Source organism: Nostoc flagelliforme FACHB-838 (genome assembly GCF_014698065.1).
Taxonomy (GTDB): domain Bacteria; phylum Cyanobacteriota; class Cyanobacteriia; order Cyanobacteriales; family Nostocaceae; genus Nostoc; species Nostoc flagelliforme_B.
Window position 1 is genome coordinate 1 of the sequence record NZ_JACJSI010000052.1, and the last position, 48,683, is coordinate 48,683.

A 48,683-nucleotide genomic window follows, 5' to 3' on the forward strand; every position below is an offset into this window, starting at 1 on the left:
CATCGAAGCAAAACACCCATTGGCATTCAGGTACTGTGGCGAGGCTGGTTAAAATTGCATGACCTCTGTGAAGGTTGGCAGCTTGCAAAAGAGACTTAACGGGAAAAGTCAGATCGCTCAATATATATATTTATATTAGATGGACAAAATGAAGAAATAGAGCTAGAAACTACACCAGATAGTAGTATGCAACCATAAATAAGGTAAACTATGCAGCAATGAGCGACCAAGAGCTAAAGAGTTACTTTCTCACCAACAAGGATAATAAGGAAGCCTTTTATGCTTACATGGATAGACGAAAATCTCGTCATCGTGATGCTGCAATACAATTTAGATGATCCGGCTTGGGAAGAAAAAATAATTGCTGTGATTCAGAAACAATTAGGTTCTAATTGATAACTTAATCATTTCATATTCTTAATCGAGGTGGATAAAATTTTTTTAATCACCTCGATTTCTCACATAAATTTACCTTTGGCTAATACTTCCGCTCTTTTGGCTCAAACATGGTAATCGCCACCGGTCGGTATTGAATATCAATTCCAGCTGGTGAATAGTAAGCCATTGTGTGTTTGAGGAAGTTGCTATCATCTCGCTCAGAATAATCTTCGCGGAAATGAGCGCCACGACTTTCTTGGCGATTTAGGGCTGATGCCAAAATAGTCTGCCCTACTACCATCAAACTTCGCAATTCTAAGGCTTCTACGAGTTCCGTATTCCAGCAACTACCTTTGTCATCTAAATAAATTTGCGGGTATTTTTGTTGTATTTCTTCTAGTTTCTGCAAACCTTCAGTCATTAATGCCTGAGTGCGAAAAACACCACAGTACTCAGTCATACAATCCTGAAAAGCTTCACGGACTTGGTTAATCCGGTACTGTCCTGGTTGTTCTAACAAAGTTTGAATTTGTTGCTGGGCTTCTGTTACATACCGTTGCTCATCTACAGAGGGTAACTTACGTTTTTGCACAAATTTTGCGATCGCAGCCCCAGTTCTCTTGCCATAAACGACACATTCCAGCAGAGAATTACTCCCCAAACGATTAGCACCATGTACGGAAACACAAGATGTTTCACCCGCGGCAAAGAAAGCATCAACTAAACCATCACCACTACTGCGAACTTGCCCATCGGTGTTAACTGGGATACCACCCATACAATAGTGAATTGTCGGGCGGACTGGCATAGGTTGAGTTACTGCGTCAACGCCTACTAAGCGATGGGCTTCTTCCCAGCAGAAGGGAACGCGACTCATAATTTTTTCTTTACCCAGATGGCGTAGATCCAGATAGACAAAGGGGCCACCAGCACTTCCATTGAGATGAATACCACGTCCAGCGCGAATTTCGTAAGCGATCGCTCGTGAGGTAATATCACGAGGAGCCAGTTCCATCCGACTAGGGGCATAATTCGCCATAAAGCGATCACCTTCACTATTAATTAGATACGCCCCTTCCCCCCGTACTGCTTCCGAAATCAGCACCCCTACTGGATATAAACCAGTGGGATGAAATTGCACAAATTCCATATCTTCCAGGGGCAAACCTGCGATCGCAGTCATTGCTAAACCATCACCAGAAGAAGCGTAATCATTAGAGGTAGTGTTATAAACACGACCATAGCCCCCTGTGGCAAACATCACTGCCTTAGCCCGCACCACCTCGATATGCCCATCCAAAAGATGGAACATGACCACACCCTTCGCCTCATTTTCTTCCAAAATGAGACGCATCACATACCATTCTTCATAAACTTGCACCCCATAACGCCGCAAATTGTTAACCAATTCGTGCAGAATCGCGTGACCGGTTTTGTCAGCGGCGTAGCAAGTGCGATTGTGAGAATGTCCGCCGAAAGCCCGTTGAGCAATGCGACCATCGGATAAACGAGAGAATAATACGCCCATGTGTTCCAAGTCAATTACCACACCTGGCGCTTCTTGGGTGAGAATTGCTACGGCATCTTGGTCTGCCAAGTAATCAGAACCCTTGACAGTATCAAAAGCATGTGCTTCCCAACTATCTTCGGAATCAACATTTTTCAGCGACGCAGCCATACCACCTTGAGCCGCAACTGAGTGCGATCGAATTGGGTGAGTTTTGGCAACCACAGCAATATTTAAACTAGGGTCAATACGGGCAATTTCTACAGCAGCGCGACATCCTGCCAATCCACCCCCGACAATAATCACATCATGTTCCAGCATATTTAGTCCCCGACTGCAAACCCCTGCTGTTCTATTGTAGAGACGGGATTAATCAGGTAGTGCGTTGCAGCAGTAGCATCTTTCCAAAAAAATTCCCTGCCTATAAATGACAGGGATATAACTACAAATTTTGGAGTTAGGAGTGAAAAATTAAAAATGAAGAATTATTGGGACAGATAGAGTGACTCATAACTCCTAACTCCTAACTCTTAACTCCTAACTCTTTAGCTACTTGCTTCTACAGGTTGTTGCTGAGACACATTACCTGGCATGGGTTCCATTTTGGTTCCCGGGCCTACAGGAGTGACTTCAATATGATTTAACAAGGTAGTGACAAACGCAAACAACAAGAAAGGTAGTGATAGCAGAACGACAAGACCCGCTGTTGCTAAAGCATACACAGGTCGCTTGGCACCCATCAACGCTAAGGCTGATGCCAAACTTAGGGTAATTGTAATTAACCAAACAATTATTTGTCCGTAGATATCACCGAAAGTCAGGGTACAGACAAACCGATACTTTTGAATATTATTTCCGCTCATCACATTTGCCTCAAGTCTCTCCTAATAGGTTCTACGTTAGAACTATGTTTGTCTTGTAGACAATTTCTAAATATTTTTGCAAGCTTTGTAATATTGCTTCACAATCAACTTTTATTGTTACAAAGCCCAATTTTTAGTAAAGAGTGGTCTAAATAAACCAATCATCCCCTATGAGAAGCCTTTCTATTTTAGCCATCTAAGCATTAAAGTGCTTATTACAAAGTCCCTTAACCTGTAATAATGCCTTTTACAGACTATAAGTCAAGGCAAACACAAAGATTAAGAAAGCTTGGTATTGATGTGGACAATCCTGATAGCCTCCTCAATAAATAGACTCTTCACTTAAAGCCAAAAGTCTATTTGTCATCTATCAAATTCCAGATATTTAGGATATGATACTTAATTTTTTAACCGTAAATATTCAATAGATAAATCCAGCAAAATCAGGATGCAAAACCGATTTTTTGATGTTAAATTTTGAATATTGCCCAAATTTGTTGACTTACAGCAGAATTCAGAATTAAGGAGCAAAGCCGGAGATGCCCCGCCTCCGGTCAGAATGGGCTATGCCCCGTTGCGCTAACAGAAAGAAAACAGGCTTTATACCTGGCTTTCAGACTTAGCTCGTGTACTTCACAAACTTGAAATTCGCTGTAAATCAACAAAAAACTTTATTTTTCGTGGCAAGATTGTCTTAGGAGTGAATGTGAATACTATTTTTCTTCGTAAAGGTGTTTTTTGCTTGCCAGGTATAGCTGCTCTTACATTCTTGAGTAGCGGTTTATCTGCAACTGCTCAGACAGTAGACAAGGTAAGCAGTCAGCCATTAACCGAGCCTTCGGCAACCGTAGCGTCTCCCAAAGAGTTTAGTACAGAACTAGACACTACAAAGCAAAATCTCTCTACACAAACAACTGAAACATTTACAGTTACAAGTTTAACTAAAGCACAACAGTTGCCCAACACGGCTATACAGGAAAACATTGGCGTAACACCTGTTCCGGGCACAGTGGCAACCTCATCTGCAACGCTCACCTCTGAGTTTATACAACCGACTTCTCAAACAACTGTTCAACCATCTGATAGCAAAGTGGCGCAATCGGATATTGATTTAGGGACAACTACCCGCGGTGGCAGCAGCTATCTTGGCATTGCTGCTAATATTGGTTTGAGCGGTGGTGACACGTCTTTAGGCGACGGTAACTTCGCGGTAGTCAGCAAAATCGGACTGACAAATTCTATATCTGTGCGACCCTCAGCCGTATTTGGGGACAACACCACAGTTCTACTTCCTATCACCTACGATTTTACGTTTCAGCCAGCAGATCCTTTTAGCGAACCGTTAGCGATCGCACCTTATGTCGGAGTGGGTGCAGCTTACAAAACTGGCGATGATTCGCAATTTGCCTTTTTGGCATCTGCTGGCATTGATGTGCCGCTAACTTCTCAATTTACTGCAACGGCTGCTGTAAATGCCGGATTTTTTGATGAAACTGATATAGGCTTGTTGTTAGGAGTTGGTTACAACTTCAATGGGCTTTAAAAGTTAGGAAGTTAGAAGTTATGAGTTATTAATATTTGACTCATAACTCCTAACTCTTAAGTTTTTACTTGGGGCTAACTTTGTCAATTACCTTAATTTGGCCATCGTCTCCTACCGTCCAGACATCGTAAACACCAACGACATCACCGTTAGCATCAACATCAACATTGCCGCTAGCTCCTTGGTAGTTAATTTTTTGACCATTTTTAAGCAACTTCAGTCCCTCGCAGACATCAGTAACTTCTGTGCCAGTCCCATTGGAAACTTCACGGATTTTACTGGCTATGCCAACGCCTGTATTTTCCTTAGCAGCTTGTGCTGCCAATGTCAACAAAGCAGCCGCATCCCAAGCTTGAGGAGCGTATTCCCCTGGCGCACCACCCTTTTTATCCTTCCACAATTTATTGAAAGCTTCTAGTGCTTTACCGTTGGAACCGGGTACTGTACCGATCGCTCCAGTTAAAATAAATTTATCACCATCTTTGCCAACTTGTTCTGGGAAAGTAGGTGATTTAACTCCATCTGTCAGTAAAATTTGCACTCCCTTCGTCACACCTTGCTGATAGGCGGCTTTCAGGAACAGACTGCCAGTTTCTGCATATAGTACAGCTAGCACTGCATCTGGTTTACCAGCAAAAGCAGCAGCCGCTTCTGTATCAAATGTCTGGGCTTTTGGGTCGTAGCGGACAGGCTTATCTTTATTGACGATGGTGCCACCCAATTTTTCAAAAGTTTGCACAAATGCTTTTTCAAAGCCTACGCCATAGTCATTATTAATCACGACTGTAGAAACTCGCTGGAAACCTTTTTTTCTGGCAAGTTGGGCTAAAGCTAGTGCTTGGTAGGTATCCGGGGGAGCAGTCCGCGCCCAAAATCCTTTATAGTCGCCTTTTTGGGCCTTTTCAGTAAACACGGGACTGGTACTACCAGGAGAAACCAGCATGACTTTATTCGGCGTGGCGATGGAGACTGCTGCACTAGAAACACTACTGGCAAAGGAGCCAACTACACCTGCTACTTTATCTAAAGTTGCTAGCTTCGTCATACCGGCTGCACCAGCTCTGGGGTCGGTTTGGTCGTCTACTTGCACCAAGGTAACAGGTTCACCATTGACTCCTCCACAAGCGTTGACTGTATCGACTAGTAAAGGGACGGAACCTAGCATCTGTTGTCCTACAGAAGCCAAGTCGCCTGTTGTCGGTAGCAATGAACCAATTTTTAGCCCTTTAGTATTGCTTGTGATAGTTGAGTTTGCTGCTGGGGTAGCGGTACTTGCGTTGTTAGCTGTGCCATTAGGCGTACTGCTATCACCACAAGCCCCAACTAGAAACCCAGTTGCTAGGGTAGCTATACTTAAAGTTAAGGCAGCACTAATTTTTTTCATAAATCACTTATACTCCTCAGATATTAAGGAGACTAAAAGTTAAGAGTCAAACTAGGTTTGCAACTTAGCTGGATCTTATCAAGACTCCAAAGGATAAATCATATCATCCATCTTTGGGAGTAGAAGTGTTTACCCCTACATTGGTATTTATTTTAAACACGGGTTTATTCCGTGTCTCAAAAGCTGGAAAACGGAGAGGGAGGGATTCGAACCCTCGGTACGGAGTTGCCTGCCGTACAACAGATTAGCAATCTGCCGCTTTCGACCACTCAGCCACCTCTCCTGACTCACGAATATCAATGTTACCAGACTTGCTCTTATGAGTCAATAGTCATTTGTCATTTGTCATTGGTTATTAGTCATTTATAACAGACTAAGGACTAGGGACTAGGGACAAATGACTAATTTCTCAAAGGACTTGCGATCGCATCCAAGCTAAGGGCAATGTGCGTAACTTTTTCCACTGGGGAACATAAGCTCGCTGACTGAATACATCGTAATCGTTGCGTTCAATCACCTCTAAAATCTGTCCGTACAGCATTGATGCTGCCCATACAGGCCAACGGGCATCAGATGCTAAATAAGTAATTCCCTGGTCGGATGTGGTGTAAAATTGGCGGGCGCGGTCAATTTGAAAGCGCATCAATGCCCGCCAACGCTCATCTACCACACCTTTGAAGAAGTCTTGCTCGGTATAGTTGAATTTTGCCAAGTCCTCAAGGGGAATGTAGATCCGCCCCCGTTTAGCATCTTCTCCCACATCCCGCAGGATGTTGGTGAGTTGATTGGCAATTCCCAGAGCGATCGCTTCTTCTATGGGAACATAAGGTTGTTTGTTCTGTTGCCACGGAGCGGTGTATATGGTGCTATCCACACCCATAATTGCTGTTGACATTAAGCCAACAGTGCCAGCAACACGGTAACAGTAGAGGTATAAGTCCTCAAAGGTTTCATAACGACTACGATATAAGTCCATGCGCTGACCGGCAATCATATCCCGAAAGGGCTGAATGTCCATCGGAAAGCGCTGGAGGGTATCAACTAAAGCTACATCGTAATTTTCTAATGGGTGTCCCGCAAAAATCGATTCCAGCTGCTGTTCCCATAGGTCTAGGGTTTCTGGCGTGGTAATAGCAGATGCGGGCCCATCTACCAATTCATCTGTACGGCGACACCAAGCGTAAATTGACCAAATAGATTGACGTTTTACCGGACTCATAAGCAAAGTACCCAGGTAAAAAGTCTTGGCATACTTTGCTGTGAGATGTCGGCAAAGTTTGTATGACTCGTCTACAGAGACCAGCGTTTTCATGCGCGGGGGGGAATCAGGCAGTTGCAGCATTCGTTGCGGGCGGTCGGGTGAGCGTTTGCAGGTTTGAGGAGTTTGCTACCGGGAGAGCCTCAGAAATTGCCTGCGCTGTCAGCTTACCAGAAAGTACGGCACCTTCCATACTGCCTAAGTAGCGTTGCATGGTATAACTTCCGGCGAGATAGAAGTTGGCAATGGGCGTAACTTGTGCGGGACGGTACTGTTGACGACCTGGGGTCGCTTTGTAAACTGAACGCGGCGTTTTCACCACATGAGATTTCAGCAATGTTGCTGGATTGTCTCCCCCAAAGTGATCGGGGAAAAGTTTTTCCAATTCAGCAAGCGTTGCAGCTACAATCTCCTCATCAGATTTGGCAATCCAATCTTTTGCCGGAGCTAGAACTAATTCCAGCATTGAGCGATTGGGGTTGGCGTATTCACGGCAGGTATTGCTCATATCAGCATAAACGCTTAGGAGGGGCGATCGCGAAAAAAGCAAGTGATCAATTTCTGTAAGTTTCCGGTCAAACCACAGATGCAGGTTAATCACTGGTACTCCTTCCAAACCTTCTAGCTTCTTGAAAAACTCCATAAGCTTCCAAGGTTGAGGCAACATGACCTTCAAGGGGTCAACCGACATGGCAGATACATACGAATCTGCTGTGATAACTTCATCTTCTGCCCCATTTAAGCCTCGAATCAAGTATCCTTTTACAGTGCCATCGGCATTGAGCAAAATCTCTTTCAAGGGGGCATTCAAACGTACTTCTCCACCGCGTTCTGTGATGTAATCTACGATTGGGCTACATAGACGTTCTGTAGGAGAACCATCCAAAAATGCAATCTTGGAGCCATATCGTTCTTGCAGAAAGCGATTGAGTGCAGTTAGGAGAATTGTTGACGAAACTTCATCAGGATTGATAAAGGTGAGCGCTTTACACGCGGCGATAAAAACGTCACTAGTTACCCGCTCGTCAACACCTTGCCTTTCCAACCACTCTAAGAAGCTGTATTTGTCCATTTCTTCAACATACTTTTGACCCCGAACCACTGCTGGAAGTAGGCCAACTGCAAATCGAATCTTCTGCTCCCAAGTCAACATATCTTTGTTGCGAAGAATCGATGCAATCACGTTGAAAGGAGATGGAATATCTGGAACATCAAAACGTGAGAGTGTTCCAGGCTTGTCTGGTTGATTAAAAATTAACGTATGCTCTTTCCACTGGAGTCTGTCTTCAATGCCCAACTCCTTGAGCATTTGGAGCATATTAGGATATGCCCCAAAGAAGGCGTGTAACCCGGTTTCGTACCAGTCGCCGTCAGAGTCTTTCCACGCCGCAACAAGACCACCCAATACGTCCCGGCTTTCCAAGACAATGGGAGTGTGACCTGCGTCCGTGAGATATTTCGCGCAGGAAAGTCCTGCTAAACCAGCACCCGCGATCGCTACTCGCATTTAACCCTAATGCCCTTCAATATTTCTTAATGGTTTTGTCGATTCTCATTATACGTTGCAATCCGTTACATTTGGCAGCTATTGTGCGATCGCTTCCCTAAAAAACTTTTGCCAAAGGGAATTTTACCTACACACACCTGCCCAAGCAAATTGTCAATACCATTGTTGGCAATAGGTTTGGGCGAGCATTTTGTCTATCTTTACACACAGAAGATTTATCAAAACAAAAGTATTTCCTTTGACTGAAAATAAGCTAATCCCAAATGTTGTCTGAAAGTAGTTGATTTATTTGGTAGTTCGTGTATTTGTTCTGAAGAAATATGTGGAGTATTGCCTAAAAACTACTTGGGAAACTTCCGCTGACCATAAAGGTGTACGATAAAAGTTTATGTCCTCTAGGTTGAACAACCCAGTTGTTTACCGCACAACTTATAGGTAAAAGATTATGGGTGTATCGCAGGAGCTAAAGCGCTTTGGACATCACCTGATTTTAGGTATTTCCGGCACTAAATTAAGCGATGACGATAAACGTGCACTCAATGAATTGAAACCGATTGGGGTAATATTTTTCGCTAAAAACTTTTTGGATGGTACCCCATATCAGGTTTGGCTGGAAAGTTTCAAGGATTTAAACAGGCAGATACAAGAATATACTGAACGTGATTCAATGTTCATGACTCTAGATCATGAAGGAGGCCGTGTAATTCGTACACCACTGCCAATTACCCGCTTTCCTCATGGGTTATTGTTGCGATCGCACGCATCAGAAGTAGCAAAAGCCACAGCTGTAGAACTAAAATCACTGGGTATTAACTTATCTTGGGCACCTGTAGCAGATATTTTTTCCCATCCCAATAACCCTGTAATTGGCCCTCGCGCCTTTGGTCGCACACCCGAAACTGCTGCTCAAGGTGTCCGTGACTATTACCTTGGACTTCGAGATTCAGGAATTTTGGGATGCGCCAAACATTTCCCCGGACATGGAGACACGAGCAAAGACTCTCACATTGAGCTACCAATACTGAATTTAACTTTAGAAGACCTGCGACTTCGAGAACTTATACCCTTCAGAGCTTTAATCAAAGTGCAGATTCCTTTGATCATGACTGCCCATATATTATTTCCCACAATAGATGCCCAAGTGCCAGCAACGCTTTCCCAGCCTATCCTCAAAACCATACTTAGAGAGGAACTTGGCTTTGAGGGAGTGGTTGTATCTGACGACTTGGATATGAAAGCTATCTCAGATATGTTTGTGAAAGCTGGTACTGTGGCACGGTCATTTCATGCAGGCTGTGACTTGTTTATTGTTTCGCGCAATATCAACTCATCATCTATAGAAAGAACTTATCAGATTGCCGAAGATTTTGTCGATTCTCTGACCAAAGGTAGCTTAAACGAATCAGTAGTAGAGGCAGCCAGGGAAAGAATTGAGAAACTACTGGCGGTAACACCGCAATATCCCATATATGCTCTGGATAAAGATATATTTTTGCAACATGCTCAACTAGCGATCGCTAGTTCCTATTCATGTGCGATTCGTTGATTAGTGAATCACGGTAAAAAGTCCGTACATAACTAATCCAGCCCGACAGCAGATTACTGTCACTAAAGGCTGAACTCCCGGTCAGATGTAGGTGAAAGCCCTACCATTCAGACTCAGAACTGATTCCTTATCTGCCCACACCGAACAAGCTCGGTTCTTGTAGAGTGAAGCTCTTAACTGGGCGCAATCAGACGACCGTTGCGGGTTGACACTGGCGCTAACAGGGAGTTCCTATGATGAAATAGGGTCTACAAAAGCAACCTAGAAATAAACAGGGCGCAACACTAAAACCCCTGATTTTACTGGAACTTATTCCCGCCGCAAAGTATGGATGTTAGCGGTAAGAGTCCTGGGAATCCAGTGGTTGAATTGACCACACCTAATGGAACAATCAATCTACCGAGGGAACGAATAAAAACGAGTTGTGGGTCAAGGGGCTGTCGAACCCCAAGTAGCCCAGACGAGCGGAGGAATCCCCACAATTCGGGTAGGACAGACCGTAATTGGTCTGAGGTGTTCAGAATACACAAACCAGAGAAGAGTATGATTAGGCACAGTTACAAAACTAGTGAATCATGGGTAGCGTTACCTTGGAAGAAATTCCGCCGTAACCTATTCCGCCTCCAAAAGCGAGTGTACAAAGCTGTTCAAGTTGGCGACAAGCGGAAAGCGCGGTCACTCCAAAAGCTTATTCTAAAATCCACCTCGGCTCGATTTCTTGCAATTAGACTTGTATCTCAGCTAAACGCTGGTAAAAAGACGGCTGGTATTGATGGTAAGAAATCCCTCTCATTTGAAGAACGCTTCAACCTTGAAGAATTACTAAAAATGAACAGTGGAAATTGGAAGCATCAAGGCTTACGAGAAATCCCCATTCCTAAGAAGGACGGGACTACCAGAATGCTTAAAATACCGACCATCGCAGATAGAGCTTGGCAATGCCTAGCAAAATATGCACTTGAACCAGCACACGAAGCCACTTTCCACGCTAGTAGTTACGGGTTTAGAACTGGGCGCTCTGCCCATGATGCACAAATGTACATCTTTGACAACCTACGCTCACAAAGTAACGGAATAGATAAAAGAGTTATAGAACTCGATATTGAAAAATGCTTCGATAGGATTAATCACTCAGCAATAATGGACGAACTCATCTCCCCCAAAGGCTTAAAACTCGGAATATTCCGATGCCTCAAGGCAGGAGTTAACCCAGAATTCCCCGAACAGGGTACACCCCAAGGGGGAGTAGTTAGCCCACTACTAGCAAATATCGCGCTCAACGGAATCGAAGATATCCACAAATATCATCGAGACTATAAAAGGGGAAGGAGAATTACACGCAATACTTCAGAAAAGCATATCGCCAAGCCATCAATCCGTTACGCGGATGATATGGTCATTGTACTCCGACCCGAAGATGATGCGATAGAGATACTTGAAAGAATCAGCGAGTTTCTCCGCAAACGCGGAATGAATGTAAGCCAAAAGAAAACCAAAGTTACCGCCGCGACAGATGGGTTTGATTTCCTCGGCTGGCACTTCAAAGTACAGAAAAACGGAAAATTTAGAAGCACTCCCTCAGTGGACAACTTCAAAGCATTCCGTAAGAAAGTAAAACACATCGTCAACAACTCGAATTATGGGGCTACCACAAAAGCTGAGAAATTAGCTCCGGTAGTAAGAGGTTGGAGAAACTACCATAAGTTCTGCAAGATGGACGGGTCAAGAAACTCGTTATACCACATCCAAAAAAGAGCTTATATGGTATTCAACAAGGAAGCCAAGAAAAATCGCTACTCTAGCAAGAAATTAGTAGACAAAGCATTTCCGAAGGTTTCCTTCTCCGAAAGTAACCACGTCATGGTCAAAGGAATTAAATCCCCTTATGACGGAAATACAGCCTACTGGAGCGAACGTAACAGTAAACTCTATGACGGTGAAACCTCTAAAGCTCTTAAGAAGCAAAACCATAGATGTGCCTCCTGCGGTCTAAAATTCATCGATGAGGAACGGGTTCACCTGCATCACATCGATGGAAATCACGCCAACTGGAAGAAAAATAATCTGGAAGCAATTCATGAGAGTTGTCACGATTACAAACACATGAGCAAAAGCGAAAGCTGAGAACATCGGAAGCTGGGTGCGGTGAAAATCGCACGCCCAGATTTAACTGAGAGGTGCGGGGAATAATATCCCCCATCGACTCAACCAATGGGTGGTATAGGGGTCGAACCTATTTCTGCGAGTTAAGAGCTATTTGCACAGCCGTTATGCCAACCACTCTGGTTATTTTCAATAAAAAATGGGCAAGTGCGATCGTCTATTGACATCGCAAGTGTTGTAATACCAACACTAAATATAAATCCACCAGGGAGGTACTGCCCCTCCTATTTCTGTGTTATCAGCACAGCGCCTTGCTTTTCGGCTTCAGGTGGAAAAAGAGGAAGATGGAGAAATCGTAGCTTGCTTCCCGTTCGCGGAGCGTCCCGAAGGGAAGGGTACCTGGAATCTTCGCCTTTAAAGTTTATAAGCTGCAACCCAGCAACAACGAAAAGGTTATTGCTCTCAGTATTGATGATGGCCCGTGGCCAAAGACAACCCTAGAAATGCTAGATATCCTCAAGCAAAATGATGTTAAAGCGACATTCTTTTGGGTAGGACAAGCCTTACAAGCAAATCCCGATCTAGCCAAGCGTGAGGTAGCTGAGGGACACGCCATTGGCAACCATACTTGGCATCATTGGTATCGGCGAATGGATGAAGCCACAGCCAAGAGTGAAATTGATCACACAGCTGATTTGATATACAAAACTACAGGAGTGAAAACTGCTTTGTTTCGTCCTCCTGGAGGCTTTTTAAACAACGGACTAGCCGCTTACGCTAAAAGCCAGAAAAATGCTGTAATTATGTGGTCGCTAACTTCAGCTGATACCGATCCTCACGCCAAACCGCAGGCATTTGTAAATAATGTCCTGAAAGGCGCGAAACCAGGTTCTATTGTTTTGATCCATGACGGTGGTGGCGATGTCTGGCGACAAGCCGCTGACGCTCCTTCTCTGCGAGACGCTACGCGAACGTCGCTACTGCTTCGCTAATGCGTCTACGCCAAAGAATTATACAAGCATTGCCACAAATCATCAGCAGACTCAAACAGCAAGGCTACCGATTTGTGACAATTCCTGAACTGCTGCAAATGGGGCAATAAAGGGTGAGAAATTCTACTCACCCTACTATTTCATTTATTCGCTCATGACAGAAGCACTAATTTCTTGAGCTTCTTGCCAAAGTTTGTGCAAAAAGAACTCAGCACGATCGCTCATAGTGGTGAAAAACACACCTACAGCATCCTTAGAACTATCTAATAGCCAAGAACCCCGCAGGGTGACTTCCATATATTCAGCATCGCAGGCAGAGAGGGCAATAATTTCTCTGTCATCTCTTTTTACCTCAGCCTTAAGCACTTCTACTCCTGGCAAATCAACAGGAAGCAAAAAGGAAGCGGTACTGGGTTCAATGCATAAACTTTGCCCAACTCGCAGGGCTAAAATCACTCGCTGCGCTACCCATTCTTCTAGCGACAAAGTGAGACATTCCAAATAAAAACTGCTTTCAGTGTAAGTTAATTTCAGCATTCCTTATGCTCTCCTGTTATTCCAGGCTTCCTTGCATATTTATCCAAAACTGTTCGGCAAAAGAAATCGCGGGGTGCATTGGTGCTTTGGGTTTAGTACGCAGTTGCATACCAGCCTCAAACAAGGTGCAATTGCCTTCACGGGAGTTACATCTTTCACAAGCTGCGACTACGTTATCCCAAGTGTGAGAACCGCCTTTAGAACGCGGCATCACATGATCTAGCGTTAGATGTTTGCCGCTACCGCAATATTGGCAAGTGTAATGATCTCGTCGCAACACTTCTCGCCGATTCACTGGCGAAACTTTCCACATCCGCTCATTAGAAGTAATTGTCAAACGAATGTGCTTTGGTACATCAATTACCAATCTGGGTGAGTGTATTCGCCATCCGCCTTCTGTGGTAAAATCCAGCGGTTGGGCTTTGTTGGTTACTAACAGCACAATTGCCCGCTTGATATTGACCTGGCACAGTGGCAAGTAATTTTGAGAAAACACCACCACAGATTGCTCTAACACTTGCATTGCGTTCGCGCCGCGCATGGAAGATATCGTCACAGCTTAACTCCTTATAAAAAAACCCCCGCTTCAAGTTTTTGGTGAAGCGGGGGTTAGAATTGACCGGAAAATTTTCTGGTCTTATATCGGTACAGTATTTCTTTGTCTGTACCCCCCGCTTGGTTTATCTAGTTCTGGCTTTGCAATTAGCGCACTAATGCTGAGATATTTATATTCATCATTACCTTCTGTGATTTGCCCATGATTCCGGCTACCATCGCCCATAAATAAATACTCCACTTCCATCGCAGCTGATTCCCAACGGGTTCGGCAATTGGTAGCGTACAAAATTGAAGTAGAGATGGGGTAAATGGATTTCACAGAAAATTTCACCTATTGAATATCGCTTTAAACATACTACACTTGTATTACTATCTTGTCTATACCTCTAAGGAGAAAAAGTGATGCATACGATCGCCCGCACCCCAACCACCGATATGGAAGTTACCAGCATCCGCCTTGAGCGGGAACTCAAAGATAAACTCAAAGAAATAGCTGGGAATCAGGGATATCAAGCTTTAATCCGAGATATCCTTTGGAATTATGTCCAGCAAAAATCAGGTGAATGGAAGCCTCGATTTTCGCGAGCCGACATTCGAGCTAGCATCGCTGCCACAGCTCAACAAGAAGAACGCTGTGTGCTCACAGGTCAACTAATTCAACCTCAAGAACCAATGTTGTTAGGACTGACGAGGAATGGCGATATGGTTCCTCTAAGTGTCGAGAGCTTGGCTGGATAGTCTTATATTCAGACGAATGTAGCCCATTATTAATTAACGCAATGTGCAACTTATTCTTAGAACCCCCCTGCCATTCCTCTTCCCCAGTACGAGAGGCTTTGATTCTTGTTCCCCAACGCTAGTAGGGAAGGGGTTGGGGGTTAGGTTTGAGAGAAAGTTGCACACGGCGTTAATTAGGACTTACGCAAAGCTAAACGCGCTCTGGGGCAATTTATGAATTGCCCCTACTTTTATTGGTATTTTACCGAGAGTTACTGAGATAAAGGAGTAGCTACTTAAACCTACTAGCTCATTTTAAAAATGTAATAAAATTTTATAAAGTGAGTTAAGTAATTTTACGTGAAATGAAGGGAAATTCTGCAGTAATTCCAGAGAAATTACGGTTTATATACACTTACAGACAGGATAAGGTTAGTAAATTATTTCAACATAGAGCAGTAAAAAATAGTCTAACTGAAGTATTTATAGGATATCTTAAATATTCTATTTACTTATGTAATCATGTAGCAATTTGCTTGATATGTAGAAATTCGGCCATCTGAGATAGAAAAGGGCTATAACAGGTGAGAGAAAGTATTCGCACAAAATTTGTCCATTATCAGGGTGTAGCAACACAACTAACGGTGAAGAATATGCCAAAAGGTTGGGTGCAAAAACAATGGGGTTATTATCCGAGGGCGTGCCAAAAATGAAAAAACCTTTATCATCGCCGCCACATTACGTAGGTGACAGAGATCGACTAAAACCTTACCAAGTCAAGCTGATGCAGCATCAGGAAGAACGTGCCCGCCAGTTGCAGTTGGTACAAGAGATTAACCAAATCATTGCCAATAGCTCGGCTACGGCGTTGATGCTGCAAGATATTGCCCAATTGCTAGGAGTTGCTTTTCATGTAGATTGCTGCTGCTTGGTTTCAGTAGCAAGTGAGACATCTAAGGAAGCAACTACTACTAATTGGTGTGCTAATGAGTATTTAGGGTTGCCACACCCGGAAGAGATGTTTTCGATGGAACAATTGCTTATGCACTCGCCAGTGCTGCAATGTGCTTCTCAACAATTGACTATTGAAGACATTTCCATCATTCAGAACAGTCTGGTAGTTGGGTGTCAATATTTGCCACTACCGATAAAAGCTGTTTTGGCAATTCCCACCCGGTTTGGTGGCAAGAATAATGGAGTGATTAATCTGATTAAATTCCAACCTTATGAATGGAGTGAATCAGAAAAACAATTGCTCAAAGAAGTGGAGTCGGCTTGCGCGATCGCTTTTTCTGGAGTGGCACAAGCTCAACTCATTGCTCATCAACAGCAGTATGTGCAAAAGAGCAACCAGCATCAAAGCTTGATCAAGCAATTAACTATATTAAATCGCAGCAACTTGGAGCTTAATCAAATGCTCCAGTTAGTTGTCGCCTCGACTGCTGAATCTCTTCAGGCAGATCGTGGTTTGCTTATACTACTGAAATATACAGATCCACTATTTAGGACTCAAGCTAAAAAACAAATACCCAAAGCGAAAGCTACCGTGATTGGTGAATGGGCTAGGGAAACACCAAATTCCGGCACTAGTGAACTAGACACCTTAGCTGAGTCTTTCTTGATTTCGGACTGTGGTTTATGCCAGCGTGCCTTTATAGATTCTGGAAAAGCAGTAATTTTCGATGACTATATAGACCAAAACGATACTCTAAGAGCTGCTCGATTATTTGCCATAGATAAATTGCCTGCCGTACTTTTAGTGCCCTTAGAAAGCCAAGGTAAAATCTTAGGATTCTTGGTGCTACAGCAATCTGTGATTCGCAGTTGGCAACCAGCAGAATTAAATCTTGTGGAAATGGTTTGCGCTCAAGCGAGTAATGCCATAATTCAGTCACAGACATTGCGCCAAGTGCAAACTTTGGTAGATGAACGGACAGCGAAACTCCAGAGTAGTCTGGAACTCCAAGCGAAATTGCATGAAAGAACACGGCAGTATGTTGAGCAACTGCGGAAACTTAACGAACTCAAAGATGAATTTTTGAGTAACATGAGCGATCGCTTGCGCTATCCTCTGACAAATATGCTGATGTCAATTCGGAACTTACGTTTGCCAGGAATCGCGCCAGAGCGTCAGGCTCGATACATGGATATCCTAGAGCAGGAATGTACAAAAGAAATTAACTTGATTAATGACTTGTTGACACTCCAGAAACTAGAGTCGCCTCACGAAGCCCCGCAATTAGAATCTATAGATTTAAATACTAGAATCCAAAATATAGCGGCATCTTTCGAGAAAAAACTCGCAGAGAAAGGATTAAAGATTTCTGTAGATTTACCAGAAGAATCATTAAAACTGCAAACTGAACTGGAGAGTTTTGACCGCATCCTGCAAGAGTTGTTAACAAATGCCTGTAAATACTCAGAGCATAATACCATTGTCCACCTTGAAGCCTCTCACCAAGTTGATAAACAAATTGATCAAGTTATCATGAAGGTGACGAATACAGGACATGCTATCTCTGAAGAAGAAGCGACCTACATCTTTGACAAGTTCCGTCGGGGAAAAGGGCGTTGGACTCCAGGGACTGGCTTGGGGCTTGCCTTAGTCAAGTCTTTAGTGCAGCATCTGAATGGAGCGATCGCTGTTGAAAGCCTCCCAATCTTGGATTCTGAACAGAGCGAAATTTGCTTCACCCTGACTCTGCCCCAATTTTCTGACGAAAGCAAACCATAATTCTGAAAGTGACTAAAAAACAGAACACAACAGAGAACCCTGATTTGCAGTCTCCAATTGATAACATCAACCTAGAAGGGGATTTGCCTGTTAAGGTAGAAGTTCAAATTGAGAAAATCGCAGAGCGACAGCGGCAAATTAGTGCTAAAGTCCAAATTCCTCAACCCGTGGAACAAATCTGGAAGGTTCTGACAGACTATGAAGCCTTGCCTGATTTTCTTCCCAACCTCGCTAAAAGTCGTCTAATCAAGCATCCCAATGGTGGAATTAGGCTGGAGCAAGTAGGCTCCCAGCGCCTACTGAATTTCAATTTTTCTGCGCGGGTGGTTCTGGATTTAGAAGAATGCTTCCCCAAAGAAATTAATTTCTGCATGGTAGAGGGAGATTTTAAAGGCTTTTCTGGTAGCTGGTGCTTAGAGCCTTATTCTCTCGGTGAGTTTGTCGGAACAAATCTGTGCTATACAATTCAAATTTGGCCTAAACTCACTATGCCTGTGGGAATCATTGAAAATCGCCTGAGTAAAGATTTGCGGTTAAATCTTGCGGCTATTCACCAACGTGTAGAAGAACTAGCCAGCAAAGAACCCTCTGTATAGTTAAACCATCATTCAGGTTGATTCCTGAATGATGGTTTTGATTCGCAAACTGGAAACAAAAAAGCTTTTACTTTTTATTGTTTTTAAGTACCCCCAGGGGAATTCGAATCCCCGTTACCTCCGTGAAAGGGAGGTGTCCTAGGCCTCTAGACGATGGGGGCATCGGACTCAGACCTTTTATAAGTTAACCAATTTCCTGGCAGTTGTCAACAGGTTTTGCAAAAAAAAGTTTGTGGCGGCTAAACTGGGTGGAGGCAAAAGCTTGAAGAGGATACAAAAACATGAAGACAAACAAAAAAGTTCAAAGATGCTTCTGTGAGAAGCCGCAGGGTGTATCAACGGCAGGCGCTGGGAATTTAGGAGAACGCCCGGATAGCAAAAACGCTAAATTCAGTAATGGACAAAGGGTATGATGTTGTACCGTGTAAAGTTAATATCTACGGTTTTTTACAAAAGATTTTGAAATAAATCGCTCAAAATCTACAACATGGAAGCATCTTTTGAAATTACCATACAGATGGCGATCGCTGTCTTTGCTGGCATTAGCGCCCAAGTGCTAGCTGCATACCTTCGTGTCCCCAGCATCGTCTTGTTATTGCTGTTGGGCATTCTGTTTGGCTCTGATGGTATAGGGCTATTGCATCCCCATTCGCTAGGCGCTGGACTAGAAGTTATTGTCGCCCTTGCCACGGCAATAATTTTGTTTGAAGGCGGACTTAACTTGGATTTACGAGAGTTAGGCAGAGTTTCAGTCAGCCTGCAATTGCTGGTCACTCAAGGAACGCTGATCACCTTGCTAGGTGGGAGCATGGCAGCCCATTGGCTGGGCGAATTTCCTTGGAACATAGCTTTTCTCTATGCTTCCATAATTGTGGTGACAGGCCCAACCGTCGTTGGCCCTTTGCTGAAACAAATCAATGTAGATCGGCAAGTGGCAACACTTTTGGAAGGGGAGGGGGTTTTAATTGACCCTGTAGGGGCTATCCTCGCCTTCGTTGTCCTCGATACGATTTTGAACGGCGATGCTGACCCCATCAATGCGATCATTGGTTTACTGATGCGCCTGGGTGTTGGCGCGGCAATTGGTGGCGCTGGCGGTTATCTGATGAGTTTGATTTTCAAACGCGCTAGTTTTCTGTCATTTGAGCTAAAGAACTTAGTAGTATTGGCGATACTTTGGAGCCTGTTTACTTTATCGCAAATGATCCGCAGTGAATCGGGAGTAATGACAACAGTAGTTGCAGGGGCAGTATTTGCGAACTCCTCAGTCCCCGAAGAACGTCTGTTACGAAGCTTTAAGGGTCAACTGACAATCCTCAGCGTCTCGGTGCTATTTATCTTATTAGCTGCTGATTTATCTATTGCCAGTGTGTTTGCTTTGGGTTGGGGTAGTTTATTCACCGTTTTGGTACTAATGTTTGTCGTTCGCCCGATTAATATCCTCTTGTGTACCTGGAATAGTGACCTAAACTGGCGACAAAAAGTATTTTTAAGCTGGGTTGCTCCGAGAGGAATTGTTGCCGCCTCTGTCGCTTCTTTTTTTGCGATTTCGCTGACACAGCGCGGCATTAACGGCGGCGATTCTATCAAAGCTCTAGTATTCCTGACAATTATCATGACTGTTGTCTGCCAAGGGCTAACAGCTGGTTGGGTTGCTCAATGGCTACAAATCACTTCCAAAGATGCAACTGGGGCAGTTATTGTGGGTTGTAATCCCTTGAGTCTTTTGATTGCTCGATTCTTTCAAGAACGGGGAGAAAATGTCGTGATGATTGATACTGACCCCCAATATCTTGTCCAAGCCGAGGCACAAAATCTCCGGGTGATTGTCAGCAGTGCGTTGGATGCTGCTGTTTTGGAAGAGGCAGGACTTGCCTCTGTGGGTACTTTTTTGGCTATGACAAGTAACGGGGAAGTGAATTTTGTTTTGGCTCAACGAGCAGCTGAGGAGTTTAATCCGCCTCGCGTTTTAGCTGTTTTCCCCCGCGATCCACAAACAAATATTTCGATTAGTAATAAAGTTAATCAAGCTTTTATTCCAGACTTAGCGATTAAAACTTGGAATGAGTATTTGAATAATGGGCGAGTGAAGTTGGGAACAACCACACTTGATGAGTTGGAATTTTCCACTCAATGCGATCGCATCCAAGAAAAGATTCGGACTGGATTTTTGATACCCTTATTGCTAGAACGAGAAGAACGCTTACAGGTAATGCCAGCTAACCAAGATTGGGAAATTGGCGATCGCATTATTTACCTGTTGCATGACCCCAGACCTAGCCTTTTAAAACGTTTATCTGGTGCCACCCAATCCACTCCCCTCTCCTTAGAAAAGTTACCGGAGGTTGAAGACTTATCTCTGGCCCAATTATCTCAACTTTCTCCTAGTGAGGTTCCTAGGGGATGAGGAGATTGGGGATTGGGGACACAATAGTAACTGCTGTACAGAGGCGATTAATTGACTCTCTCCTGTACAGAGGCAATTAATTGCCTCTCTCCTAATTCCCCTTGCGATTCTTGCCAGAGTAAAGCAGACAAATGTACTACAGCAAGAATTAGCGTCGTTACGGAAATTAGATAACTGTGTATTGTGTAAAGGTGTTCGACGGTAATTGTGTTAATGGCTCCACCGCCAGTCAGGATGTCGCGCAGTTGCCCACCAATTAAAGGAATAGCTTCGATGGTTCCTAGCTCAATGCTAAAACGCCAATATCCTTCCTGAGTCCAATCTAAAATCATTGCTGTCCAATTCAGCCCAATTGCACTTAGGGTCAACAAAATCACGCTAATCCAAGCAGCCAGCCAACTCTTGCGAAATTGCCGACCTAAAAACATCACCACAATTTGAATTAGAGCGATCGCAATTATGGCGTTACCAGCAATATCGTGCGCTCTTAAAAACAACCAGCCGTATGGCAGTTGTGTATTAATCATCTTTAAGGAATTGTAAGCTCCGCCTGCTGTTGGTTCATAGTAAAAAGCAAGCAAAACTCCGGTAGATACATAAATTAAACACAGAGTCAGAATCACGACTGATAATATCGTCGCTATTCGTCGCAAAATCTTATCGAACTGGGTGCTTTGCATGGCTCACCCCTCCTGTTCTTAACTAAGTATTTATTACTATTACGATTTTAGCTAAGAAATATTAATAAATGTTGTATTAAGATAAAGTTTTTTAAATCAAATATTGCACCCAAGCTTTTAAGGGTTCTGGTGAGCCATACCAAATTCCCGGACTTCTCGGAGAATGCCTCACACCTTGAATCACCAGATTTTCTGCCCCCTCTAAATGAGCAGCTTCAATGGGTGTGATTCCATCTCCCCAAGTGTTACCCTTACCACAGGTTAATTGGTAACTATTGTAAGCTAACCAACTACCAGGCCGCCTTTCTCCAAAGATAGTTTTGCCAGCTACACAAACGTAACGAACGTTTTTATAAAAAGCTCCTGGGTAGTTGTTGGTAACAAAATTTAAATTAGAGCGTGTCCAGCGTTCTTGGCTAATATGGGGTGTGCCCAAAGTTATGAAAGTAGCAACTAGGGGATGCCCTTCCCAGAGAAACGGTTTGACATTACCGCCTGCCAAATAGGGCTTTTCTCCCATGTAAATGCGGGATATCCAACCTCCGGCTGAGTGACCAATCAAGTTAATTTGAGTAGTATTATATTGACGCAATATATACTTGATCGTCTGATCGAGTTGTTGCAAAATCGATGTAACGGGTCTTCTTCCAATAGTGGGGAGCCAGTCACGCCGTCGTAGTGGGACTGTAACTGTGGGAAAATCTAACTGCTGTAGGGATTGTTCTAGTTGGCGGTAAGCGATCGCACTTTCTAGATATCCAGGCAAAATAACTATTGGTAACGGCATTTTAAATTTTGGCTGCAATGATTCAGGGTTTGAACTTTTTTGAAGCAGAAGTAGTCAGATTCGGAAGCTAGAATTACGATTGTATTATCGACTCCTTTTATCAGAACTCAAATAGCTTTGGTGGAGTTTAGGGCGAGAATTTCAATAGTAATTGTACAATTTGCAACAGTTTTAAGGGCTGCTGATGTGGTAGTATTTTCACATAGGGTCTATCCTGGTAACAATCAAGTGTGCCATCTGCTACAAAAGCTCAGTTGACTGAAAAACAATAGAAAAACAAGGCAACTTCCGCAGATGTTGGGATGTACTGAGATTTGGGTGTTCACTTAAACTTTATAAATATCCCAGATATTAATTTTAATTGTGTGCGTCATAAGAATCAAAAATCAAAAACAGTAATTTTTCAAATTTCTCTTTAGCAAGCTCAAATTTGAAGATATGAAACACCGTTATTGATCAATTAGAAACTTAAATAAATGGCAACTTTGGCGTTTTGATTGCCAGTAGAGGAACTTATTATTTCCTCGGAGGAACGCATCTCTTGCCAGATATTGCAATATATTCGGAAAGAGAAAATCCCTAGTCAACTGCAACTGAGTGAGTGAACGATAACAGCTATGTCTTACGTCTCCCTGCTGAAAAATATACCAGAAATCTTAAGCCAACCAATTGGGATAGCAGCTATAGCTTCCCTTGGCATTCACGGTGCGATCGCGATGATTGTGCCATTGATGCCTGTGGATTCTAACAAGCCCAAAGAAACAGCATCATCTAAAACAGTCGGACTTTTGGAATTGAGCCAAGCCGACCAAAACCGTTTACCACAAACCACGCCCCAAATTGGTTTACAACAACTTCCTCCAATAGCCCCACTTTCTACTCCAAACTTTAGCACCCAAGCTGGATTATCACCATTAGCACCACCGCCATCCAGCCAGTTGGTACTACCTCCGCTGCCCCCATCATCAAATAACTATCGGGTTTCCTCCTTGCCTCCAAGGCAGTCTTTGCGGATGATTCCTAGTAATAATTTGCGGTTTGACGCGTCTAAATTTGACAATTCTAAATTTAATACCAGCCCGAAATTTTCTCCTTCAATTTCCCCTGTAAATAACACTGCCAGCAAATACGAGCCACCTAAGCCTTTGGATGTAAATAGGTTGCCAGAATTGCAGTCGCAGAAAATACCTGATGAGATTCTGCAAAATGCCCAATCTCCCAACTTATCTGACACTGCTCCCATTGCAACAGCGCAGGTAAATACAACTTCACAAATGACGCAACCGATTAATGATGCGTTTAGAATTCCTCAAAACCAGTTGATAAGTTCTTTAAAACAAGCTCCAAGAAGTGGGGATACTTTAATTGGAACTAGGGCAAGCACATCCCAGATAGGCGATTTATCGGCGAGGGGAACTCAACAGGCAATGTCTAACGACAAGCCGCAAAGCGTCTACACACAGCTTGACTCCTACGCCAACCTGAGAAAAAAAGTCCAGCAAGAATACCCTGACGCGGAACAAAAACCAGTCATCCGTCAAACATTACCCACGGATAAGCCGAATCTTCAAGGTGCTGTTTTGGGTGTATTAGTGGTAGATCCTGATGGTAAGGTCTTAGATATTAAGTTTCAAGACAAGCTAGTCTCACCGGAATTGCAATCACAAGCAAGAGAATATTTCAACAAGCAATCCCCCAAGGGAGATAAACAGATTAGTTCCTATCCATTTAATCTCCTTTTCCAAAACAACGGTAGCAATAGTACAGCTACCACCCAAGAGCAAAAGCCCTCGTTATTATCTGCACCGGGAACAAATAACAATCAGCTTATCCCCTCACCAGCAGCATTACCTGATTTGCGAATCAGAAATAACCAGCCTACGTCTTCACCCGCAGGTACTCTCAAACCATTATCTGAACTGCGAATCAAAAATAACCAGCCTACGTCTTCACCGACAGGTACTCTTAAACCATTATCTATACCGGGAGTCAATAGCAATCAACCTATCCCCTCACCAGCAGTTACTTCTAAACCATTCTCTGAATTGCAAATCAGAAATAGCCAGCCCACACCTTCATCGGCAGCTACTACTTCCGAACCGTTATTGCTGCCCAGAGTGAATAAGAGTCAGCCTACACCCTCTGCTGAATCTGATCAAAAATTAGTAGAACGGTTGCGTGAAGTGAAGGAAAACAGAGAAAAGTCTAATCTAGAGAAATAATCACCAGTGGGTGATTTTGGATTAATAAATAAAAAGTAGGGTAGCACATCTGTGCTACCCTACTTTACCAACCATGTTCTGCATTCTGAAAAACATAAGCAGCGACCTCCAAAATCTCCTCAGGGCTTAACTTGCCTTTAAAGGCAGGCATGGCATTTTTGCCATTTTGCACTTGATGGATAATTGCCTGGATTGAGTCGCTATCATAATTTTCTAGGTACTTTGACAATGCTTCCTTTTTCAAGGTTTTCTGGCTAATCAGGATGTTGCCGCCACCTATATGGCAAGAGGCACAGTTAGCCTCGAAAATTTTAGCACCGTTGGATGTTTCGGCAGCTAGTGCTGGACTAATGAATGCCAATTTGAATAGAGCGATCGCCGACAGTAGGATTAATAAAAGTATTCTCAAAAGAATTTCCTCGCAACAAGCCTCCAGCAAGAGTATAAACGCGATTAATCTCTGATTAAGTCAAATTTGATCAAAATTGGCGGTAAGAGTTCATCCTTCCATCGCTACAGGTTGTTTAGCGTCTTAGGAGATTGATAGGACTCATTACCGCCATTTCATGAATTTTGTGCGTCACTCTAGGAGTGTAGCGTGTTGCTATGAGCTAATTTCATTGAGAAATTATCTTGTTGTCAACGGCGATGTTCTTAGCCTTCGACAGTGATTGTACCAACCATGCCAGCACCACGGTGGGGTTCGCAGTAGAAAGTGTAGTCACCAGCAGGTGCGTCTGCGGGAAAGGTAGTTTTTTCCTTTTGACCAGCACTCATCAGCAAATTCTTATGAGACAGAGATTTTGCTAAAGTAGCATCCTTGGCGGGGTTCTTGGCAGGATCAAAGACAACATTATGGGGAGGAACTTTATTGTTCACCCATTCAACCGTGTCGCCTGGTTTAATGGTCAACTTTTTCGGTTCAAAAGCCAGCATTCCTTTGTCGCTACCCAATTTCACCGTGTAGGTTTCAGCCGAAGCACTGGGAGTAAAAACAGCAAAGCTGCTAACAACTAAAAGGATTGTCAACACAGCTAAACTAAGGCGTCGCAAGCTTGCCGAAATTAATTTCATACCTCTCTCCTAACATATAATTTTTTTCCCTTTCTCATTTTAAATAAAATCAACGCCAAATATGACAATCTGTCATAGATCAATTTTTTTTTTAAGAATGGGGAGCAATTTATGGCAAAAAGTTGTGCAAACAGTAATAAATACTAGGTTGACATAGCACAAAATGCCTGCCAATAAAGGTAACAGTAAAATAAGATATTTTTCTTTTTACTTTAGGAATATTTTGACTTTTAAAAAATTTTTTGTGCCCTTGTGAGAACCGAAGCAGCCAAACTTTGGTGAAAACTAGGGAATGGGGAATGGAGAATGGGGAATGAATTCTTCCCAATACCCAATACCCAATACCCTATTCCCAATGATTCAGTTCCAGAATTTAGTAATAGATTTTCCCGCCTCCCCACTTAGTGCCAACGATTTTAGGTTGTAAGAGAACATGACCGGCGATCGCCTCCAAGTCCTCATCGGTTAGATTTCGCATTGTTGTGAAAATATCGGCACTTTTGATACTGGGGTGTATTTCGGAAATTTCTTCTTCCCCGTCGTAAGTAGTGGGATTTTTCAGGTAATCTACCAAGCCTTCAATGTTGTTACGGTTAGGTGTTGCCAGTGCCAGATCCTCTGGTGTGAGTCCCACGTTCTGGTTTGTTTTGGTAACTCCCCCCGCATGACATTGGGCGCAAGCGTAATTAAATAAGCGTTTGCCTTCTTTGACTTGTTTAAGGCTGAGTACAGTTGTCTCACCCTGAGTATTTAATGGCACTGTTCGGGTAGCTTCGTCCAATTCCACTGCTGTCGCGCTACCGACAAGCAACTGAAACGAGAGTAAAACAGTAACCACCACAACGCCAATTAGTCTTCTAAACATGTTTCCCCTTAAAAATTTTGACGCTCAACACAACTAAGAACGCGATTCTCAATCTCCAAGCTGCTAATTGCTAATGACTCATTGTTTTTTGTCATTAGGTATCAGTGATTAGCCAAAGCCGAGATAACCCTTCAGGTGGCTTCGTTGTCACCCAGCGAGTCGCTAGTACCTTTTGGGCGTATTTCAGACGATATTTGGGAAATAATTGCCTTTGCATCTTCTAACGCCAAACGGGTCTTTTGGTGTTTGTAGGCGATTCCCAGTTGGTTGCACAGAGAAAACACTTTTTCTACAGGAATGCTGTAGTCGGCTGCTATCTCTGCGATCGATAGGTCTGCAAAACCCATAATGCTTATTTAACTGATAAATAGAGATTGAGTCTCTGTAATACCAATATCACGTTAGGAGTGCAATTTGTTGCCCAAAATACTGTTTGGCAGGGGGAGTGGGGAGTAAAGAAGAAGGAAAGAGTTTTCCAATGCCCTATGCCTATTAACCTTTCCCCCGGTAAAGGCGACGTTTTGAATAAAGTAACGATTAAAAAAGGCGTAAATACCTAAAGTCGGCATGAAGATTATAGAAGCCGCCATAATCTACTTCCAATCGCTGATGTATTTACCTTTAAAGGGGTTCAGCCCCAAGGGAGGGTAAACATTTCTGGCCCAAATAGGATAACTATAGGCAGTAAAAAATTATTCCAACTCCCCATGAACCCAAAAACTGGCTGCGCTGCTAGTGCTGGTTTTGCTAAAGGCTAAGACAATATATCGGAAAATTCCAAAGGTATTTAAGCCATTGAGTTGTGCTACTTGTTTTATTTCTTTAGGAAAATTAACGAAAAACTGCCGCATCATAAAGAAAAAAATCGCATTCACCATGCTAGGCACAATCATGCCTTGGTAAATTTTTCATGCTCTTTTTTGCCTCTATGGGAAATCCAGCAGCTGAGGAAAATTCGGTGGCGCAGCGGAGTGCCTGGTGCGGACTGCGGCTGTCTCTGTTGCCAAGGCATAATCTTGATGTCCGTACCAGCTACCACCGAATTTAGCCCAGCATTGCCCAGTTGCATCAACGAAGAGGCGAGGGGGCTATTAGCAGGGAGAAATGACGCCTTCCCCCTGCCTCCCCTGCTTGCCTTCAACCGTCATTTTTGTATTGGTCGATTACTAGGGTGTCGTCTGCGGTGGATTAGTAGGATTAGGATCTGGGATAATTGGCACGATTATAGGCTTTGCTTTCTCGCCTTGCAGTTGAATCTGGGCTTGATTGCGACCGTCGATTGCTTGTTGGTAATTAGACTTGTATTTTATTGCTTGATCGTAAGACGCGATCGCATCTTGAAACCGTTTCAAATTTAATAGCGCATTACCTCTGCTATACCAGCTTTCGGAATGGTCTGGTTTATAACGAACTGCCTTATTATAAGACGCGATCGCATCTTCGTATTTCTGCAATATATATTGTGAATTTCCCAGATTATACCAGACTTGATAGTCATTTTGCTTAATTTTTGCTGCTCTATTATAAGTTTTTATTGCTTCTTCATAGCGTTGACTTTGATGCAGCGACCAACCCAGATTATACCATGCTTGATAATTACTAGGATTGTATTTAATTACTTGATTAAAAGATTCAATTGCTTCTGGATAACGTCGTAAATTTAACAGGACATTACCTCTTGACAACCAAGCTTGATAATAATTTGACTGGTATTGTACAGCTTTATCATAAGCGGTGAACGCATCTTGGTAGCGTTGCAAACTTACTAGTGCATTCCCCTGATTATACCAGGCTTGCTCATAGTCTGCTTTTAAATCGACGACTTTTTGGTATGCTGCGATCGCTTCTTCATATCGCTGAGAACTTTGTAAAGCTAATCCTTTTTTGTACCAAGCTTCATAATTATCTGGTTTGAGTTCAATCGCCTTCTCGTAAGATTTAATTGCTTGGTCATATTGGTTTAAATTACTGAAAGCTTCACCCTTCGCATTCCAGACTTCTGAATTATCATTATTTAATTGTAAGGCTTTGTCAAAAGAGGCGATCGCTTCTTGATATTGGCGCAAACTTCCCAACACAAAGCCCCGTCCGCTCCAAGCTTCAAAATAATCTGGCTGAATTTGAATTGCTCTATCATACGCTGCTAAAGAATCTTTGTATTTTTTTAATTTATACAGCGTTTTGCCTTGACCATTCCAGCCTTGAGCATAATCTGGGCGGATATTAACGGCTTTTTCATATACTGCTAGCGCGTCTTGATAGCGTTGTAAATCAAAAAGCGTATTTCCTTGTTTAGATAATTCTATGGCATTATTTGAATTAATGTGATTCAAAATAAATATTGATGCTACTCCGCTAACACCAATAAAAAATATTATTAGTAAAATTTTACCTAATATACCTTTTTTTGGTTGAGGTTTATTTATATTTTTTGGTGGAGAAATAGGAGTTAATGCTATTGTTTGGTCAGGTGGTTGTGTTAACTCTTTCAGCGCTTGTAATGCTACCGTTGCCGAAGGATAACGTTGCCGAAAGTCGTAGCACACCATTTTATCTAAGAATTGAGCAAATTCTGGCGTTACTGTCGCTTTATCGTGCCAGATAATTTCGTTAGTATCAGCATCTTTTGCTATTTCCTCTGGTGATAATCCAGTGAGAGCCTGAATAGCAATTATTCCCGCAGCATAGATATCACTGCTTAATTTGGGCGTACCATGAGCTTGTTCTCCAGGGATATATCCAGGTGTACCTATAGCTACTGTTGCTAGAGTTTGACCTTGCGGTGTAATAACTTGAGTGGCAATTTGTTTAACTGCACCAAAATCAATTAAGATTAATTTGCCATCTGGTTTTCGTCTGAGGATATTTCGGGGATTAACATCACGGTGAATTACATTCTGTTGATGGACAAATTCTAAAATTGTCAAAAGTTCTTGTAAAAGTGAAATTACTTGCTCTTGACTTAGGGTTTTTCCTGATGTTAATTCTTCACTCAGGTCATGACCTTCGATCAATTCCTGTACGAGATAGAATTCGGCATTATCCTCAAAGTAAGCTAAAAGTTGGGGAATGCGATCGTGAGTTCCTAATTTATACAGAACTTGTGCTTCTGTATCAAATAAACGCCTAGCTGTCTCCAAAGTTACGGCATCAGTTGCCTGGGGTTTAAGTTTCTTAACGACACATAGGGGTGAACCGGGTAATTGGGTATCGCAAGCCACAAAAGTTTCACCAAAACCCCCACCTCCCAAGTTACTAATAATTTGGTATCTTCCTACAAGTGTGTTTCCCAGCATCTCGTTTGCCTAATTAAGTGCGATGCGATCTGATTTCAATCTTGCCACACGTTTAAGGGGATAAGGGGAACGGGGAGTAGGGAGTAGGGAGTGGGTAGCAGAGGAGCAGATAGGAATATCTGCTGTTTCTTAATTATGAATTACGTTAGCGTAGCGTTAGCGAGTCTTCGAGCGTCATTATGAATTACGAATTAGTATGATTCCTATTAGTGATAATATTCGTTGTCGGAGTAAGCCAATTATTAATTATTGGTTAATTGGTATTAATATTGCCGTCTTTTTATGGGAACTTAAACTAGAATTTAGTGGTGAATTAGGATATTTTATCAATAGTTGGGGTGTGATTCCAGCGCAGATTAGTGGGGCAATTACAAATGCACTCTTTTTTAACAACTCTGCTGCTTGGATAATTGTAATTTGGCGAACATTTTCACTACTTTTGGGAATATTTCTGCACGGCAGTTTTAGTCAAATATTAGGAAACCTACTATTTTTGTGGGTTTTTGGGAAAACTGTAGAAAATATTTTAGGGCATGGACGCTATCTAGGATTTTATCTGGCTACTGGTGCGATCGCATCTTTAGTACAAATTCTGGCTGAACCTAGTTCGACAGTACCATTGATTGGGGGCAATAGTGCGATCGCAGCTGTTTTAGGAGTATATATTATGAAGTTTCCTAAAGCTAAAATTGACACAATTTTGCCGCTAATAGTTTTCTATATTCCCCTCGAACTTCCAGCCTTTTTCTATATATTTTGGTGGTTTGTACAACAATTATTTTATGGTATCGGTAGTTTAAATATTCCTCCCGTTGGCGTAAATCAATCGGGTGCTGTCTTCTGGGGGCAAATTGTAGGATTATTGATTGGTGCAGCTTTCATGCGTCTAAAGAAATAAATTTAGCTTTTCAGTAAGTAGATAAAATAAAACTTTGTTACGCAATTTTAAGAAGGATTGAGAATTCCGAATCAAGATGCTCTTGACGAGACGCTGCACCTAGTTTACTTCTTTGCAGGAGTGCGCGGACTCGCTAATGCTGCGCTATCCGCCAGTGGTACAGAATAGCCAACTGAATTCTGACGACTGACACCTTTATTATGTTTTGATAAAATTAATTTAATTAGCTCCTAAGCTGTTCCAAATTTAACTTACATCTATTGAGCAGTGACACCCGCACTACTACGGTTATTGGAACTGTGTTTTAAATTTTTGAATTTTGAATTTTAATTTGTTTATGTGTCTTTTGATGGATTGCATTTGTTAACTTAAAAATCCATACTTATAAAAATAGATGATACCTACTCTTCAAATCAATATTGATTGTTGGAGTTGTGAGCAGTGTGCAAGATGCCAAATGTTGATAAAATTCACCTTCAATTAACTGATGAATTAGCATTTTTACGTCAGCGTGTAGCTGAGTTAGAACAATCAGAAATATATTATCAACAAAGGCAAGCAGCGCTTGAAGATCAATTAATACAACTAGAAACAAAACTGGCTATAGCAGCACAAAATACCCAGATTCGAGTTGGTGAGTATGATGTAAAAAAATGGCATTTTGAACAGGCGACATCCACAGCCTTTAATCTGCCTACAGATATGACAGTAATTTTACAGCAACTTCAACAAGAAATTGCCCAGCGGCAGCAGGTAGAAGTCTTGCTGGGGGAGAGTGAAAAAAGGCTCAAGCTAGCTCTAGAGTTTTCCCAGATGGGCTTGTGGGATTGGAATATTGTTACGAATGAAGTCATCTGGTCTGAGAATTATGAAGCGCTTTTTGGTGTGCTTCCCGGTAGTTTTGACGGCCCTTACGAAACATTTCAAAAGTGCGTTCATCCTGAAGACAGGCAATCTGTAATGCAAGGGATTGTCCAGGCTTTGGCACAAAAGACTGACTACAACGATGAATTTCGCATAATTCGCTCAGACCAAAGTCTACATTGGATTTCTGCCAAGGGAAAATTTATCTATAACGACCAGGGAAAACCTGTGCGAATGATCGGAGTTTGTATGGAAACTACTGTGTGCAAGCAAGCAGTAGAAAGTACTCGTGAACTCACGACGCAAGTCCAAGAACAGGCAAATATTTTAAATGCCATCCTCACCGCCTCAGTCGATCACATTTACATCTTTAATCGTAGAGGTTGCTATCAGTACGTTAGTCGTGATGGAGCTACTTTACTAGGCTTTAAGCCCCAAGATATTGTGGGTAAAACGATGCAAGAACTGAATTTATCTACAAATTTTGTAGAGCAGTTAGATAATCAACGACAAGTTGTGATGGAAACTGGGCAGCCAATTAAGGATGAGTGTAAATATGTTACTGCTGATGAGGTGCATTATTATGAATACATCCTCACACCATTACGGAATTCCAACCAAACTATTGAAGGCGTGATTACTGTTTCTCGTGATATTACAGAACACAAACGGGCAGAAAAATCATTACGTGAAAGTGAAGCGCGATTCCGGCGTTTGTTTGAATCTAACTTAATCGGTGTCGCTTTTTGGAATCTGGATGGCTTAATTGTTGATGCTAATGATGCCTTTCTTCAATTAGCTGGCTACACTCGTGAAGAGTTTGCCACTTTAGGTAGAATTAATTGGAAAGAACTTACTCCTGTCGAGTATGAGCATTTAGACGATCGCGCCCTTTTGGAGGTGCAAGCCACTGGAGTTTCCAGAATTTATGAGAAAGAGTACGTCCAGCGCAACGGTAAGCGAGTACCAATTGTTTTGGGGATAGCCTTGCTGGATGACTCTAAAGATAATGGTGTTGCTTTCTTACTGGATATTACCCAACGCAAATCAGTTGAGAAAGAATGCAGTAATTTACTCCAACGAGAACGAACAGCACGCCAACAAGCAGAAATCGCTAACAAAATTAAAGATGAGTTTCTAGCGGTTCTCTCCCATGAACTACGAACCCCGCTCAACTCCATTCTCGGATGGTCGAAAATGCTGCGAACTCGCAATTTTGATGAAAAAACTACTAACCGAGCCTTGGAAACCATCGAACGCAACGCCAAATTACAAACCCAGCTAATTGAAGATTTGTTGGATGTGTCTCGCATTCTTCAAGGAAAATTAAACTTGAATATCTGTCCAGTGAGCTTGGTAATGGTAGTTGAAGCAGCACTAGAGACAGTACAGCTAGCAGCACAAGCCAAGTCAATTCAAATTCAGACCATATTTGATCCCAGGTTGGGACAAGTAATGGGCGACCCAAATCGGCTTCAACAAGTTGTGTGGAATTTGCTCTCCAATGCAGTAAAATTTACACCAACAGGAGGACGGGTAGAAATTCGACTTATGGAAGCTGGTAAGCAGGCTCAAATTCAGGTCAGCGATACAGGTAAGGGAATTCCGTCAGACTTTTTACCTTATGTGTTCGATTACTTTCGCCAAGCTGATGGCACAACTACCCGAACATTTGGTGGATTAGGTTTAGGATTAGCGATCGTGCGTAAAGTTGTAGAGATGCATGGGGGAAATGTTCAAGCCGAAAGTCCTGGAGAAGGATCGGGTGCAACCTTCACTGTTGAGCTACCGCTTTTGGTTAGAAGTGAACAGATTCGGCGTGAAGAAAATGAATTTTCATCTTGTGCGCCTGATTCCCCACTCCCCTCACACACTCAAATTTTGGTAGTGGACGATGAGCCAGATATCCGCGACTTAATTACCTTTATTTTGCAAGACTACGGTGTACAAGTAACTGCCGTAGCATCAGCAGAGGAAGCATTACAAGCGCTGTCTGAGTCGATTCCAGATATTTTAATTAGCGATATTGGAATGCCAAAAACAGACGGTTATATGCTGATGCGTGAAGTGCGATCGCGATCGCCCCAACAAGGAGGATTAGTACCAGCGATCGCTCTAACAGCTTATGCAGGCGAAATGAATCAGCAGCAAGCAATAGCAGCAGGATTTCAAATGCATATTTCTAAACCAGTAGATCCAGATGCATTGGTGAAAGCGATCACTGATTTGATAAATTAGTCATTGGTCATTGGTCATTTGTCATTGTGCGTTGGTTATTATATCAATTCATGCAATTCATGAAAATCCTGATAGATATAGATTTCTCGTAGGGGCATGGCATTGCCATGCCCCTACGAGCGTGCTTGCAATACGGTTCGGTTAAAGGGGAAAGGGAAAAGGGGAAAGGTTTTAAATACATCCTTTACCCGCAAACCCATTCCCTAGACCACAAGGAAAGTGAAAAATGCTTATCCGAACCATATTGAGCGTACTTGTATCATTTTTCAAAGTGAAATAGTATTAGTCATTACAATCGCATTGTTAACCGATACAATTTCAATTCCCTTGCTACGTTTTTCTACGGCGATGGTTCGTTTAGGATTGGGAAACACCATTACCTCCAAAACGCGATCGCCCTTGATACACTACTAACGGTACTAGTTATCCTTTTGAGAATCGCTATAAGATGAGTAAAAGGGTCTTCTACGTTTGGATGGAAATGACTGAGCAACGTGATGCTGACTCACCGTCAACTAATTCTCAGCAATTGAGTGAACCGACCGATGGAGCAACTACCAAATCGGTCAATGATTTCTGGACAAACCGCATTGGTGGTGTTTGGAACAAAGCAACAACACATCTAACGCAACTCCTACCCGTAGAACAAGTGGCACAGACGCTTGTTGGATGGTTTAGTGTGAGCGAAACTCAGGTTGCAGAGATTTTAGAGAAAGTTCGAGCCGAACTGCCAACCACTGAAGCCCTCCTAATTGGTAAACCCCAAGCTGGAAAAAGTTCAATTGTCCGGGGATTGACGGGAGTTTCTGCCGAAATTGTTGGTCAGGGTTTTCGTCCTCACACGCAGCACACCCAGCGCTATGCTTATCCTTCCAATGACCTGCCGTTGCTGATTTTTACTGATACAGTAGGGCTAGGTGATGTTAAACAAGATACTCAATTAATCATTCAGGAATTAGTTGGCGATTTAAAAAAAGAGACTCGTTCCGCCAGAATCCTGCTTCTCACTGTCAAAATTAATGATTTTGCAACTGAAACGCTGCGACAAATTGCTCAACAGTTGCGCCATAAGTATCCAAATATTCCCTGTTTGCTGGTAGTTACTTGCTTGCATGAGGTTTATCCTACCGATACCGTCGATCATCCTGTCTATCCACCAGACTATCAGGAAGTCAACCGCGCATTTGTCGCAATCCAACAAGCCTTCGCAGGAATAAGCGATCGCTCTGTACTCATTGACTTTACCCTAGAAGAAGATGGCTATAATCCGGTATTTTATGGCTTAGAAGCACTGCGAGATTCCTTAGCAGAATTACTCCCAGAAGCAGAAGCCCAGGCGATTTATCAACTATTAGATCAAGAAGAAGCTGGGAAGCAACTTGGTAATCTTTACCGAGATGCTGCACGCCGTTATATTTTGCCATTTTCTATTATGTCTGCCACTCTTGCGGCTGTACCTTTGCCATTTGCGACAATGCCCGTACTCACTGCCTTGCAAGTATCAATGGTGGGATTGTTGGGTAAATTATATGGGCAAACAGTTACTCCATCTCAGGCGGGGGGCGTTGTCAGTGCGATCGCAGGTGGTTTTTTAGCACAGGCGATTGCACGGGAATTAATTAAATTTATACCAGGTTTTGGTAGTGCGATCGCAGCGTCTTGGGCAGCTGCCTACACCTGGGCATTAGGAGAAGCAGCCTGCCTTTACTTTGGTGATTTAATGGGAGGTAAGAAACCCGATCCCCAGAAAATTCAGTTGGTAATGCAAGAAGCCTTTCAGGCGGCGCAAGAACGGTTTAAGGGAATCAAACGGTAAGAAAATGTCAAATGTTGGGTTGGCTGCTTCAACTCAACTTACGATGATAGGCGATCGTACTGAGTTTAATCTAAGCTACAGTTTTGTTTGTAAGATACTTACAAAAATCATTTATCATAATATTTAGTAAATATGTACTATATATTTACACGCTCCAATTATAATAGTATGTGTGAGTTACTCTTGAAACTTGTTAAAGTCGGAAGTCTGTTTTAATTTGCGGATCTGAGTATGATCGATTGTCTTAATGCAGCTCGCTATTTTATCGCGAGAGCTTATGAGGACAGTATAGAAGCAGAAATGACCAATATGAAGGTTCAAAAGCTTCTGTATTACTCACAAAGCTTACATTTAGCCCTGTACGATGAACCATTGTTTGAAGAAGAAATCCAAGCATGGCGATATGGCCCTGTGTGTCCTCCGGCTTACAGGTTTTACAGTGAATTTGAAGCTAAACAATTACCTATCCCTACTCAAGAGTTCTTGTTACAGATTCCTAACGAAAAGAAACAACTTTTAGAAGAAATTTGGGAATATTTTGGTAGCTATCATGCCTATCTACTTAGTGATATGACCCATTTTGAGTTTCCTTGGAAGAAAGCTCGCAAAGGGCTGCCACCTGAAGCTAGATCAACTGAACCGATTCTTCTTGAGGATTTGAAAGCGTTAGGCTATCAGAAGCTAGACCTGATAGAGCGTGACAATCCTGTGTATAAATATGTAATGTCCGAAACCTTGAAGGAAGCTTTAACTTCGGAATCATCAACTCGTATTCGCAAAGGAGAAGTGCGTGACTGGCTCAACTCCCTTCTCGATTGAAGAATGCGAGAATTTCATACGTTCTTTCAAAAAACTTGCAAAAGTTCACAGAGCAGATTTTGTTGCACTTGTGGCAGAAGTCTTGGAAGATTTGATTGAAGACCAGTATCCTATCAATTCTCGTAACGAACCCTTACCTGCAAAAATTAAATTACCTCAAGGATGGTCATTTCACAAGCTCGAGTTAAAGGTTTCCAAAGGAGCTCTGGACAAATCAGATTGATGTATTTAGTCAATACAATTGACTGCGTAATTAAACTTGTATGGATTTATAGTCACGAGCAGTTTGCAAAACGTCCTGCCGACACAGATATAAAAAGCGTTATCAAGGACATCTTAACCTCTTAGCCCCTGTTGGATGTCCTTGTACTTTCACTTATGCTTTAAATGTAATTACATTAAGCTGACAAAATCTAATTGGCCCTCTATCCTACACTTTCTCTTTTGCTGCTGGCACAATACCAAACTTATTCAAACCTGTATCGATTTCTTTCAGTAGTTTAAAATCCGCCTCTGGCAAAGGATAGCTGCTACTGCTGAACAAACCCGCACTGATAGCAGGCTGCTTTTCCAAAAAAGAGAAAGCTTGGCGAAACTGATGCGGCTTGGCTTTAATCGGTGAATCAAAGTGGCAAGGAATAATCCACTCGAAGTCCCAACTAGCAACTTTATCAGCCCAGTCGATGGTTTCTTTCGGTGCGCGGTTGAGAATCAGCGTCTGTAAAATTGGCGCGACAAACAAACGCCCATCACCTCGCAGAGCATCAAATGATCGCTGCCAATTTTCTTCCCATTTAAAGGGATACAATCCAAAATAAGCTTTCTTTGAGCGTTCTGGTGCTTTCAAGGCATCTTGCAACACCTGACTCCATTGGCGGATATTTAGTGCATTGGGTTGAAAGTACAAAGCAAACAACGAGATGCGCTGCCAACCCTTACGGCGATTTACCTGAATATCTGCAACAACATCAGTAGCATCATCCTTAGCATGGAATAGTAAGGGATATGGATCTAAAAGTGCGATCGCAGGTGGATCTTCTGGGATAGACAGTACAGAATCTGTTACTAAAAGAGTATGCGATCGCTTGTGGAAAAAAGCAACTTCTGCAAACCGACCAGGGCCAAGCTCGATGGGCCCGAGCATTGCATAATCAAACTCGTCAGCAAAGGGTGTTTTGCTACTATCTTCTGGAAGTACTTGAGTTCGTTTCGGAGGTAAGCCAAGCCAACTAAGTGGGAGATTTAGCGGGAAACTCCACTGATGGGGAGCCACAAACACCTGTGCATTCGGAAAGTATCTAGCAAAGGGGCCGACGAATACCTTATGTTCTATACCGGAGATAGTTGGCAGGATAATGTACTTAACATTACCGTGTTCCGCCACCAATTCATTCACAAGCCTGATACACTCTGGGGTTGGTGCAACAGGTGCGTAGATGAGAAGACCCCCGGCTTCGAGCTTAACAACAGTCATGCGAATCGGTACAACAACGTAGAAAATGCCCTGAATCTGGTCAAAATTCCAGATTGTGTCTTTGACCACTTCTTTACGGATTGTCTGCCGCCTGCCATAAGGGTAGAGTGGCACAACAGGCCATAATCCCCATGAAAAGTCTTTTGGATTTATCTGTTGTGCATTGACTATGCGTTCATCATCAGCCACTCTGCAACCCCTCCAAATTCCCTGCTCAAATTGTTCTTATTTGCTATCCCTAAAGTTGGAGTTTAGCAAATTATTGAGATAATCAGATCAATTATTAATTCCTAATTGTAATTCGTAATATCTCCGGTGTAGTTCATTAACAATAAAAATCATGAACAAATATAGAATTTTAAAACCTGAGCAAAGTTATACTTTTAGTCAATACTTTTTGTTACCTAACCCAACAATAGATGTAGTAGCTGAGTTTGAGTACAGCTATGCTCGCACAGAGCTTGAATTACCAAGATACTTTGCTGATATTAGCTATCTAGAATTTTTGCAAAATTACTTACAGCGCAATATAAAGCTTTTTAATCCAACGGCTGAGATATCAATCAGAGAATTTATGATTGCTCCTATCCTTGCTGAAATCTGCGATCAGACAAAAGCTCAACTATATAGTGAGTATCCAATTAATGTCAATGAAAATCTCAAAGGTACTTTGGGTTATTACTTACATAAATCTAACTCTCTATTGGTGATTGAAGCAAAACAATCAGATATTAGAAGAGGGTTTACACAGCTAGCAGTAGAATTAATAGCTCTGGCTCAAACTCTAGATGATCAATCATCAATTTTATTTGGCGCAGTTACTAATGGAGATGACTGGAAATTTGGTACACTCAATAGACAACAAAAGCTAATTACAGAAGATATTAAACTCTATCGTGTTCCTGAAGGTTTAGAAGATTTGGTACGAGTACTAGTAGGCATCCTTTCATCTGAAGCTTGACAGAAATAGAAAAACAGCTTAAATACTTATTATTTAAGAAAACGCTTTTACGCAAAGAGTTTTTTGATAAGTGATTAGGCAGATATGATATGACTCATTACATTTTAAAAGCTACTAAGGAAACCGTGCATTTGGGTGGTTTCTCCCATCTGCTAGAACCAGCACTCACTATTGATTCTGGTGATACGGTTGATGTGGAAACTTATACTGGTTACTACGTTTATGACAAAGCACCACCTGAATTTGTCACACCAGAATTTATCGACATCTGCCACAATCTTCTATCAGAACGCAAAATTGCTGGGGGGCCGCATTTACTTACAGGGCCGATTTATGTGCGCGATGCCGAACCAGGGGATGTTTTAGAAGTACAATTAGATGCGATCGCACCTAGTTTACCTGTTGGCTTTAATGCCCTTCGTTCAGGTTGGGGAGCTTTACCACATCAGTTTCCTAAACCTGCTTTAAGATTCATTCCTCTAGATTTAACAAACAATATCGCAGAATTTCCGGCGGGTGCTGGCATAAAAATTCCGCTCAAACCGTTTTTTGGAATTCTTGGTGTCGCTACTCCAGAAACCTCTCGAACTTCTGTTCCACCAGGTTCTTACGGCGGTAATATCGACAACCGAGAATTACAAGCTGGTTCTCGTTTATTTTTGCCAATTTTCGTACCAGGTGCATTATTTTCTATTGGTGATGGGCATTCTGCACAGGGAGATGGTGAAGTAAATGTCACCGCCATTGAAACTTCCATGAACGGTAGAATTACCCTCAAGCTTCGCAAGGATTTACAACTAACAACACCAATTGCTGAAACTCCAACTTATATCATCACAATGGGCTTTGCTCCAACCTTAGATGAAGCTTTAGAACTGGCTTTGAAAAACATGATTAATTTTCTGGAACGCTTTGTAAATTTGTCGCCAGAAGATGCTTATGTATTGTGTAGTTTAGCTGTGAATTTTCATATCACTCAAGTTGTAAACAATCCCCACAAAGGTGTGCATGGAATGCTACCCAAATCAATCTTTTCCCATAAAATTAATTTATAATTTTTAATCTAACGATCATTTTTATCAAACAGAATTCAGGAGTCAGGAGTCAGAATTCAGCATGAATTCTGTACGACTGGTGAATGAATCTAGGGGTTTAAGACCCCCGCTAAATCTTCTCTTTCAGAGACGCTGCGCGAACATTTAGCGGTCTACAATGAGTGGCGTGTCTGAATCCCCCACTCAATGATTCTGACTCCTGAATTCTGAGCTTCTGAATTCTTCTTCAAGTCTAATATTTTTATCCAACTGTTGTTAATTGGTTTAGTTTCTGGTGTTGCTGGCGGAATGTTTGGTATCGGTGGCGGCGCAATTATGGTTCCAGCAATAGTATTAGTAATTGGTTTAGATCAGAAACTAGCTACAGGAACTTCTAAGGCTACTAAAATTTTGCCGATTGGCAAAATTTTAGTAGCCTTAGTTTACCATCGCAATGGTAATTTGAATATCAAATATGCACTAATTATTGCAGTTGCTTTGATCGTGGGGAACTTATTCGGGGCATTGTTTGCAAATCAGCCATTTATTAGCAGCGAGTTGATGAAAAAGCTGTATGGCATCTTTGTGCTAATGATAGGTATTGGTTATCTACTATCAAATTGAATAATTTAATTAAGCTTCAGCAATATTTTTGTTAAGCCATCGCCTAGCTTTTCAATAGATCCTTGCTGTTTAGGATCTACTAACGTGCCATCAGGATTAAAGGCTTCGTAAGCTTTGGTTATTGCAATTTGGTCGGGAAGTACCAAAACTTTGATGTTTCCCAAAATAGACCGCAGGTGAACCAATCCCCGCAAACCACCAAGAGCGCCTGGGGAAGCGCTCATAATAGTAGCAACCTTACCTGCAAAAGCAGCTAACGGCGCTTCATTCGGGGCTGGACGGGATGCCCAGTCAATGGCGTTCTTCAAAACTGCTGTGAGTGAACTGTTATATTCCGGCGAGGCAATCAGCAATCCTTGATGAGAAATCAGCAAATCCTTGAAAGTGCGGGCGTTGGCTGGTAGCCCTTCTTGAGCTTCCAAATCTTCATCATACAGAGGTAGGGGCAAATCGCGGAGGTCTATATAAGTCACTTCTGCGCCTGCTGCCTGAGCGCCAGCCGCCGCGATTTTTACCAATTTTTTGTTGTAAGAATCAATCCGGGTGCTGCCTGCAAAGGCGAGAATTTTAGGTATAGATGCCATAGTTAGAGGTTGATGGGAAGGATTAACCTGTTCAGGTGCATTATCCTGTTATCAGGCGATCGCTATTTGCTACCTTTAGGTTTTCTTTATAAACTGTCTCTAAGATTATAGCTAGTTAGTCGAGTTTGACCTTTTACCTTTCATCCACATTTCTGGATATTCAGCATCATGCTAACCGCAGACGGCTCACGTTGGTCTGCAACAAAAATTGCAACCCGAGTTGATACAAGTTTTTATGCAGACCTCCAGTGCAAAAGGAGTTGTGTTAGCTGACCAAATTAAAACACTCGATTGGAAAGCTAGAAGGGCAAAATTCGTTGAAAGTGTTTCACAGGATTTAATAGAAGAAGTACAGGCAAAGCTCGAAACACTAATTTTATAAAACTAATTTTATTTATATTTTAGAAGGGCGATCGCAACTTTAATTGCAACGTGAGCTGATGCATTATATCATGTCCGCTTGATTAGATTGAGAATCGCTGGCGCTGGAATTTTTTGATTTGGCAGACTTACCTACGCTAATGCCAAACGATCGCCCTGTTTTAGAAAAGTTTCAAGAATATAAAAAAAGCGGCAAATTCCTAATTTTCTAAAGCATTTTTTCCAAGAACTGTTTAGCGCGATCGCACTTAGGATTTTGGAAAAACTCGCTAGGAGTAGCATCTTCTGCTAAAATTCCCTGGTCGAGGAACATAATCCGATTAGCAACTTCTCTGGCAAAGCCCATTTCATGAGTAACGATCGCCATTGTCATTCCAGAAAGTGCTAAAGCTTTCATCACTTCCAGTACATCCTTAACCATTTCGGGATCTAATGCAGAGGTAGGTTCATCAAACAAAATCATCTCTGGTTCCATTGCTAATGCACGAGCGATCGCTACTCGCTGTTTCTGTCCCCCCGATAGTTTAGAGGGGTACACAGACATTTTTGACTCTAAACCTACCTTAGCAAGCAATTCTAAGCCATCTGCTTGTGCTTTTTGCTTGTTAATTCCTTTCACCTTTATGGGTGCATAAGTGACATTTTGCAGCACATTCATGTGGGGAAACAAATTAAAATGTTGAAATACCATCACCAACTGCTGACGCACCTTAGCAATGTTTGCCTTGGGCTTGGTGATTTCTTGATCGTGAAAATAGATTCTGCCTCGGGTGGGTTGTTCTAGTAAGTTTATGCATCGCAGAAAAGTAGATTTCCCTGAACCAGAAGGGCCTAATATGGCAACCACTTCCCCTTGATAAAATTCAGTGGAAATGTCTTTGAGTACGTCGAGTTTGCCAAAGGATTTACATAAGAATTCCGTGCGAATTACTACATTATTCACTTTCCCGTAACCTCCTTTCTAAAGCGGATGCGCCCAAGGTCATACCCATTACTAAAACATAGTAGATTAACCCTGCAAATAGCAGTGGTTCAAAATAAATATACTTGTTTGCACCAACGATTTGGGCGCTGCGTAATATTTCCACCACCCCAATGGTTGACACCAGCGCGGAATCTTTGAGCAATCCGATAGTTTCATTTACCAATGCTGGGAGAATATTCTTCAATGCTTGGGGCAAAATCACATCCCACATCATCAACCAATAGGGAACACCCATAGACATCGCCGCTTCACTTTGCCCTTTATCTACCGCTTGAATCCCACCCCTAATAGTTTCCGACATATAAGCACCAGAATTTAGGGTAAAAGTTAGCACCCCAGCCTGCAATGCTGAAATGTCATAGCCTGTAAGCTGAGGTGTTGCGTAGTAAACCAACGCCAACTGTAATAGCAAGGGTGTGCCTCGAAAAACAGAGGTGTAGGCGTTAGCAACCCAGGTAAGCGGTTTGATGCCGAGAATTTTTAATAGAGACAGTATTGTTCCCCAGATTAATCCCAAGGATACAGATAATAGGGTAAACAACAAAGTTAAAGGGATTCCCCGCAGAATAAAGGGAATGTCTGGAAGAATTCTGGTAAAGTCGAGATTTAATCCGCCTTTGGTAGGAGTTGAAGATGCAGAATTGGCGGTAGTGTTCTCTGAAAACCACTTGGTTACTAGTTTAGCCAATGTGCCATTGTCCTTCATTTCTTGAAGGACTTTGTTAAACGGTTCTACTAAGGAAGAACCTTTAGGAAAAGCGATCGCAGATCCACTTGCTTCCTCTGAGGGAATAATATTAAATTCTAAATCTGGGTTAGCTTGGGCGAATCCTTTAGCGACGGTATCCTCAATAATTGCTGCATCAATTCGTCCAGATTTAATTTCCTGAACTACTTCCGGCACTCTATTGAGTTGCTTTAGCTGAATACCCGCAAATTTTTTAGCAATTTTCTGGGCATTTTGTTCTTGTATCGTTCCTAGTTGTACACCAACTTTTTTTCCTGATAAATCTTGGGGCTGCTTCAGGCTGCTACCTTTAGGAGCGACAATGGTATCTTTGGCTTCGTAATAAATAATTGAAAAGTCAATATTTTTCTGACGTTCTGGAGTCGGAGTCATTCCAGCCATTACAAAGTCAGCGCGATTTGCTTGGAGTGCAGGAATTAACCCATTAAAATCGGATTCCATTATTTGAAGTTTAAACCCTAGTTTTTCAGCAAGGGTTTTGGCAATATCTATATCAAAGCCAACAATTTGGCGATCGCCTCCTTTTGTATCATAAAACTCATAAGGGGGATAATCTGGCGAAGTAATCATCGTCAGCGTATCTTTACCTAAAGATGAGACAGCTTTTAGAGAATTACTATGTCCGATAATGCTGATTACTAATGCTACAACTAGTATGGTTGATAGCCATATTTTCTTTTTCTTCATGAACTTGATAATTAATAAATCATTTAAATTCCGCATCTTAAACGCGTAGAATCGTGGGGAATTGAGGGTTGAAATTTAAACGCAGAGGAACGCGGAGGTAAGCGCAGAGGTACGCAGAGTAATGAAATGTTGTAATTAGCGACTGTCAAATTCTTACTTTGGTCGTCTCCAACAATTTGACGCTGGCATAAATCGCATCAATATGAGGTGTGGGAATTTGAGTAAGTTTTCCCAATTCTGCGACTGCGCCAACAATAGCATCTATCTCGGTGGGGCGTCCGGCTTCGATATCTTGTAGCATCGAGGTTTTATGAGCGCCAACATTTTCTGCGCCATTAATTCGCTGTTCTAAAGTGATGCCAAACTTTATACCCAAATTTTCCGCGATCGCTTGAGTTTCTGTCATCATTTGCCGCGCTAGTTTACGGGTGAGGGGATAGCGGCAAATATCCTCTAGAGTAGCACCAGTTAAGGCACTGAGCGGATTAAATGCCACATTTCCCCACAATTTAATCCAAATTTCTGTGCGAATTTGATTGCGGATTGGTACTTTGAATCCTGCCTGTTTTAAAGTCTGTGCTAATAATTGAATGCGTTCTGTTTTAGTGCCGTCGATTTCACCAAGAGTAAAGCGATCGCCTTCAATATGCTTAATCACACCTGGTTCAATTATCTCAGTTGCCGGGTAAACAACACAACCGATAGCGCGGTCAGCGCCGATACTAGCTTCAATAATCCCATCTGGGTCAACAGATTGAATCCGCGTATCTTCATACTCACTGCCATACTTGCGGAAGTACCACCAAGGAACGCCATTTTGGGCTGTCACCACCATCGTATCAGGGTTGTAGAGTGCAGGGAGAAAAGGTGCGATCGCTGGAACACTATGAGCCTTGACAGTTAAAATTACTACATCTTGTGGCCCGGCTACCTGAATATCGCTAGTTGCCAGAAATGGAGTTGCAATTTGGCTAGAACCGTCTGCCATGAGCAACTTCAGCCCATTTTTTTGAATTGCCTCCAAATGAGAACCACGAGCAATTAGTGTCACTGTTTCACCTGCTAGTGCCAGTTTTGCCCCTAAATATCCACCAATCGCACCCGCGCCAACAATACAAACTTTCATTTTGTTTAGGAATAGTTAGCAAATAATTAACTAATTATTGACCCTCAAACAGCTAGGCTTTCCGTCGCTTTCAGCAGGTCTTGATGAACCGATTCTGAGGCAGCTACGAGCAATCCAGGTAGGCTATAGTTTTCACAAGTATGCAGTGGTGGTAAAGTCGAACCGTCTAGAGTAGTTACAATCCAGCCAGCCTCTTTTGCAATAAAAGCGAGTGCAGCACTATCAAGAAATTTACCCGATTTGATGACTGCTCCACTTAAATCGCCACTGAGAATACCATTGAGACTGGGAATTTCAATATCACTAGAGTAATCAGTCGCTATATCGATGACTTTATATCGATCTTTTAGTAAATCTGCGATCGCATTCATTCCCCATCCCAACAAAATAGCAGGTTGGGCGGATGTTATCTGTAATGGGGCACAGGCTTCTAAGCTCATTTCCAGCGTCCCTTTAAAAGCACCTTCACCTCGAAGGGCATAAAAATAAATGTTTTGGGCAGGAGAAATGGCAATTACTGCTTCAAACTCATCCGAATTTAGAATACTGAGAATAATTTGGTAATTAGAATGTCCATCCATGTAAAATTTTGTGCCATCGATGGGGTCGAGTGTGACTAAATAATCACCTTCTGAACCGAGGTCGGTAGCGCGAAAATACTTGGTGTTGTTAGAACTTTCATACTCTTCACCATAAAAACGAATATCTGGGAAAGTCCCCAGTAACACTACTTCTACTAAATTTTGAATAGCCACATCTGCATCAGTCAGTGCGGCACTAAAAAAGTTGCTTTCTTGTCCTTTAGCGGGAAGTGCAGCAATTTTTGGTTGAAGAAAATTAGCATAAGCTGCTGCTACTTTCAGATGGGGGAGTAAAGTCTCTAAAATTAATCGAGTAGTTGGTGTTGTGGACATGACAGCAAACTCCTTTTAAAAATTAATCTACCGTTGGTAGGGGCGATAGAGTTCTATCTCTAGACAAAATTACGGTATCAATTTGAATGCAAAAATACCACTGTTGCTATATTACTTTCATCTGTATCGTCTCAAAGAGCCTATAGAAACATCACAATTTTTATCGTCCATTTAGGAGTTTAAAATCCGCAACATCAACACGTAGCTTAAATTTCAGTCTTTACCTGCGGGACGCTACGCGTAGCTTTTTTGCCTGCAAGAGTACAATGATTTTAAGAAACTTTTTCGAGTTTCTTCTGAGTTAATTTGGATGGATTGTTACGTTTGAGTACTAAAGGTACGCCAAGAGTGCCGATGATGAGTAGGCTAAAAATAGAATTGGGTTCAGGAATGGTGATGATGCTTGCAGAAAAACTAATGGGTAATTCACTATCTTCCAATCCTAAATTTTCAAAACCCGGTATAATTGGCGGTGCAGAAAAAACTTCTAAGTAACCTGGTGTCGGCAAAAAACTAGCGAAAAATGGACTAGAATAGTTTCCTCCCGAAGTGGAATACCCAAAACCGTCACCTGTTAACTGCACAGTATTAAGACTAATTAAATTGTCAACATTAAAAGGTTCATTTCCTGGTATTGGAGTTCCGGCGGGTTGCAGACCAGTAATTGTTTCACCATTTCGTGTACCAGTAATTTCAGAAATTAAGTAAAAACCCAAATCATTAGGAGTGTCATTAGTGATAAAACTACCGTTCGCGGCTATGCCAGAACCAGAATAATTCCAGTCCCAACTTAAAGCAGAGGCGGCTTGCATTGTCCCGAAAACGAATCCAGCTGTGGTAGCGAGGGCTATGGCAGATAGAGCGAGATTTTTCATAGATAATCGTTAGCGCGATCGCAAATCTTCTAGAAGGTTCCCGTGTATTATACGGAAATTGGTACAATTAGGATTATTTATTCCGCAAGGATAATTCCAGAACGATATAAGGTATTAGCAGCGCTCAAATAGCCATGCCAAAGCAGCATCAACATTACTAACTTGCTCCCCTGGCGGTATGGCTGGACGATTTACCATCACAACTTTCACGCCTAGTTCTCGCGCGGCAATAATCTTGGACTTTGTGGCATCGCCACCGCTATTTTTACTCACAATCGTATCAATGTTGTTGTGAATCAGGATTTGCCTTTCATTATTGAGAGTAAATGGCCCGCGATCGCACAATACCATCCCCGGTGGCACTAAAGCATCATCGCCAGGAGGGTCAATCATCCGCATTAGAAACCAAATTTTATCTAGGTGAGCAAAAGCGGCGAGTTCTTGCCTACCAACTGTCAAAAATACGCGCTGTGCTTGGTTTTGCAGAGATGCTGCTGCGGCTTCAACGCTATCAACTTCAATCCAGCGATCGCCACTTACCTTTTCCCAAGGCGGACGAATTAACATCAGACGGGGTACTCCAACTTCTGTTGCCGCATCTGCCGCATTAAAGGAAATCTGATTAGCAAAAGGATGGGTTGCATCAATTAATAAATCTATTTCCATGACTCGCAGATAGCTAGCCAATCCAGCCACGCCACCAAAGCCGCCAACCCGTAAATCACCCAATGGTATTGAAGGTTCACGAGTGCGCCCAGCTAGAGACGTAATTACTTCTAACCCTTGGCTAGTCGCAATGGCAGCTAATTCTGCGGCATCTCCCGTCCCACCCAAAATCAAAACGCGCATCATTAAGATAAAGATGGAATCTTTGCCAAAATGCCTTTTTTCAACGCTTCTGGACGCTCTGACCAAGGTAGTAAACCATCTGCTTTAGCATAGTATTGGCTAGCACATTCCAGTACCGCAGATGCACTAGTATCAACGGCTAAATCACCAAATAAATATGTTAATTTGCCTTTAGCAGAAAAGGCGACTACACAAGAACGATTACAGGCACTCATGCATTCAACTTCCTGAATTGGGAATTGATCTCGTAGATCCCAATCTTGTGCAAGTTGCTGAAGTTGGTGTAGAAGTTTTTGACCACCACTTTCACCTAAGCGTTTTCCATCTTGCCAAGTACTGGCACAGGTTTTGCAAACAAATAAAGTATGTTCAGCAACACCCAAGGGGCTAGTTGGGGAAATATTTACAGTAGTAGTCATCTGTACCTCGCAGAGATGTGGAACTGATAAATTTATTTCGGCGGGCATCCTGACTTACTCAATTTGGGATTTTCGATTACTTAGTTACTTAATCGCAAATTGGTTCACAGTTGCGGGACAGCGCCGGATTTGCACCGAACTTTCCCCGTTACCTCTGGTAGCTGACTCCCACCAGAACCGATTAACCTTATTAATCATACACTAGGCTCATCTGAGAATACGAAACGTCGTGCGATCGCAATAACTAATATTGGTCATTTATCTAGTTATATCATGTTCGGCAAATCACTTATAATATGTCATTGCGAATGCAACGAAGTGGAATGAAGCAATCGCAAAGGTTTGGGATTGCCGCGCTACGCTCGCAATGACATAAGTAGTAAGTCGAACATGATATTAGCGGTAGGTTGGGGAGCTACTGCGCCCTTGCGGTTTCCCGACTTGTTCGCGTAGCGTCTCCCCTTGGGAGAAGCAAGTGGCGTTTGAGGAACGAAACCCAACACTAATAATTTTTAATTTTGTTGGGTTTCACTAAAGTTCAACCCAACCTACAAATATTTTATTTTTTCAGAGTAATAAAAGACGTAATACCAATTTTTTATGAATCTGCATAGAATTCGATCCCCCCTAACCCCCCTTAATAAGGGGGGAACCGGAAACGAATCAAAGTCCCCCTTTTTTAAGGGGGATTTAGGGGGATCTCCAAGGGTTAGGTGTATACAGGACTTACGCAACTGGAACAAATAGCGAGCGGGGCGTAGCCCTACCACACGACAATTTAAATCAAACCAAGCACATAGGAATACTTGGGCGTTTTAGTTGCTGAATTAAAT

General features: G+C 42.4%; 42 protein-coding genes, 2 tRNA genes, 3 pseudogenes and 1 riboswitch. Of the genes and pseudogenes, 20 read left to right on the forward strand and 27 right to left on the reverse strand.

Annotation, left to right across the window (positions count from 1 at the left end; all coding sequences use genetic code 11):
* Positions 1-218 precede the first annotated feature (218 nt).
* Positions 219-263, forward strand: a pseudogene (locus tag H6G97_RS56045) (hypothetical protein); the annotation flags it as partial.
* A gap of 215 nt (positions 264-478) precedes the next feature.
* Here the strand turns inward: H6G97_RS56045 and H6G97_RS22300 are convergent.
* Together H6G97_RS22300 and H6G97_RS22305 are read right to left on the reverse strand one after the other, a co-directional pair.
* On the reverse strand, positions 479-2,206 hold the full coding sequence (locus tag H6G97_RS22300; protein ID WP_190942855.1) for a succinate dehydrogenase/fumarate reductase flavoprotein subunit: 1,728 nt from the start codon (positions 2,204-2,206) through the stop codon (positions 479-481).
* Positions 2,207-2,430: 224 nt separating this feature from the next.
* A complete protein-coding gene (locus H6G97_RS22305; RefSeq protein ID WP_190942856.1) occupies positions 2,431-2,748 on the reverse strand; it encodes a hypothetical protein in 318 nt (105 codons plus the stop codon).
* 706 nt (positions 2,749-3,454) lie between these two features.
* Between H6G97_RS22305 and H6G97_RS22310 the strand changes: the two genes are divergently transcribed.
* Positions 3,455-4,291, forward strand: a complete 837-nt coding sequence (locus H6G97_RS22310; protein WP_190942857.1) for a hypothetical protein — start codon at positions 3,455-3,457, stop codon at positions 4,289-4,291.
* A gap of 64 nt (positions 4,292-4,355) precedes the next feature.
* Here the strand turns inward: H6G97_RS22310 and H6G97_RS22315 are convergent, their stop codons facing one another.
* The 4 genes from H6G97_RS22315 to pds form a co-directional block, all read right to left on the reverse strand.
* A complete protein-coding gene (locus H6G97_RS22315) occupies positions 4,356-5,675 on the reverse strand; it encodes an ABC transporter substrate-binding protein (RefSeq protein WP_190942858.1) in 1,320 nt (439 codons plus the stop codon).
* Positions 5,676-5,866: 191 nt separating this feature from the next.
* A tRNA-Ser gene (locus H6G97_RS22320) sits at positions 5,867-5,958 on the reverse strand.
* Positions 5,959-6,084: 126 nt separating this feature from the next.
* A complete protein-coding gene (crtB, locus tag H6G97_RS22325; RefSeq protein ID WP_190942859.1) occupies positions 6,085-7,017 on the reverse strand; it encodes a 15-cis-phytoene synthase CrtB in 933 nt (310 codons plus the stop codon).
* Positions 7,001-8,440: a 15-cis-phytoene desaturase gene (gene pds, locus H6G97_RS22330; RefSeq protein WP_190942860.1), complete on the reverse strand. Its 1,440-nt coding sequence runs from the start codon at positions 8,438-8,440 to the stop codon at positions 7,001-7,003. The genes crtB and pds overlap by 17 nt, the downstream gene beginning before the upstream one ends.
* A gap of 445 nt (positions 8,441-8,885) precedes the next feature.
* Here pds and H6G97_RS22335 point away from each other — a divergent pair, with 445 nt between their 5' ends.
* The 3 genes and pseudogenes from H6G97_RS22335 to H6G97_RS22345 form a co-directional block, all read left to right on the forward strand.
* Positions 8,886-9,986: a glycoside hydrolase family 3 N-terminal domain-containing protein gene (locus H6G97_RS22335; protein ID WP_190942861.1), complete on the forward strand. Its 1,101-nt coding sequence runs from the start codon at positions 8,886-8,888 to the stop codon at positions 9,984-9,986.
* Positions 9,987-10,529: 543 nt separating this feature from the next.
* Positions 10,530-12,110, forward strand: a complete 1,581-nt coding sequence (locus H6G97_RS22340; protein ID WP_190942862.1) for a group II intron reverse transcriptase/maturase — start codon at positions 10,530-10,532, stop codon at positions 12,108-12,110.
* Between the two features lie 374 nt (positions 12,111-12,484).
* Positions 12,485-13,191 (forward strand): annotated as a pseudogene (locus H6G97_RS22345) (polysaccharide deacetylase family protein); the annotation flags it as partial.
* Between the two features lie 34 nt (positions 13,192-13,225).
* Here H6G97_RS22345 and H6G97_RS22350 read toward each other — a convergent pair.
* The 3 genes from H6G97_RS22350 to H6G97_RS22360 form a co-directional block, all read right to left on the reverse strand.
* Entirely contained in the window at positions 13,226-13,618 is a 393-nt protein-coding gene (locus H6G97_RS22350) for an alr0857 family protein (RefSeq protein WP_190942863.1), read from the reverse strand.
* Positions 13,619-13,634: 16 nt separating this feature from the next.
* Positions 13,635-14,141 (reverse strand): HNH endonuclease, encoded by a 507-nt coding sequence (locus H6G97_RS22355; protein ID WP_190942889.1) that lies wholly within the window; start codon positions 14,139-14,141, stop codon positions 13,635-13,637.
* A 114-nt stretch (positions 14,142-14,255) separates the two neighbouring features.
* Complete coding sequence (locus H6G97_RS22360; protein ID WP_410174674.1) at positions 14,256-14,495, reverse strand: hypothetical protein; 240 nt, start codon at positions 14,493-14,495, stop codon at positions 14,256-14,258.
* A gap of 83 nt (positions 14,496-14,578) precedes the next feature.
* Between H6G97_RS22360 and H6G97_RS22365 the strand changes: the two genes are divergently transcribed.
* From H6G97_RS22365 to H6G97_RS22375, 3 genes are all read left to right on the forward strand, one after another.
* Entirely contained in the window at positions 14,579-14,914 is a 336-nt protein-coding gene (locus H6G97_RS22365) for a ribbon-helix-helix domain-containing protein (RefSeq protein WP_012409307.1), read from the forward strand.
* A gap of 688 nt (positions 14,915-15,602) precedes the next feature.
* Positions 15,603-17,627: a sensor histidine kinase gene (locus H6G97_RS22370; RefSeq protein ID WP_242055096.1), complete on the forward strand. Its 2,025-nt coding sequence runs from the start codon at positions 15,603-15,605 to the stop codon at positions 17,625-17,627.
* 8 nt (positions 17,628-17,635) lie between these two features.
* Complete coding sequence (locus H6G97_RS22375; RefSeq protein ID WP_190942866.1) at positions 17,636-18,223, forward strand: SRPBCC family protein; 588 nt, start codon at positions 17,636-17,638, stop codon at positions 18,221-18,223.
* A gap of 88 nt (positions 18,224-18,311) precedes the next feature.
* Here the strand turns inward: H6G97_RS22375 and H6G97_RS22380 are convergent.
* Positions 18,312-18,384, reverse strand: a tRNA-Glu gene (locus H6G97_RS22380).
* A 326-nt stretch (positions 18,385-18,710) separates the two neighbouring features.
* On the opposite strand from H6G97_RS22380, the gene H6G97_RS22385 reads away from it, so the two are divergent.
* Positions 18,711-20,630 (forward strand): cation:proton antiporter, encoded by a 1,920-nt coding sequence (locus H6G97_RS22385; RefSeq protein WP_190942867.1) that lies wholly within the window; start codon positions 18,711-18,713, stop codon positions 20,628-20,630.
* Between the two features lie 47 nt (positions 20,631-20,677).
* On the opposite strand, the gene H6G97_RS22390 is transcribed toward H6G97_RS22385, so the two are convergent.
* Together H6G97_RS22390 and H6G97_RS22395 are read right to left on the reverse strand one after the other, a co-directional pair.
* Positions 20,678-21,310, reverse strand: coding sequence for a cytochrome b N-terminal domain-containing protein (locus tag H6G97_RS22390; protein WP_190942868.1), 633 nt, complete (start codon positions 21,308-21,310; stop codon positions 20,678-20,680).
* A gap of 91 nt (positions 21,311-21,401) precedes the next feature.
* Positions 21,402-22,097, reverse strand: coding sequence for an esterase/lipase family protein (locus H6G97_RS22395; protein WP_190942869.1), 696 nt, complete (start codon positions 22,095-22,097; stop codon positions 21,402-21,404).
* A 617-nt stretch (positions 22,098-22,714) separates the two neighbouring features.
* Between H6G97_RS22395 and H6G97_RS22400 the strand changes: the two genes are divergently transcribed.
* Entirely contained in the window at positions 22,715-24,319 is a 1,605-nt protein-coding gene (locus tag H6G97_RS22400; protein ID WP_190942870.1) for a hypothetical protein, read from the forward strand.
* A gap of 64 nt (positions 24,320-24,383) precedes the next feature.
* Here H6G97_RS22400 and petJ read toward each other — a convergent pair whose 3' ends face one another.
* From petJ to H6G97_RS22430, 6 genes and pseudogenes are all read right to left on the reverse strand, one after another.
* On the reverse strand, positions 24,384-24,728 hold the full coding sequence (petJ, locus tag H6G97_RS22405) for a cytochrome c6 PetJ (protein WP_190942871.1): 345 nt from the start codon (positions 24,726-24,728) through the stop codon (positions 24,384-24,386).
* A 245-nt stretch (positions 24,729-24,973) separates the two neighbouring features.
* Positions 24,974-25,393, reverse strand: a complete 420-nt coding sequence (petE, locus tag H6G97_RS22410) for a plastocyanin (RefSeq protein WP_190942872.1) — start codon at positions 25,391-25,393, stop codon at positions 24,974-24,976.
* A 373-nt stretch (positions 25,394-25,766) separates the two neighbouring features.
* Complete coding sequence (psbV, locus tag H6G97_RS22415; protein WP_190942873.1) at positions 25,767-26,258, reverse strand: photosystem II cytochrome c-550; 492 nt, start codon at positions 26,256-26,258, stop codon at positions 25,767-25,769.
* A gap of 131 nt (positions 26,259-26,389) precedes the next feature.
* Positions 26,390-26,605, reverse strand: coding sequence for a hypothetical protein (locus tag H6G97_RS22420; protein ID WP_190942874.1), 216 nt, complete (start codon positions 26,603-26,605; stop codon positions 26,390-26,392).
* 150 nt (positions 26,606-26,755) lie between these two features.
* Positions 26,756-27,160: pseudogene (locus tag H6G97_RS22425) on the reverse strand (carbohydrate ABC transporter permease); the annotation flags it as partial.
* Between the two features lie 264 nt (positions 27,161-27,424).
* Positions 27,425-29,554, reverse strand: a complete 2,130-nt coding sequence (locus H6G97_RS22430; RefSeq protein WP_190942875.1) for a tetratricopeptide repeat protein — start codon at positions 29,552-29,554, stop codon at positions 27,425-27,427.
* A gap of 196 nt (positions 29,555-29,750) precedes the next feature.
* On the opposite strand from H6G97_RS22430, the gene H6G97_RS22435 reads away from it, so the two are divergent.
* The 6 genes from H6G97_RS22435 (at position 29,751) to H6G97_RS52790 (ending at position 36,412) form a co-directional block, all read left to right on the forward strand.
* Complete coding sequence (locus tag H6G97_RS22435) at positions 29,751-30,452, forward strand: rhomboid family intramembrane serine protease (protein WP_190942876.1); 702 nt, start codon at positions 29,751-29,753, stop codon at positions 30,450-30,452.
* 450 nt (positions 30,453-30,902) lie between these two features.
* Entirely contained in the window at positions 30,903-33,554 is a 2,652-nt protein-coding gene (locus tag H6G97_RS22440; RefSeq protein WP_190942877.1) for a hybrid sensor histidine kinase/response regulator, read from the forward strand.
* Positions 33,555-33,773: 219 nt separating this feature from the next.
* Positions 33,774-33,968, forward strand: a complete 195-nt coding sequence (locus H6G97_RS22445; RefSeq protein WP_190942878.1) for a hypothetical protein — start codon at positions 33,774-33,776, stop codon at positions 33,966-33,968.
* A gap of 67 nt (positions 33,969-34,035) precedes the next feature.
* Positions 34,036-35,370 (forward strand): GTPase family protein, encoded by a 1,335-nt coding sequence (locus H6G97_RS22450; protein ID WP_190942890.1) that lies wholly within the window; start codon positions 34,036-34,038, stop codon positions 35,368-35,370.
* Between the two features lie 300 nt (positions 35,371-35,670).
* Positions 35,671-36,189 carry a Panacea domain-containing protein gene (locus H6G97_RS22455; protein ID WP_242055097.1) on the forward strand — a complete coding sequence of 173 codons (519 nt, stop codon included), beginning with the start codon at positions 35,671-35,673 and terminating at the stop codon, positions 36,187-36,189.
* Positions 36,161-36,412, forward strand: a complete 252-nt coding sequence (locus H6G97_RS52790) for a hypothetical protein (protein ID WP_242055099.1) — start codon at positions 36,161-36,163, stop codon at positions 36,410-36,412. Before H6G97_RS22455 ends, H6G97_RS52790 begins: the two co-directional genes overlap by 29 nt.
* Positions 36,413-36,619: 207 nt before the next feature.
* Here the strand turns inward: H6G97_RS52790 and H6G97_RS22465 are convergent, their stop codons facing one another.
* Positions 36,620-37,852: a DUF4336 domain-containing protein gene (locus H6G97_RS22465; protein ID WP_190942880.1), complete on the reverse strand. Its 1,233-nt coding sequence runs from the start codon at positions 37,850-37,852 to the stop codon at positions 36,620-36,622.
* Between the two features lie 151 nt (positions 37,853-38,003).
* Here H6G97_RS22465 and H6G97_RS22470 point away from each other — a divergent pair, with 151 nt between their 5' ends.
* From H6G97_RS22470 to H6G97_RS22480, 3 genes are all read left to right on the forward strand, one after another.
* Positions 38,004-38,624: a hypothetical protein gene (locus H6G97_RS22470; RefSeq protein WP_190942881.1), complete on the forward strand. Its 621-nt coding sequence runs from the start codon at positions 38,004-38,006 to the stop codon at positions 38,622-38,624.
* 89 nt (positions 38,625-38,713) lie between these two features.
* Positions 38,714-39,679 carry an acetamidase/formamidase family protein gene (locus tag H6G97_RS22475; protein ID WP_190942882.1) on the forward strand — a complete coding sequence of 322 codons (966 nt, stop codon included), beginning with the start codon at positions 38,714-38,716 and terminating at the stop codon, positions 39,677-39,679.
* 252 nt (positions 39,680-39,931) lie between these two features.
* Positions 39,932-40,282, forward strand: coding sequence for a TSUP family transporter (locus tag H6G97_RS22480; RefSeq protein WP_277883318.1), 351 nt, complete (start codon positions 39,932-39,934; stop codon positions 40,280-40,282).
* Between the two features lie 5 nt (positions 40,283-40,287).
* Here the strand turns inward: H6G97_RS22480 and H6G97_RS22485 are convergent, their stop codons facing one another.
* Positions 40,288-40,866 carry an NADPH-dependent FMN reductase gene (locus H6G97_RS22485; RefSeq protein WP_190942883.1) on the reverse strand — a complete coding sequence of 193 codons (579 nt, stop codon included), beginning with the start codon at positions 40,864-40,866 and terminating at the stop codon, positions 40,288-40,290.
* A gap of 220 nt (positions 40,867-41,086) precedes the next feature.
* Here H6G97_RS22485 and H6G97_RS22490 point away from each other — a divergent pair, with 220 nt between their 5' ends.
* Positions 41,087-41,248, forward strand: coding sequence for a type II toxin-antitoxin system PemK/MazF family toxin (locus tag H6G97_RS22490; RefSeq protein ID WP_479684971.1), 162 nt, complete (start codon positions 41,087-41,089; stop codon positions 41,246-41,248).
* A gap of 207 nt (positions 41,249-41,455) precedes the next feature.
* Here the strand turns inward: H6G97_RS22490 and H6G97_RS22495 are convergent, their stop codons facing one another.
* The 7 genes from H6G97_RS22495 to H6G97_RS22525 form a co-directional block, all read right to left on the reverse strand.
* Positions 41,456-42,190: an ATP-binding cassette domain-containing protein gene (locus H6G97_RS22495; protein ID WP_190942884.1), complete on the reverse strand. Its 735-nt coding sequence runs from the start codon at positions 42,188-42,190 to the stop codon at positions 41,456-41,458.
* A complete protein-coding gene (locus tag H6G97_RS22500) occupies positions 42,183-43,667 on the reverse strand; it encodes an ABC transporter permease subunit (protein WP_190942892.1) in 1,485 nt (494 codons plus the stop codon). Before H6G97_RS22500 ends, H6G97_RS22495 begins: the two co-directional genes overlap by 8 nt.
* 145 nt (positions 43,668-43,812) lie before the next feature.
* Complete coding sequence (locus H6G97_RS22505) at positions 43,813-44,793, reverse strand: 2-dehydropantoate 2-reductase (RefSeq protein WP_190942885.1); 981 nt, start codon at positions 44,791-44,793, stop codon at positions 43,813-43,815.
* Between the two features lie 44 nt (positions 44,794-44,837).
* Entirely contained in the window at positions 44,838-45,707 is an 870-nt protein-coding gene (locus H6G97_RS22510) for an inositol monophosphatase family protein (RefSeq protein WP_190942886.1), read from the reverse strand.
* 272 nt (positions 45,708-45,979) lie between these two features.
* Positions 45,980-46,582, reverse strand: a complete 603-nt coding sequence (locus tag H6G97_RS22515; RefSeq protein WP_190942887.1) for a PEP-CTERM sorting domain-containing protein — start codon at positions 46,580-46,582, stop codon at positions 45,980-45,982.
* A gap of 114 nt (positions 46,583-46,696) precedes the next feature.
* On the reverse strand, positions 46,697-47,431 hold the full coding sequence (locus H6G97_RS22520) for a cobalt-precorrin-6A reductase (protein ID WP_190942893.1): 735 nt from the start codon (positions 47,429-47,431) through the stop codon (positions 46,697-46,699).
* Between the two features lie 2 nt (positions 47,432-47,433).
* Positions 47,434-47,850, reverse strand: coding sequence for a DUF1636 family protein (locus H6G97_RS22525; protein WP_190942888.1), 417 nt, complete (start codon positions 47,848-47,850; stop codon positions 47,434-47,436).
* Between the two features lie 22 nt (positions 47,851-47,872).
* A riboswitch (cobalamin riboswitch) is annotated at positions 47,873-48,047 on the reverse strand.
* Between the last annotated feature and the right edge of the window lie 636 nt (positions 48,048-48,683).

Coding starts and splice junctions, on each gene's coding strand:
- H6G97_RS22300 (WP_190942855.1), bottom strand. CDS start 2,206: ATGCTGGAACATGATGTGATTATTGTCGGGGGTGGATTGGCAGGATGT.
- H6G97_RS22305 (WP_190942856.1), bottom strand. CDS start 2,748: ATGAGCGGAAATAATATTCAAAAGTATCGGTTTGTCTGTACCCTGACT.
- H6G97_RS22315 (WP_190942858.1), bottom strand. CDS start 5,675: ATGAAAAAAATTAGTGCTGCCTTAACTTTAAGTATAGCTACCCTAGCA.
- crtB (WP_190942859.1), bottom strand. CDS start 7,017: ATGCTGCAACTGCCTGATTCCCCCCCGCGCATGAAAACGCTGGTCTCT.
- pds (WP_190942860.1), bottom strand. CDS start 8,440: ATGCGAGTAGCGATCGCGGGTGCTGGTTTAGCAGGACTTTCCTGCGCG.
- H6G97_RS22335 (WP_190942861.1), top strand. CDS start 8,886: ATGGGTGTATCGCAGGAGCTAAAGCGCTTTGGACATCACCTGATTTTA.
- H6G97_RS22340 (WP_190942862.1), top strand. CDS start 10,530: ATGATTAGGCACAGTTACAAAACTAGTGAATCATGGGTAGCGTTACCT.
- H6G97_RS22350 (WP_190942863.1), bottom strand. CDS start 13,618: ATGCTGAAATTAACTTACACTGAAAGCAGTTTTTATTTGGAATGTCTC.
- H6G97_RS22355 (WP_190942889.1), bottom strand. CDS start 14,141: ATGCAAGTGTTAGAGCAATCTGTGGTGGTGTTTTCTCAAAATTACTTG.
- H6G97_RS22365 (WP_012409307.1), top strand. CDS start 14,579: ATGCATACGATCGCCCGCACCCCAACCACCGATATGGAAGTTACCAGC.
- H6G97_RS22370 (WP_242055096.1), top strand. CDS start 15,603: ATGAAAAAACCTTTATCATCGCCGCCACATTACGTAGGTGACAGAGAT.
- H6G97_RS22385 (WP_190942867.1), top strand. CDS start 18,711: ATGGAAGCATCTTTTGAAATTACCATACAGATGGCGATCGCTGTCTTT.
- H6G97_RS22390 (WP_190942868.1), bottom strand. CDS start 21,310: ATGCAAAGCACCCAGTTCGATAAGATTTTGCGACGAATAGCGACGATA.
- H6G97_RS22395 (WP_190942869.1), bottom strand. CDS start 22,097: ATGCCGTTACCAATAGTTATTTTGCCTGGATATCTAGAAAGTGCGATC.
- H6G97_RS22400 (WP_190942870.1), top strand. CDS start 22,715: ATGTCTTACGTCTCCCTGCTGAAAAATATACCAGAAATCTTAAGCCAA.
- petE (WP_190942872.1), bottom strand. CDS start 25,393: ATGAAATTAATTTCGGCAAGCTTGCGACGCCTTAGTTTAGCTGTGTTG.
- psbV (WP_190942873.1), bottom strand. CDS start 26,258: ATGTTTAGAAGACTAATTGGCGTTGTGGTGGTTACTGTTTTACTCTCG.
- H6G97_RS22420 (WP_190942874.1), bottom strand. CDS start 26,605: ATGGGTTTTGCAGACCTATCGATCGCAGAGATAGCAGCCGACTACAGC.
- H6G97_RS22430 (WP_190942875.1), bottom strand. CDS start 29,554: ATGCTGGGAAACACACTTGTAGGAAGATACCAAATTATTAGTAACTTG.
- H6G97_RS22435 (WP_190942876.1), top strand. CDS start 29,751: ATGATTCCTATTAGTGATAATATTCGTTGTCGGAGTAAGCCAATTATT.
- H6G97_RS22440 (WP_190942877.1), top strand. CDS start 30,903: ATGCCAAATGTTGATAAAATTCACCTTCAATTAACTGATGAATTAGCA.
- H6G97_RS22450 (WP_190942890.1), top strand. CDS start 34,036: ATGACTGAGCAACGTGATGCTGACTCACCGTCAACTAATTCTCAGCAA.
- H6G97_RS22455 (WP_242055097.1), top strand. CDS start 35,671: ATGACCAATATGAAGGTTCAAAAGCTTCTGTATTACTCACAAAGCTTA.
- H6G97_RS22470 (WP_190942881.1), top strand. CDS start 38,004: ATGAACAAATATAGAATTTTAAAACCTGAGCAAAGTTATACTTTTAGT.
- H6G97_RS22475 (WP_190942882.1), top strand. CDS start 38,714: ATGACTCATTACATTTTAAAAGCTACTAAGGAAACCGTGCATTTGGGT.
- H6G97_RS22485 (WP_190942883.1), bottom strand. CDS start 40,866: ATGGCATCTATACCTAAAATTCTCGCCTTTGCAGGCAGCACCCGGATT.
- H6G97_RS22500 (WP_190942892.1), bottom strand. CDS start 43,667: ATGAAGAAAAAGAAAATATGGCTATCAACCATACTAGTTGTAGCATTA.
- H6G97_RS22505 (WP_190942885.1), bottom strand. CDS start 44,793: ATGAAAGTTTGTATTGTTGGCGCGGGTGCGATTGGTGGATATTTAGGG.
- H6G97_RS22510 (WP_190942886.1), bottom strand. CDS start 45,707: ATGTCCACAACACCAACTACTCGATTAATTTTAGAGACTTTACTCCCC.
- H6G97_RS22515 (WP_190942887.1), bottom strand. CDS start 46,582: ATGAAAAATCTCGCTCTATCTGCCATAGCCCTCGCTACCACAGCTGGA.
- H6G97_RS22520 (WP_190942893.1), bottom strand. CDS start 47,431: ATGCGCGTTTTGATTTTGGGTGGGACGGGAGATGCCGCAGAATTAGCT.
- H6G97_RS22525 (WP_190942888.1), bottom strand. CDS start 47,850: ATGACTACTACTGTAAATATTTCCCCAACTAGCCCCTTGGGTGTTGCT.